We start from the raw sequence: 57,671 nt of genomic DNA on the forward strand, positions 1-57,671 counted from the left end.
TCGCCGCGGCCTCGGTGACCCGGACCAGATCGAGGGCGAGGTTGCGGTCGAGATCCTGCGGGACCCGCGTCCTGGTGTTCGTCATGGCGGCTTCCTCCTCGCGACGGTGCGGGGTGGGCCGGCAGGACGCCGGTCGCCCCGGCCGGCTGTGTCGCTGATCCTCACACGATGCCAGGTCCGGGGACGGGGCGGGGCGATGGTGCGCGGGTTCGCCCCACCGGGCGGCTGCGAGAATGGGCCGGTGGAAGCCGCCCAGCCCGCCGACCGCGTACCCGCCGACCCGACCCCGCCGGACGGCCGGCCGCCCGTGCCCCCGGCCGCCGCCGACGCACCCACCGGGTCCGCGCCCGGCGGCGGCGCGGCCACGACGGCCGGCGGCGGGCCCGAGCCGGCCCTCGTCGGCGGCGACCCGGAGCCGGTGCCCGTCGCCGGGGACCCCGGGCCGACGCCGGTCGCCCGGGACGGGTCGCCGGGCCGGGCGGCGACGGAGCGCCCCGGACGCCCGGAGCGGCCCCGCTCCGAGCGCTCACCCAAGGACATGGCCCTGTCGCTGCTGGTGCTGCTGGTGCCGATCGCCCTGCTGCTCGCCTTCTACCGGGGCTTCCTCGGCGGCGAGCAGCCCACCACGGTCGACGCCGCCCCCGCCTACGAGCAGGCCCGCGCGGCGAACGTCTTCCCCGTCACCGAGCCGTCCGGGCTCGGTGACGGCTGGCGTACGGTCAGCGCCAGCTTCCGTACCGTCGATGACGGCGCGAACCTGCGGGTGGGGTATCTCACCCCGGAGGGGCGGGGCGCCCAGCTGGTGCAGAGCAACGTGCCGCCGGAGCGGCTGATCCCCGCCGAGCTGACCGCCGAGGGCCAGCCGCAGGGGCCGGCCGACCTGGGCGGGGCGAACTGGCAGCGGTACACCGGGCGGGGCAACGAGCAGGCCCTGGTGCTCCTCGAACCGGGCCGTACGGTGATCGTGGTGGGCGACGCCCGCGACAACGAGCTGCGCGAGCTGGCCGGCGCGCTGCGCTGACCGGCGGCGCGGGTGGACCGTGCCGAGGGGGATTGCGGAAGGCGACGTCCGGGAACAGAAGGGACACGACCCCGGGCCGGCCCGACCGGGCGGGGACCGTGCGCCGCGCGGCAAGTGTCACGCCCGCGCCGGCACGCCCCCGGTGCCCGCCGGGGGTCGGACGACCCGACTGGAGAACCTGACGTGACCATTCGACGTTTCAGTACGGCGGTCTTCGCCGCAGCGCTGCTCACCCCCGGCCTGGCCGCCTGCAACAACTCCGGCACCGGCGAGGCGGGGACGTCCGCGTCCCCGTCGGTCTCCGGCAGCGTCGCCCCGGGCAGCGCCTCGCCCGGCACCTCCGAGGCCAAGCAGGCCCTGCTGAACTCCACCAACGAGATCCGCAACGGCAACTTCCGGTTCACCATGAGCGGGGTGGGGTCGACCGCCGAGGGGCAGGTGCACCAGCCCAGCCAGAGCGCCCAGATGAAGCTGAGCATCGGTGACGCGTCGTCGGACCTGATGATGAACCTGGACCTGATCCACGCCAAGCCGGACAGCTGGGTCAAGCTCGACCTGGGCGGCAAGTCCGCCAGCAGCATCCCCGGCGCGCAGAAGCTCAACCTCGGCAAGTACCAGCACCTCGACCAGACCCGGATCAAGGGCAACAAGTCCCTCGGGTTCGACTTCGAGAAGCTCGACCCGGCCGGCAGCGCCGTGCTGACCCAGGGCATCACCGAGGTCCGGCAGACCGGCGAGGGCAGCTACGCCGGCACCCTGGACGTGTCGAAGGCCGCCGAGGCCGGTTCCGTCGACCAGACGCTGATCAGCGCCCTGGGCGCGCAGGCGCAGTCGGTGCCGTTCACCGCGAAGCTCGACCCGCAGGGCCGGCTCAGCGAGCTGGTGCTCCAGATCCCGGCCGCCGGCCAGAGCGCCGCGCAGGACATCAAGATCACTTACTCGGACTACGGCAACGCCACCGCCGCCCAGAAGCCCGCCGCCGACCAGGTGGTCGAGGCACCGCAGGAGTTCTACAACCTGTTCAGCTGAGCCGGCGCACCGACGGCGGGGCGGCCCCCGGGCCACCCCGCCGTCGTCGTGTCCGCCCCGCCCGGCAGGCTGCGGTCAACCCCGGCTCAGAGCAGTTCCAGGTAGTCGTTGACCCGGTCGTAGGCCACCGTCAGCAGGGTCAGCGGCTCGGGCGAGGCGGCCAGCAGCCGGCGGCACGCGGCGATGTTCGCGCCGGTCGACGGCCCCGCGCCGATGCCCTCGGACGCCATCAGCCGGCGCATCCCGTCGATCGCGTCCGCCTCGCTCACCGTGACCATCTCGTCGATGATTTCGGTGTTGAGCACCGGCGGGATCATGCCGATGGACAGCCCCTGGATGCGGTGCGGGACGAACACGTCGGCGAACATGTCGCACCCCTCCGGCTGCACGCCGAGGATGCGCAACCCGCCCTGGTGCTGCCGGAGCACCTCGCCGATGCCGGTCAGGTGACCGCCGGTGCCGATGCCGGCCACGTAGCAGTCCACCTGGGTGCCGTCCAGGTCGGCGATGATCTCGCGGACGGTGGTCAGCCGGTGGATCTCCGGGTTGGCCGGGTTGGCCGCCTGGTTGAGCATCACGTACTCGGGGTGCTCGAACTGGATCTCGGTGGCCAGCTCGCCGTGCGAGTTGTTGCCCCGGGTGCTGTCCGAGAGCCGCACCTCCACCCCGAAGCTGGCCAGCAGGCGACGCTTCGACTCGCTGTAGTTGTCCGGGATGACCAGCACCACCCGGTAACCGAGCACGGCGGCGGCGATCGCGATCCCCATCCCGGTGTTGCCGCCGGTGGGCTCCAGGATGGTCTGCCCGGAGCCCGGCTTGAGCAGGCCGTCCCGCTCCGCCGCCCGGATCATGTTCAACGCGATGCGCATCTTGTGGCTGCCGCCCGGGTTGTTCAGCTCCAACTTGAGCAGGATCTCCCCGGGCAGGTCGGCGGTGAGCCGGCTGAGCCGCACCAGCGGGGTGCCCCCCACGGTGTCCAGGATCGAGTCACGGATGCCCATCTCAGCCCACCTCCGCCGTCCGCCGCTGCGGGCCGGGCAGGAAACGCAGCTCGGTGTAGTCCCCGTCGACGCACCGGAACAACCGGGCCTCCCGGACACCGGTGTCGTCGATGCCGACCACCAACTGCGTAAGCGTCGGATAGAGCGGCACCCCGTCGACCAGGGCGTTGCGCCGGTCCTCGTCGCTGAAGTAGGCCCGCCCGTTGGGATGCGAGTGGTAGAGCACCACCACCGGGTCGTCCACGTCGAGGTTGTCCTCCAGGTACATCAGGTCGGCCGGGGCCAGCACGTAGCCGGTGGCGGCGGTACGCGGGAACCGGGCCGGGTCCTTGCGGTGCATCTCGTCGGCCATGTTGCGGGCCTCGTGCACCCGTCCGCTGGCGTGCACGAAACCGCACGCCTCGCCCGGGTAGGCGACCCGGGCGTGCTCGTAGATCGTGTCGAGGGCGGACCCGTCGAGCGCCGCCCCGTCGTCCGGGGTCACCGGTGCGGGCGTCGCCGCCGACCCACCCCCGGTGGCCTTCTTGGTCAGCCCGAACGCGGCCAGCATGACCACCGCGAGGACCACCGCCAGGGCCGGCAGCGTGGCGTTCTCCAACAGCGCCGACCCGAACAGCGCCACCACCGGGAAGAGCACGAAGACGTACGACACCAGGACCGCGTCGACGTGCTGGAGCAGGTAGAAGTAGGCGGCGAAGCCGATCACCGAGCCGACCAGGCCGAGGTAGAGCACCCCGGTGAGGGACCGGCCGGAGATCGCGCCCAGGTCGGGCCGCTCGACGAACGCCCCGAGCACCACCAGCCCCACCGCGCCGAGCCCGATCGGCAGGGTCTCCTGGGTGAGCACGTGCACCGTGCCGCCGTAGCGGGCCATCACCGCGTACGTCAGGGCGTGCATGACCGCGGCGAGCAGCACGGCGGCCGGGGCGAGCAAGCCCCGGGCGCTGATCCCGGCGGTGAGCTGGACGATGCCGACCAGGCAGCCGAGCCCGACCACCACGCCGGCCCACTGCGTCCAGCTCACCGCGATCCGCGAGATCAGCACCGAGAAGAGCAGCAGGAAGACCACGACCGACGAGAAGATCAACGCTGCCAGGCCGGAGCTGATGTGCTGCTCGCCGTAGTTGATCAGTGCGTACGGGACGGCGATGTAGACCACCGCGATGAACGGCACCACCCAGCGCCGGCCCGGCGGCGGTAGCAGCGACACCCCGGGCGTGGCGAGGCAGACGGCGAGCAGGAACGGGAAGGCCACCAGGAAGCGCAGCCCGGCCGCGGTGATCGGCGGCAGCGTCTCCACGCTCATCTTCATGCCGTACCAGGTGGTGCCCCAGATCAGGCACACCAGTAGGTAGAGCAGCCCGAGCTGCCAGCGGCCGGCGCGGGGACCGGTGTGGTTCGTCATGTCATCTCCTGGTCACGCGAAGCCGAACTCGTCGAGCGCTCGCCAGAGTTGCTGGAGGTTGTAGAGGACCGTCTCGTTCCCGCAGGTGTCGATGATCCGCAGTCGTTCGTCGGTGCCGGGACGGTTCACCGCGCACCGGACCCGCCGGTCGTCGCGTTCGAGCACCACCACCGGCCGGTGCTGGCCGGTGCTGGTCACCAGGTCCACCTCGATCGAGGCGAGGCCGGTGCCGTGCACCTCGACCACACCCTCGCAGACCGGTACGACGCCGAAGACCCGGACGTTGCACTCGCCGGAGGTGCCCTGGTACTGGTTGAGCAGCCGGACCCGGCGGTGGCTCGGCACGTCGTTGGTGACGATGATCCCGGGCCCGATCAGCACGTCGTCGCCGACCGTCACCGCGCCGAGGATGCGGGCGAACGCGCCCACCTCGACCCGGTCGCCGAGCCGGGGGTGCCGTCGGCCGCTGGGGTTGTCGGCGATACCCCGCGCGCCGAGCACGACCCCCTGGAGGATGTACGCGTCGTCGCCGATCTCGGTGGTCTCGCCGACCACCGTGCCGAGCCCGTGGTCGATGACCAGTCGCCGCCCGATGCTGGCAGCCGGGTGGATCTCCACGCCGGTACGGACCTTGGCGGCCTCGGAGACCCGGCGGGCCAGGGCGAGCCGGACGTCCGGGCCCAGCGGGGTGTCCTCGGCCCGGTGGACCGCGTGCGCCACCCGGTAGGCGAGGGTCGCCCGGTAGGCGACGTAGCTGTCCCAGACGTACTGCCACGAGTTGCCGGCGGCCGGATCCCGGCGGGCCAGCGCCAGCAGATCCTCCGTGGCGAGCTCGCAGATGGCGCGCAGCCGCTGCGGGGTCAGCAGCGTCTGGGTCACCGCCGAGGACGCCTCGGCCTCGACGAGGCGGACGACCTCCGTGCGCAGCAGCGGCAGCAGGGCCTCGGTCGACGCCGGATCGGCCGGCGGCGGTGTGCCGCCGGAAGAGGTGGCCGGTCCGGACGCGGCGCGGGGGGCCGGTATGCGCTGCCCCGTGCCGTTCGAGCCCGCAGTTGCGTGCAGCGACGACTCCATGCGGCTCCCGCTCCCCGTTCTGCCTGGAACCGTCTCCTTCGGCGGCTCAAGTGAGGTGACACTCGGTGCGGCGTCACGCCTCGGAAGCGGACCAGGCCGCAGGGCGGGCGGGTGCGGTGCCAGATCGTAGTCACAGCCCCCCGCTAACGTGACGATGGACTATTGCTCAAGTCAGTGGCTGAGGGAAATAGCCAATCCTCAGTCCATTGGGGGGAGAGCATGAACGCGGAAGAGTTGGCCGCTCAGCTCGGTACGTGGAAGAACGACCAGACCCGGCTCTACCGCGGGCTGGCCGAGCAGCTGCGGCTGCTGATCCGGCTCGGATCGCTGCCCCCGGGCAGTGAACTGCCCCCGGAACGCCGGCTCGCCGTGGCGCTGGCCGTCAGCCGGACGACCATCGCCCAGGCGTACAGCTCGCTCAAGGAGGAGGGCTGGCTGGTCAGCCTCCAGGGCAGCGGGACCCGGGTGGCGCACGCCCAGCCCGCCGTCGCGCCCCCCTCCGACTACGGTGCGGCGGCGAGCGGCTTCATCGCCGACGTCGTCCGTGACCGGGTGCGTACCGTCGACCTGACGGTCCCGTCGCCCCCGCCCGGCCCGTGGCTGATGGCGGCGATGTCCCGGCTGCCCGCCCTGGCCGCCGCCGCGCTGCCCGGCCGGGTGTACGAGCCGGCCGGCTATCCCGCGCTGCGGGACCGGATCGCCGGCAAGCTGACTGCCGACGGCCGGGTCACCGCCGCCGAAGAGGTGATCGTCACCAACGGCGCGACCCAGGCGTTGTCCCTGTTGGCGGGGGTGCTGACCCGGCGGGGCGACACCGTGTTGGTCGAGGAGCTGACCTGCCCGACGGTGCTGGCGTCGCTGCGTACCGCCGGGTTGCGGCTGGTCGTCGTGCCGATCGAGCGGGAGGGCGCCGACCCGCAGGCGGTCGAGGCGGCGGTCCGCCGGTACGAACCCTCCTTCATTTACGTCATCCCGACATACCACAACCCGACCGGGTGGACGATGACCGAACGTCGGCGTGCGGCACTCGCCTCCATCGCCCGCCGGTACGGGGTGCCGCTGGTCGAGGACCTCACCCTCGCCGACACCCGGATCGACGGTCCGGTCCCGCCGCCCCCGATCGGCGCGTACGCCCCCGGCGGGCAGATATACACCGTCGGCAGCCTCAGCAAGGTCTGCTGGCCGGGGCTGCGGATCGGCTGGCTGGTCGGCCCCCGCCGCGAGCTGCAACGGATCGTGCACCTGCGGGCCATGTACGACCTGGGCTGCCCGCTGCCCACCCAACTGCTCGCCGTCGAGCTCCTCGACGACCTGCCGCAGATCCGCCTCGACCGGCAGCGGGAACTGCTCGGCCGCCGCGACACCCTGCTCGCCGCGCTCGCCGAACACCTGCCGCAGTGGCGGTACGAGTCACCCCACGGCGGGCTCAGCGTCTGGTGCGCCACCCCCCGGCCACTGCAACAGTTCAACCACGTCGCCCAGCACCACGGCATGCAGCTGATGCTCGGTTCGCACTTCGCCGTGGGGGCACGCTCCTACCTGGACCACGTCCGGCTGCCCTTCACCCTCGACGAGGCGGAGCTGACCGAGGTGGTCAGGCGGCTGGCCGGCTACTGGGCCGAGGCCGGGCGTGGCTAGTCTCACGGTGCGCGACGATCGGTAGTACGCTGCGCCCCCATGGGCATCTCCCACCACGGACGCACCGAGCGTCTCGACCTCGCCGACCCGTCCCTGCGCGAGTGGACCTGCCGAGTCGTGCACGTCGATCCCGAACGTGGCATCGTGCTGGACCGCTCCGCCTTCTACCCCGGTGGCGGCGGCCAGCCGCCGGACCACGGCGTGCTGCTGTGGCAGGGGGTGCAGACCCGGATCGTCGGCACCCACAAGGGTGACGACCTCTACCTGATCCCCGCCGAGGGCGACCCGACGCCGCCGGTCGGGGCCGAGGTCCGGGGCGCGATCGAGGACGAACGCCGGTTCACCCTGATGCGCACCCACTCCGGGCTGCACGTGCTCTGCGGCGTGGTGTTCCGCGACTTCGGCGCGCTGGTGACCGGCGGCAACATGGAGCCGGGCGAGGCCCGGATGGACTTCAACCTGCCGCAGCCCCCGGAGGGCTTCAAGGGCCTGCTCGAAGAGGCGGTCAACAAGGAACTCGCCACCGACCGGCGGGTCTCCGTCCGGGTGCTGCCCCGCGACGAGGCGCTGGCCATCCCGGACATCGTCCGCACCCAGACCAACCTCATCCCGCCGGACGAGCAGGAGGTCCGGATCGTCGACATCGAGGGTCTCGACGTGCAGGCCGACGGCGGCACCCACGTCGCGTCCATCGGGCAGGTCGGCCGGATCCAGGTGGTCAAGGTGGAGAGCAAGGGCAAGCAGAACCGCCGGGTCCGCATCCGCCTGGTCAGCTGACCCCGGTTCAGGCGTCGGCGGAGGACCGCGCGGCGTCGATCCGGGCACGGGCACCGTCGAGGGAGCGTTGGCAGGCGGCGGCGAGCCGCTCGCCACGCTCCCACAGCGCCAGTGACTCCTCCAGCGACGTGCCGCCGGCCTCCAACCGCTCCACCACCTGGGCCAGCTCGGAGCGGGCCTGCTCGTAGCTGAGCTGCTCGTCGGGTTTCCGGTCGCTCATCTCGTCCTCCTCATCGCTCGACGGTCGCGGTCAGCTCGCCCTCGGCCAGGCGTATCCGCAGCGGGTCGCCCGCGGCCACCTCGCCGGCCGCCCGGACCACGTGTCCGTCGGCCCGCTGCACGATGGCGTAGCCCCGGTCGAGGGTGGCGGCGGGGGAGAGCCCCCGCAGCCGGGCCAGGGTGTGCCGCAGGTCGGCGCTGGCCGCGTCCAGCCGGTGGTCGAGGGTGCGGCCGGCCCGGTCCCGCAACGCGGACACCTCGGCCGCGCGCTGCTCGACCATCACCTGCGGGCGGGCCAGCACCGGCCGGGACCGCAGCAGGGTCAGCCGGTGCGACTCCCGGTCGACCAGGTTGCGGACCGCCCGCTCCAGCCGGGAACGGGCCTGCCCGATCAGCCGTACCTCGTCGGCCAGGTCGGGCACGACCCGCTTGGCGGCGTCCGTCGGGGTGGACGCGCGGACGTCGGCCACGTAGTCGACCAGCGGGGCGTCCGTCTCGTGGCCGATCGCGCTCACCACCGGGGTACGGCAGGCGAAGACCGCCCGGCACAGCGCCTCGTCGGAGAAGGGCAGCAGATCCTCGATGCCACCGCCACCCCGGGCCAGGATGATCACGTCAATGGTCTCGTCGGCGTCGAGGACCCGCAGCGCGTCGACGATCTGCGACACCGCGCCCGGCCCCTGCACCGCCACGTTGACCGTGCGGAACTCCACCGCCGGCCAGCGCCGCCGGGCATTGGTCAACACGTCCCGCTCGGCCGCCGACGCCCGACCGGTGACCAGGCCGATCCGCTGCGGCAGGAACGGCGGCCGGCGCTTGCGGGCCCGGTCGAACAGCCCCTCGGCGGCGAGCAGCTTCTTGAGTTTCTCCAGCCGGGCCAGCAGCTCACCGAGCCCCACCTGGCGGATCTCGTCGGCGCGCAGGCTGAGCGTGCCCCGCGCCGCGTAGAACTCCGGCTTGGCGTGCAGCACCACCCGGGCGCCCTCGCGCAGCTCCGGCGCGCCCGAGTCGAGGACGTCCCGGTTGGTGGTGACGGTGAGGCTGAGGTCGGCCGACGGGTCGCGCAGGGTCAGGAAGACCGTGCCGGCCCCCGGCCGGCGGCTGATCTGCGCCACCTGCCCGTCGACCCAGACCCAGCCGAGCTTGGCGATCCACGCGCCGACCTTCTGGCTGACCACCCGGACCGGCCAGGGTTCCTCGGGGGTGCTGCGCGGGGCGTCGGTCACCCGCCCACCCTACGGTCCGCCTCCGACGACCCGCCGCTGCCGGGCCGCCCGCCGCGACCCGTACCCCCGCTGTGGTACGGGTCGCAGCTCCTGCCGGGGGAGATGTCGACACGTACGATGGTCGGGTGACCGAGGCTGAGGCGACCCCCAAGACCGGCAAGCGCGTGCTCCTGGCCAAGCCCCGCGGCTACTGCGCCGGGGTGGACCGGGCGGTGCAGACCGTCGAGGAGGCGCTGAAGCTCTACGGTGCGCCGATCTACGTCCGCAAGCAGATCGTGCACAACAAACACGTGGTGCAGACCCTGGAGGCGCGGGGCGCGATCTTCGTGGAGGAGAACGAGGAGGTGCCCGAGGGCGCCACCGTCATCTTCTCCGCGCACGGCGTCGCCCCCGAGGTCTACGAGCAGGCCAGGGCCCGGTCGCTGCGGGCGATCGATGCGACCTGCCCGTTGGTGACCAAGGTGCACCAGGAGGCCAAGCGGTTCGCCGCCGAGGACTACGACATCCTGCTGATCGGTCACGAGGGGCACGAGGAGGTCATCGGCACCGCCGGGGAGGCCCCCGCCCACATCCAACTCGTCGACGGCCCCGACGACGTCGACCGGATCACCGTGCGTGACCCGAACAAGGTCGTCTGGCTCTCCCAGACCACGCTGTCGGTGGACGAGACGCTGGAGACGGTGGCCCGGCTCAAGACCCGGCTGCCGCTGCTCCAGTCGCCGCCCAGCGACGACATCTGCTACGCCACCTCCAACCGGCAGCACGTGGTCAAGGAGATCGCCCCCGACTGCGACGTGGTGATCGTGGTCGGCTCGCGCAACTCGTCCAACTCGGTACGCCTGGTCGAGGTGGCCCTGGACGCCGGGGCCCGCGCCGGGCACCTGGTCGACTTCGCCCACGAGATCGACGACGCCTGGCTGGCCGACGCCCGGACGGTGGGCCTGACCTCCGGCGCGAGCGTGCCCGACGAGTTGGTCCACGAGGTGCTGGCCCACCTGGCCGAGCGGGGCTTCACCGATGTCGACGAGGTGGTCACCGCCAACGAGCGGCTGACCTTCTCGCTGCCGCAGGAACTCAAGCGTGACATGAAGGCCGCCGCGCGCGGCTGACCACGGGCCGGCTGCGGCGGGGTCGAGCCGGCACGGAAGCCTCGCGCCGCCCCGGGCACCGGGTGGCGCGCCGATCGTGGGTCGGCGTGCTCGTCGGCGGCCTGCCGGCACCGGTGTCCGTCGTCGGGGGGTTCCCGGCGGACGGAACGGATCACGGGAGGGGTACGTCCCAGTGGGTATGAGAACTCCTCGGATGGCGGTCGTCGTGCTGCTGGCCGCCGGTGTGGCGCTCGCCGCCTGTGGCGACGGTGCCGACGTCACCGGCCCGCCGGCCACGCCGACCAGTTCCCCCACCCTCACGGTCACCCCGACGGACCCGGTCACCCCGACGGGGACCGTGCCGCCGTCCGCGCCGTCGGCCTCGGTGGCCCCGTCCGCGCCGCCGGCCGGGTCGGTGCCGCCCGGCGGGCTGAAGCCGCCGCCCGGCGGCCCACGGCTGCCGCCCGGTCCGGGTGCGACGGAGCTGACCGGCACCGTCGAGGCGGGCGTCGAGCCGGGGTGCCTGCTGCTCGACGGCCACCAGTTGGTAGGCGGCCCCACCGACGTGCTCGTGAAGGGCGCCCGGGTCACCGTCACCGGCCGGGCCCAACCCGACCTGATGAGCACCTGCCAGCAGGGCGTCCCGTTCCTGGTGGAATCGGCCCGCCGCTCCTGACCCGTCCCGCCCGTGTGCCCGTCCGGGTCAGGGGCGGTCGTCGAGGAGTTCGGGGGCCTGGGGTTGGCGGGGGGTCAGCTCGACCTGGGCCGGGACGGTCAGTTCCTGGTCGGAGACGCCCAGCTCGGCCAGTTTGCGTGCGCTGACCAGGACCCGGGCCTCCAGCGAACCGACCGCCCGGTTGTACGCCGTCACCGCGCCACCGAGCGAGCTGCCGAGCTTGCCGACGTGCTCGCCCAGGGTGGACAGTCGGCCGTACAGCTCGCGGGCCAGCGCGTGCACCGCCACCGCGTTACGGGCCAGCGCCTCCTGCCGCCACGAGTACGCCACCGTGCGCAGCAGCGCGACCAGGGTGGCCGGGGTGGCGAGCACCACGTTGCGGGCGAACGCGTGCTCCAGCAGCGTCGGGTCGCGCTGCAACGCCACGTCCAGGAACGGGTCGGCCGGGACGAACAGCACCACGAACTCCGGGCTGTCGTCGAACGCCGCCCAGTAGGTCTTCGCGGCCAGCGCGTCGACATGCCCACGCAGGTGTTTGGCGTGCCGGTCGAGGTGGGTGTCCCGGCTGCGCTCGTCGCGTGCCTCCATCGCCGTCAGGTAGGCGTCGAAGGGCGCCTTGGCGTCCACCACCACCGTGCGCCCGCCGTGCAGCCGGACCACCAGGTCGGGGCGGACCCCCTGGTGGTCGGTGGCGGCGGTGACCTGCTCGCTGAAGTCGCAGTGTTCCAGCATGCCGGCCGCCTCGACGATCCGGCGGAGCTGGTGCTCGCCCCAGCGTCCGCGTACCTGCGGGGCGCGCAGCGCGGCGACCAGCTGCTTGGTCTCGGTGCGCAGCTCGCTGGAGACGGCACCCATCGAGCGGACCTGTTCGCGCAGCTCGGCGTAGGCGTCGACCCGGTCGCGTTCCAGCTCGCCGACCCGGGTCTCGTAGCGGCGCAGGGTGTCGTGCAGCGGGGCGACCGCGCGGGCCACCGCCTCCTGGGACTGGGCGGTGGCCTCGTAGCTCAGCGCCCGCATCGACTGCTCCAGCCGGCCCTCGCCCTCCCGGGTGGCGGCGAGGGTGGCCTCCAGCCGGGCGATCTCGGTGGCCGACCGGGAGCGGGCGGCGTACCAGCCGACCGACCCGCCGGCGGCGAGGCAGACCACCACCACGGCCAGCGTCGAGAAGTCCATCACCAGAGCTTGCCAAACGGGTACGACTCGACGCCCCCGGGTACGTTCGGAGAATGGAATTTCTGCTCGTGCTCATCCTGGTCGCCATGCTGGCCGGTGGTTTCGTCTGGTGGCGGCGGGAGAAGGCGGCCCGGGAGGCGCGCAGCCTCGCCGACGTACGCGCCGACGCCCAACGCTGGTACGAACGCCTCGGTGGCCAGGTGATGAACCTGCACGGCGACGACCCGGCGGTACGCCAGGCGCTGGTCGACGCGGGTGAGCGGTACAACGCGGCGGGCAGCCAGTTGGAGCAGGCCCGTACGGTGCACCAGTTCCGGCTGGCCCGGGAGACCGCGTTGGAGGGGCTCGCCTACGCGCGGGCGGCCCGGGTGGCGCTCGGCCTGGACCCGGGCCCGGAGCTGCCCCCGCTGGCCGCCGCGCAGGGGGCCGGGGAGATCACCCGGGAGCGTCAGGTGGACGTGCAGGGGCAGACGTTCAGGGCCGGCCCGCAGCCCGGCCGGGATACCCCGTACTACTACCCGGGCGGCCGTTACCAGGGCCGGCCGGTGCCGGCCGGCTGGTACTCGACGCCGTGGTGGAAGACCGCGCTGGGGGCGGGCGTCGGTGTGGTCGGCGGGATGCTGATCGCCGACGCACTCTTCTCGCCGGCCTTCGCCGACCCGGGCTACGACGCCGGTTACCAGGAGGGTTTCGGCGACGGCACCGACTTCGGCGGTGACTTCGGCAGCGCCGGGGACGTCGGCGGCGGCGACTTCGGCACTGCCGGTGACTTCGGCGGGGGTGACTTCGGCGGCGGCGGGTTCGGGGGCGGCGACTTCGGCGGTGGCGGCGACTTCTGACGCCGGGGCCGCCGGTCGGCGGCACGCGCCGAGGCGGATCCGACCGGCCCCTGCCACCGCCGAAGCGGCGGCGGCAGGGGAGACGTCCGTCAGCCGGTGTTGCGCATCCCGGCGGCGATGCCGTTGACCGTGGTGAGCAGGGCGCGCTCCAGGGCCGTACCGTCGCTGGGGGCGCGCCGGCCGCCCGGCGCGGTGATCACCGCACGACCGGCGGCGCCGGAGTCCCGGTACTGCCGCAGCAGCGCCACCTGGAGGTGGTGCAGCGGCTCCAGGTAGGTGTCGCGCACCGCCAGGGTGCGCTGGAGCACCGGCGAGTTCTCCAGCAGGGCCGGCGACGAGGTGACCGCCAGCACCTCCTGCTTGGTCAGCTCGTACTCCTGCTGGATCTTGTCGAAGATCGGGTGCAGTTCCTCGGGGACCAGCGTCTCGACGTACCGGCGGGCGATGCTGAGGTCGGTCTTGGTCAGCATCATCTCCACGTTGGACAGGAACGTGCGGAAGAAGTGCCAGTTGCGGTGCATCTCGGCCAGCACGTCCTCCAGCCCGGCCGCGCGGGCGGCGGCGAGGCCGGAGCCGACCCCGAACCAGCCGGGCACGATCTGCCGGGTCTGCGTCCAGCCGAACACCCACGGGATGGCCCGCAGCCCGCCCAGGCCGGCCCCGGTGTTCGGCCGCTTCGCCGGCCGGGAGCCGATGTTCAGCGCGCCGAGCAGCTCCGTCGGCGTGGACGCCCAGAAGTACGCCGGCAGGTCCGGATCCTCCACCAGGCCCCGGTACGACCGGAAGGCCGACTCGGAGACCACGTCCATCGCCGCGTCCCAGCGTTCCAACTGCTCGGCGGGCTGCCGGGGGGCGGTGTGCAGCAGCGTCGCCTGGAGCACCGCGGCCACGGTCAGCTCCAGGTTCTCCCGGGCCAGCGCCGGCAGGGTGTACTTGTCGGAGATGACCTCGCCCTGCTCGGTCACCTTGATCGCGCCGTCCAGGGTGCCGTACGGCTGGGCCAGGATCGCCTCGTGGGTGGGGCCGCCGCCGCGCCCGACGGTGCCGCCCCGGCCGTGGAACAACCGCAGGTGTACGCCGTGCTGGGCGGCCACGTCCCGCAGCGCCCGCTGGGCCCGGTGGATGGACCACTGGCTGGTGGTGATGCCGGCCTCCTTGTTGGAGTCGGAGTAGCCCAGCATCACCTCCTGCACGTCGCCCCGGGCCGCGACCAGCGCCCGGTAGGCCGGCAGGGAGAGCAGTTCGTTGAGCATCTCGCCGCCGGCGTTCAGCTCGGCCGGGGTCTCCAGCAGCGGGACGAAGCCGATCCGGGCCCGCCCGGTGTGCACGTCGACCAGGCCGGCCTCCCGGGCCAGCACCACCGCCGCGAGCACGTCGTCCACACCCAGGGTCATCGAGATGATGTACGACTCGATGACCTCGCCGCCGAACCGGTCCTGCGCCTCGCGGATCGTCCCGAACACGTCGAACGTCTTGCGCGCCCCCTCGGTCAACGGGGTGTCCAGGGCGGACAGCGGCCGACGGCCGGTCAGCTCGTCGGCGAGCAGCTTGGTGCGCTCCAGCCGGGTCAGTGACGGGTAGTCCGACACCTCGCCGACCGCCGCGTAGAGCTGGGTGAGCACCTCGTGGTGCTTCTCGGCGTGTTCCCGGACGTCCATGGTGGCCAGGTGCAGGCCGAACGCGGAGACGGTACGGATGGTGGAGGCGAGCCGGCCGACGGCGGTGAGCTGCCCGGAGTTGCGGGCCAGTGAGGCGCGCAGCAGCTCCAGGTCGGCGATCAGCTCGCCGGAGCCCTGGTAGTCCCGGCCCGGCACGTGCGGGGTGCCGGCGCGCAGCCGCTCCCGGGTGTTGGCCAGCTTCGCCTTCACGCAGCGGGCCTTGAGCCGGTAGGGCTCCTCGGCGTTGACCCGGCGGAACCGGGGGGCCACCTCGGGCAGCGCGTCCAGGTCGGCGGCGAGACTGGCCGACAGGTCCAGCGACACGGCGCGCAGCCGGCGGGAGACGGAGACCTCGTTGACCAGGTGCTCCATCGCCGCCTCGGTGGCCGCGATGCCGTGCTCGTGCTGGATGCGCAGCACCTCCCGGGTGACCACGGGGGTGACGAACGGGTTGCCGTCCCGGTCGCCGCCGATCCAGGTGCCGAAGGTCAGCGGGCGCGACGTCGGCGAGGTCTCCACGCCGAGGGTGCGCAGCGTGTCGGCCAGGTCGTCGAGCACCTGCGGGGCGGCCTCGGCGTACAGGTCGCGCAGGTAGTAGATGGCGTTGCGGGCCTCGTCGGTCGGGTCGGGCCGGTCGAGGCGCAGCTCGTCGGTCTGCCACATCAGGTCGAGCAGTTCGGCGAGGCGGCGGTTGGCCGGGGCCTCGTCGCTGGCGCCGTAGAGGATGGCGTTGGCGGTCTCGGCGTCCAGCTCGTCGGCGATGGCGCGCAGCTTGGACAGGATCGACCGGCGGGCCGCCTCGGTGGGGTGGGCGGTGAAGACGGGGCGTACCGCGAGGCGGCGGGCGGCGGCGGCGATCTCCTCGGCCGGCACCCCGCGCTCGGCGATCATCTTGGCCGCCTGGTCCAGCCAGCCGCCCTGGATCGCCCGGCGGCGGCGCAGGTCGCGGGCCCGGTGCACCTGCTCGGTGATGTTGGCCAGGTGGAAGTAGGTGGAGAAGGCGCGGGCCAGCTTGGTGCCGGTGGACACGTCGAGCCCGCCGAGGCGCTGCGCGGCGGCCGGGGCGTCGGAGCGGACCTGGGCGCGGATCTCCTCGACCAGGTCGAGCAGCGGTCGCCCCTCCTGCCGGGCCAGGGTCTGGCCGAGCAGGGTGCCGAGCCGACGGATGTCGGCCCGCAGTGCGGCGTCGGGCCCGTCGTGATCATGCTGGTCGGTCACCGTGCGCTCCTTACGTGAGTACGAAGGACAGCGCTGTCCGACTCCCTGGATGGTATCTGCGTGGCCCGGTCCGGGAGGAAGGGGTTCGGTGTGTCACCTTCCCCACGATCACCGCCCGCCCCGCCCGGCCCCGGCCCGGCGTTCCCGGAACAGGGCGGCGGTGAGCAGGCCGAACAGCCCGAGCGTGACCCAGATGAGCAGCCCGGCCAGCGGCCAGCGGGCCGACCGCCAGTCGAAGTAGACGGCCGATTTGAGTAGGTCGGTGGCGAGGCCGGGGACGTTCCAGCGGTGCATGCCGCGCAGCGCGGCGGGCAGGAACTCGGGGGCGTAGATGCCGCCCGAGCCGGGGTTGCCGAGCACCACCAGCAGCAGGATCACCAGCCCGGTGCCGAGCAGACCCAGCCAGCCCTGCACGGCGGCGGCCACCATCGCGGCGGTGAAGACGGTGAGCATGCCGACCGCCGCCACCGTGACCAGGTCGTGGTCCCAGACGTCGAGGACCGGGCCGACCAGCACCGCGCCGATGGTGCCGAGCAGCACCGCGTGCACGGCCAGCGAGCCGATCCGCAGTCCGGCCCGGCGCAGCCCGCGCGGGGCGGTGCCGAGCGAGACGCCGAGCGCGGTCGAGGCCAGGTAGCCGCCGAGCACCAGCCCGACGGCCAGGTAGAACGGCACCAGGCCACGCGGGTCGTCGGGGGAGACGGGCACCTGGTCGGTGACGGTGAGCGGCACCCCGGCCTGCCGGGCGGCCGGGGTGAGGACCCCGGTGACCAGTTCGGTGGCGGCCGGCGCGGAGGCGCTGGCGGTGGCCAGGGTGAGCGTGCCGTCGGGGGCGGAGGTGAGTACGGCGTACACCTGGCGGGCGGTGAGGGCGTCGTCGGCCGCGCCGGGGTCGGCGTACCCGACGGACTTGATCGTGTCGGTGCGGGCCCGTACGGCGGTCAGCAGCGCTTCGGCGCGCTGGTCGCCGGTCACCACCCCGACCGGCACGTCCCGGGGGCGCGGCTGGTGCAACGCGCCCACGTAGGCCGCGATGAACGCGGTGGCCAGCACCAGCGTGCCGAGCAGCAGCGCCGCCGTGCGGGGCAGCCAGTCCCGGGTCCGCGGCTCCTCGTCCACCGGCCCAGCCTATGGCCGCAATGCCCGACCTGTAGGGCTTTGCCGGGCGAAAAGCGCTGGTGGTGGGCGGTAGGTTCCGCTCGTGGCCCTTCCCGAATACCCCACCAAGCCGAAGCCGGGCGACCGGGTCGCGGTGGTCTCCCCCTCCGCCGGCCTGGCGGGTCTCTTCCCGCACGTCTACGAGCTCGGCCTGCGCCGGCTGCGCGAGGAGTTCGGCCTGGAGCCGGTGGAGTACCCCACGACCCGGCAGACCCGGGCCGACCCCCGGGACCGGGCACGCGACCTGACCGCCGCCTTCGCCGACCCGACGGTCACCGCCGTGCTCGCCACCGTCGGCGGCGACGACCTGATCACCGTCACCCCGCACCTCGACGACGCGGTGCTGCGGGCCAACCCGAAGCCCTACTTCGGCTACTCGGACAACACCAACGTCCTCAACCACCTCTACCGGTTGGGGATGGTGGCCTACCACGGCGGCTCGGTGCTGGTGCACCTCGGCCGGCCCGGCGCGCCGCACCCGCTGACCCTCGACTCGCTGCGCGCCGCCCTGTTCACCTCCGACTGGTACGAGCTGACAGCCGCGCCGCAGTGGGGTGACGAGCCGGGCGACTGGCGGAACCCGGCCACGCTCGCGGTCGAACCGCCGATGCTGCCCGGCGAGGGCTGGCGCTGGCGGGGCCCGTCGACGGTGGTCGAGGGCCGGACCTGGGGCGGCTGCCTGGAGATCCTGCACTGGCTGATGGCCGCCGACCGGGTCCCGTCGGCCGCCGAGCTGGCCGGCTCGGTGCTCGTCGTCGAGACCTCCAACGAGCTGCCCGACGCGCAGGAGGTGTTCCGGATCATGCGGAACATGGGGGAGCGGGGGCTGCTCGCCGCCTTCCCGGCGGTCGTCGTCGGCCGGCCCAAGGCGTGGGACTTCGACCGACCGCTGCCGGTGGCGGACCGGCTGGCGTGGGGTTCCGCCCAGCGTGGCGCGATCGTCCGGGCGCTCGCCGCCTACCACCCGGACGCGGTGGTGGTCTTCGACGTCGACCTCGGCCACACCGACCCGCAGTTGATCGTCCCGTACGGCGGGGAGATCCGGGTCGACGCGGTCGAACGCCGGATCATGGTGCGCTACTGAGTGCTCTGGTCACGGATGCTGGGCCACTAGCTGTGACCGGCAGGACGCCGACCCATAGGCGATATACCGATTGTCGTCCATATCCGAACTGCGTTGATCCGCAGTGGTGTCTGCGAGGGTTGGATGTGCCGGTCGAACGACCTGCGCGGATTAGCGAACGGTCGCGTGTACCATCCGTGGCCGATACTCAGTGCAACCTTGACCAAATTGTTATCTAAAAGAACTCCCGATCCGTCTGCTTTATCCGCTCTCGGTCACCCTTTGTGTGTCGGAACTACGTTCAGTAGTTGGCTGACTGCTACCATGCACCTGCGCTTCCGTTACCAAGAAGATACATAGAGTTATCTTCTGATTGCAGGAAGGTTGCGCGCAATAGGAAACGCCCCCGCTGGCCTGGAAGCAAACGGAGGCGCTCCTGTGCGGTGGGCTCGCCTGACCGATCGGTCAGGCGAGTCCACTCCCATTAATGAGGATGATGACCCTCGCCGCCAACTCGACGACCTTCAAGGTCACCTCCCCTGCCCTCCGCAGCCTTTCGGCTCTGGCGAGCTGGGTCGTGCTAAGTGGGCCAGTCGGCCCGCCCGAGCCTCCAGTCGGGGCGGTCGACCTTTCCGGGGCCCCGGTCGGAGTGCTCAACTCCCCTTGGGCCCTGGTGGGGTCGGTGGACCCTCCCGGAGTGACGGACGGCGTGTCCAATGTGTCTCCTCTCGACTCGGGAGGCGTGTGTTCGCCTCCCTCCCCCGGGAGGCGGTCGACACCGACGAGCCTGGCGTGAGGCTGCACGTGGACGCGCTGACCACACTCTAGATGGCCCAGCGAGCAACTACCTCATGCCTCTGGTCCCACCGGAGCAAGATGCCGAGGCCGGGCAAGTCGAGGTGGACGTAAATGCTCCCTAATGGGACACGGCTTTCTCGGATCCGACCTGGCGGTGCGTTTCCACACCCCTGTCCCGGCTGGTGGACGCTGCGTTACGCGGTGACGAGGTGCTCCAGGTCCGGCTCGGCCTCTGGTGGACGTAGCTCCGGCCCCACGCCACCGTCCGGCCTGCAGCCCATCACCTGGCCCAGCTCTTCCCGCACCGAGAGCCGGCGGGGATCGGGGTGGAGCTGGGTGGTAGGGGATGCCGGGCGGTCGGCGGGGATAGGCTGGTCGACGTGCACCCCCCGTCCGGCCGGACGAGGGGCAGCAGTCGTGCGCGTCGACTCCTCTGGAAGTGATCACTGATGCTCACCGGACTCTTCTCCGCCGCCCTGGCCGACCCCGGGCTTACCCGGGCGCGTGACCTGGCGCGCTCCGGTGCCGCCCAGGTCGACGGGCTGGACCTGACCGCCCCGACCGCGCTGCGCCCGTTCGCCGTGGCCGCCGTCGCCGCCGACCCGGCCGCCGGTGGGGCCGGCCGGCCGGTACTCGCCGTGACCGCCACGAGCCGGGAGGCCGACGACCTGGCCGCCGCGCTGGGCAGCCTGCTCCCCGCCGGGCAGGTCGCGGTCTTCCCGTCCTGGGAGACGCTGCCGCACGAGCGGCTCTCGCCCCGCTCCGACACCGTCGGCCGGCGGCTGGCCGTGCTGCGCCGCCTCGCCCACCCGGACGCGCCGGGCCCACACACCGCCCGCGCCGACGGCAACGCCGACGCCGGCCCGCTGCGGGTGGTGGTGGCACCGGTGCGCTCGCTGCTGCAACCGCAGCTCAGGGGCCTCGGCGACCTGGAACCGGTGCAGCTCGCCGCCGGTGAGGAGGCCGACCTGGAGGAGGTCGCCCGCCGGCTCACCGACCTGGCGTACGCCCGGGTCGACCTGGTCACCAAGCGCGGCGAGTTCGCGGTACGCGGCGGCATCCTGGACGTCTTCCCGCCCACCGACGAGCACCCGTCCCGGGTCGAGTTCTGGGGCGACGAGGTGGAGGAGATCCGCACCTTCGCCGTCGCCGACCAGCGCACCATCGAAGGCGTACCGCAGCTCTGGGCCCCGCCGTGCCGGGAGCTGCTGCTGACCCCGGCGGTGCGTCGGCGGGCCGCCGCGCTCGCCGGGGAGCACCCGGAGCTGGTCGAGATCCTCGACAAGCTGGCCGAGGGCATCCCGGTCGAGGGGATGGAGTCGCTGGTGCCGGCGCTGCTCGGCAGCGAGAGCCTGGAACTGCTGGTGGACACCATGCCGGCCGGCACCCACGTGCTGCTGTGCGACCCGGAGCGGATCCGCACCCGGGCGCATGACCTGGTGCGTACCTCGGAGGAGTTCCTCCAGGCGAGCTGGGCCGCGGCCGCCGTCGGTGGCCAGGCCCCGGTCGACCTCGGCGCCGCCGCCTTCAAATCCCTGGCCGAGGTACGCGCCGCCGCCCGCGCCCTGCGCCAGCCCTGGTGGACCCTCGCCCCGTTCGGACTGGTCGAGGCGGACGCCGCCGCACCGGTCCGGCAGCCCTGGGAGGACGCACCGGCCCAGGCGGACGTGACCCCCGACGACGCGATCGCGGTGAGCCTGGCCGCCCAGCCGGCCCCGCTCTACCACGGTGAGACCGACCGGGTGGTCGACGACCTCAAGCGCTGGACCGGTGAGGGCTGGTCGGTGGCGCTGGTCTTCGAGGGGCACGGTCCCGCCCAACGGGCCGTCGAGGTGCTCCGCGACGCCGGCCTGGGCGCCCGGCTCACCGAGCAGGTGCCGGCCGCGCCCGCCCCCGGCGAGGTGCTGGTCTCCTGCGGCCGCCTGACCGCCGGCTTCGTCGACGAGGCGTCGAAGTTCGTGCTGCTCACCGGCAACGACGTCACCGGCGGCCGGGGCGCCACCACCCGGGACATGCGCAAGATGCCGAGCCGGCGACGCAACACCATCGACCCGCTGGAGCTGAAGGCCGGCGACTTCGTCGTGCACGAGCAGCACGGCATCGGCCGGTACGTCGAGCTGGTGCAACGCACCGTCAACGGCGCGTCCCGGGAATACCTGGTCATCGAGTACGCGGCCAGCAAGCGCGGCCAGCCCGGCGACCGGCTCTTCGTCCCCACCGACCAGCTCGACCAGCTCTCCCGCTACGTCGGCGGCGAACAGCCCACCCTGCACAAGATGGGCGGCTCGGACTGGCAGAAGTCCAAGGCCCGCGCCCGCAAGGCGGTCAAGGAGATCGCCGCCCAGCTCATCCAGCTCTACGCCGCCCGCAAGGCGTCCAAGGGGCACGCGTTCGCCCCGGACTCCCCGTGGCAGCGGGAGCTGGAGGACGCCTTCCCGTGGCAGGAGACGCCCGACCAGCTGGCCGCCATCGAGGAGGTCAAGCGGGACATGGAGCAGACCGTCCCGATGGACCGGCTGATCTGCGGCGACGTCGGGTACGGCAAGACCGAGATCGCCGTCCGGGCGGCGTTCAAGGCGGTGCAGGACGGCAAGCAGGTGGCGGTGCTGGTGCCGACGACGCTGCTGGTGCAGCAGCACTACAACACGTTCGCCGAGCGGATGAACCAGTTCCCGGTGACCATCAGGCAGCTGTCCCGGTTCCAGACCGCCAAGGAGAGTGAGCGGACGCTGGAGATGGTCGCCGACGGCACGGTCGACATCGTCATCGGCACCCACCGGCTGCTCCAGGCGGCGACCCGGTTCAGGTCCCTCGGCATGGTGGTCATCGACGAGGAGCAGCGGTTCGGCGTCGAGCACAAGGAGCACCTCAAGACGCTGCGCGCCTCGGTCGACGTGCTGAGCATGTCGGCCACCCCGATCCCGAGGACGCTGGAGATGGCGATCACCGGCATCCGGGAGATGTCGACCATCGCCACCCCGCCGGAGGAGCGGCACCCGGTGCTGACCTTCGTCGGGGCGTACGACGACCGGCAGGTGGCCGCGTCGATCCACCGGGAGTTGCTCCGCGACGGGCAGGTCTTCTACCTGCACAACCGGGTGGAGTCGATCGACCGGACCGCCCGGAAGCTGCGCGAGCTGGTGCCCGAGGCGCGGGTGGCGGTGGCCCACGGGCAGATGGGCGAGGAGGCCCTGGAGAAGGTGATGGTCGGCTTCTGGGAGAAGGAGTTCGACGTCCTGGTCTGCACCACCATCGTCGAGTCCGGCATCGACATCCCGAACGCCAACACCCTGATCGTGGAGCGGGCCGACCTGCTCGGCCTGGCCCAGCTGCACCAGATCCGGGGTCGGGTCGGCCGGGGCCGGGAGCGGGCGTACGCGTACTTCCTCTATCCGCCGGAGAAGCCGCTCACCGAGCACGCGCACGAGCGGCTGGCCACCATCGCCCAACACACCGAGCTGGGCGCGGGCATGTACGTGGCGATGAAGGACCTGGAGATCCGGGGCGCCGGCAACCTGCTCGGCGGCGAACAGTCCGGGCACATCGAGGGCGTCGGGTTCGACCTGTACGTCCGGATGGTCGGCGAGGCGGTGTCGGCGTTCAAGGGGGAGAGCGCCGAGGAGGAGACGGACGTCAAGATCGACCTCCCGATCGACGCCCACCTGCCGCACGACTACGTCGGGGTGGAGCGGCTGCGGCTGGAGATGTACCGCAAGCTCGCCGAGGCACGCGACGACGCCCGGCTGCGCGAGGTGGTGGCCGAGATGACCGACCGGTACGGCGAGCCGCCCGCCCCGGTGCAGAACCTGGTCGCGGTGGCCCGGTTCCGGCTGCTGGCCCGCCGGTACGGCCTGACCGACGTGAGCATGCAGGGCAAGCACCTGCGGTTCGGCCCGCTGCCGCTGCCCGATTCCAAGCAGTTGCGGCTCAAGCGCTACCACCCGGACTCGGTCTACAAGCAGGCCACCGACCAGGTCAGCGTGCCCCGGCCGAGCACCCGCCGGGTCGGCGGCGAGCCGCTGCGCGACCAGGCGCTGCTCGACTGGTGCGCCCAACTCCTCTCCGACGTCCTCGGCGAACCGGCCGCGCTGGCGGGGGCGCGGGGATGAGCGGTCCGTCGCCCGCCCGGTGCGGGGCATCGGGCGGGCCGGGACGCACGGTGGGCGGCGTCACCGTACACAGGCAGGCATGAGAGAGTGACCGTCATGCGTGCACGCCGTCTCATCGCCGCCGCCAGCGTCGCGGCCCTGGGTGTCCTCTCCCTCACCGCCTGCGGCAAGGCATCTCCTGATGTGGCCGCATACATCGGCGACAGTCGCTACTCGGTGGCCCGGGTCGACGCGATCTACGACGACGCGCAGACGAGGTACGCCGAGGCGGTGCGGCAGAGCGCGGCCCAGTCCGGCCAGACTCCCGGCCCGGAGCAGTTGCGGGCCGGGCTGACCCGGCAGGACGTGGTGAACCTACTGGTCAGCATCGACCTGGGCAAGCGGGTCGCGGCCGAGAAGAACCTCCAGGTCCCCGACCAGATCACCCCGGACCAGCTGGCCCAGCAGCTCCAGATGCCGCCGCAGGCGGAGTTCGCGAAGCTGTGGGGCGAGTGGGCCGACCTGTTCGTGGTGCTCAGCCAGCAGTTGCCGCCGGCCGACCTGAGCGACGAGTCGGTGATGGCGGTCTACCACGCGATCGAGAAGACCGGCGGCATCGACAAGGGGCTGTCGGTGGCGCAGGTGCGGCAGCTCTTCGGCGACGGCGGTTTCGTCCGCAGCTCGTCGGCGTTGAGCGCCGCGCTGGGCGAGCAGGCCGACAAGGTCGACGTCGAGGTCAACCCCCGCTACCGGCCGCTCGGCGTCCCCGCCTGGGTCAACAAGGGCCAGGAGCTGGTCTTCTACGCGCTGCCGTACATCGACGCGAGTGGCCCGGTGACCGACGTGTCGACCCCCGAGCCGGTCGCCAGCCCGACCCCGGAGCAGGGGCCGGCGGCCTCCTGAGCATGTCCGACCGGATCGTCCTGCTGGTCACCTCGCCCCGGTTGCCGGCCGGTCTGCTGACCGTCGCCGCCTGGGACACGCTGCGCGCCGCGCCGGTGCTGACCGGCGCGGAGAGCGCCCAGGTCACGGCGGTACGCGCGGCCGGCGTGCCGGTCACCGTCGTCCCCGCCGGGGCCGGCGACGCGCTGCTCGACGCGGCGGCGGCGCACGGTACGGCGGTCTGGCTGGCCGGCCCGACCGGCGACGAGTCCCTGGCCCGGGAGCTGGGCCTACGGCTGGCCCGCCAGCCGGGGCTGGCCGAGCTGGAGCTGATGTACGGCTCGTGGGACCCGCCGGGGGCCCGGCTGCTCGACGCGGTCGAGGTGATGGACCGGCTCGCCTCGCCGGGCGGCGACCCGTGGAAGCGGGCGCAGACCCACCGCAGCCTCGCCGGCTTCCTGATCGAGGAGTGCTACGAGGCGTACGACGCGATCAGCGACGGCGACACCGACGCGCTGCGCGAGGAGTTGGGCGACGTGCTGCTCCAGGTGCTGCTGCACGCCCGCCTCGCGGAGAACCTGCCCGAGGACGAGCGGTGGAGCGTCGACGACGTAGCCGGCACCCTGGTCGACAAGATGGTCCGCCGCAACCCGCACGTCTTCTCCGGTGCGCAGGCGGGTTCGCTGGCCGAGATCGAGGCGAACTGGGAGCGGATCAAGCAGGCCGAGAAGGCCCGCGCGTCGGTGCTCGACGGCATCGCCCTGAGCCAGCCCGCCCTGGCCCTGGCGGCCAAGGTGCTGGACCGCGCCGGCCGGGCCGGCCTGACCGTGCCGCCGCCGTCCCCCGACACCCAGCCCGACCCGGAGTCCCGCCTCGGCGCCACCCTGCTGGCCCTGGTCGCCGAGGCCCGCCACGCCGGCCTGGACCCCGAGGCCGCCCTGCGCCGCACCACCCTGGCGCACACCCACACCCTCCGCACCACCGAACCCCCCACTCCGTCGAGTTGATCAAGAGGTATGCGTCATCCCCGCACGCTGCGGTGACGCGAACCTCTTGATCGACGGGGTCGGCGCGCGGCCGGTGGGCGGCCGGCGCGCGGCCGGTGGGGGCCGGTGGGGTGGGTAGGGTCGGGGGATGGGTGAATTCGTGCCGCTGGCGGAGCGGATCGTCGAGGCCGTGCTGGAGAGCCGACCCGGGTTCGCCACGTCGGCCGGTGACCACCGCTATGACGACCGGCTGCCCGACCTGTCCGCCCCGGCGGTCGCCGCCGACCAGGCGATGCTGCGCGAGGCCGCCGACGCGCTCGCCGAGGTCGACGCGGACTCGCTCGACGTCGAGGAACAGGTCGACCACGCGCTGCTCGCCGCCCTGGTCGACCGGGAACTGTTCGAGCGCAGCGAGATCCGGGCCTTCGAGTGGGACCCGTTGGTGCACAACCCCGGCCCGCTGCTGCACGCCCTGCTCGCCCGCCCGTACGCGCCGGTGGAGCAGCGGCTGGCGCACCTGGTGGGGCGGCTGACCGCCGTACCCGACGCGTTGGCGACCGCACGGGCGACGCTGCGGGACATGCCCCGGGTGCACGCCGAGACGGCGGTCGGGCAGTTCGCCGGCAGCGCCGCGCTGATCCGCGACGAGGTGCCGCTGCTGCTCGCCCAGGCCCCCGCGCTGGCCGGCACGGTGCAGCCGGCGGCGTCGGCGGCGATCGCCGCGCTCGACGAGTTCGTCGGCTGGCTGCGCGCCGGGCTGGCCGCCGACGCCGGGCCGGGCCGCGACCCCCGGCTGGGCCGCCGCCGCTGGGAGGCCCGGCTCTGGCACACCCTCGACACCGAGCTGGGCGCGGCCGAAGTGCAGCGCCGCGCCTGGGCCAACCTGGACCGGGTCACCGCCGAGATCCGCGCCGCCGCCGTCGAGCTGGTCGGTGGCCCGTCCGACGACGAGACGGTACGCCGGGCGCTGGACCTGCTCGCCGCCGAGCACCCCGACGACCACTCCATCGTGGACCTCGCCTCGGTCACCCTCGACGAGGCCGTCGACTTCGTCCGGGCGCACGACCTGGTCAGCCTGGTCGACGACCCGTGCGTGATCCAGGAGATGCCGGAGTTCGCCCGGGGCGTCGCGGTGGCCTACTGCGACTCGCCCGGCCCGCTGGAGCCGGCCGACCTGCCCACCTTCTACTGCATCGCGCCCACCCCGGCGGACTGGCCCGCACACCGGGTCGACTCGTTCTACCGGGAGTACAACAACCACATGATCCGCAACCTGACCGTGCACGAGGCGATGCCGGGGCACTTCCTCCAGCTCGCCCACGCCCGCCGGTACGCCGGGCCCACCCGGGTCCGGGCGCTGACCGAGTCGGGGGTGTTCATCGAGGGCTGGGCGGTCTACACCGAGGAGCTGATGGCCGGCCTCGGCTTCGGTGGCCTGCCGGTCCGCCTCCAGCAGCTCAAGATGCAGCTGCGGATGACCATCAACGCGCTGCTCGACCAGCTGGTCCACTGTGACGGGATGACCGAGGCGGACGCGTTGGCGTTGATGACCGAACGCGGCTTCCAGGAGGAGGGTGAGGCGGCCGGCAAGTGGCGGCGGGCGCTGCTCACCTCGACCCAGCTCTCCACGTACTTCGTCGGCTACAGCGAGCTGGCCGACATCGCCGCCGCCCGCCCGGCCGGGGTGCCGCTGCGCGGGTGGCACGACGCGATGCTCGCCCACGACTGCCCGCCGCCACGCCACCTGCGTACCCTGCTCGGCGTCTGAGCCGGCCCGGGTTCAGCCCCGGGCCACGACCGCGTCGACGAGCCAGCGGGAGATCGAGTACGCCGGTGGCAGCTCGGCCGGCAGTGCGTCCACCGGGAACCAGCGGGCCCGCACCAGCTCCCGCCCGTCCACCTCCGGCTCGGCGGTGGGGTCGGCGGCGGTGGCGAAGAAGCCGGCGAGCAGCACCCCCGGCCCGGAGATCGCCCAGGGCTGGCTGCCGAAGTAGTCGACGCTGCCCAGGGCCAGCCCCACCTCCTCGGTGACCTCGCGGCGGACCGCCGTCTCCAACGACTCGCCGGCCTCGACGAAGCCGGCGACCAGCGCCCACAGCCCGGTCGGGCCGGACGCGTGCCGCACCAGCAGCAGCTCGGTGGGGCCGCCGGCCGGCCCCGGACGGGTGATCGCCGCCAGCACCGCCGGGGAGAGCCGCAGCGGCACGTACAGGTCGCAGGCGGGGCAGCGCCGGGCCGTCCCGCCGGGCAGGTCGGCCAGTTCCGCCCGGCAGGCCCCGCACCAGCGGTGGGTACGCCGGAAGGTGACCACGGCCACCGCCCGCCCGGCGAGCGTGGCGAGCGGTTCGGGCAGCTCGGCGGCGAGCGCCCGCCAACTGCGCCAGCGCCCGGCCGGTCGGGTCGCCTCGTCCGGTGCCGCCGCCGCCCAGGCCGGCACCCCGTCCAGCGTGCCCACCGGCACCCAGCCGGTCCCGTCCGGCAGCTCGCCGACCCGGGGCAGGCCCCCGTCGGGGGTGGTGAGGAGCCGGTGGCCGGCCACCAGCAGGCCCAGGTCGCCGGGCGCGGGCGACGGGTCGGCGGCGGGGGTGGGGTCTGCGGGTGGAGGGACGGTCACGACGTCGCCGGCCGGCGGTCGGTCACCCCGGCGCCGGCGGGCAGGTCGAACGCTGTCGGTGTCACCGAGTCGGTGTAACGGTCCAGGGTCAACTCGACGGGTTGGCCGTCGAGGACCCCGGTGAAGCTGCCGAGCACACCCTCGCTGGTGACGCAGGTGTCGAAGTTCCCGGCGGCCCGGCGGACCTCGACACAGGTGGCGTGGTGCCCGGTGATCGTGGTGTCGGTCTGCTTGACCTGGGCCGCCGGGTCGAGGGCGGCCTCGGTGAGCAGGCCGATCACCGCCGGCGGGGTGACCAGTCCGGCCTTGCGGGCCTCGGTGAACAGCGGCACGGCGGCCTTGCCGGACATCAGCACCGGCGGCTCGACCGTGCAGGTGGTCCGCCCGGCGGTGGTCGCGCACCTGGTGATGGCCTGCTCGGAGACGGTGATCTTGCCGGCCGTCCAGGTGTACGCGGACCGGGCCGGCTCCTTCGTCTGGGCGATGGTGAAGTCCCGACCACCGGCGAGCCGGTACTCGGCGGTCCAGGTCCGCACCAGCGACTCGTCGAGCCGGGTGGCGAGATCGTTGATCAGATCGGCGCGGCCGAGGGTACGCCCGGCGTCGTCGAGGGTCTGACAGCCGGTGACGGTGAGCGACGCGATGACCGACACGGCGAGCACGCGGAGGGTGGTCGAGACGGCGGGCATGGCGACCAGCGTGGTCGATCGGGTCCACCCGGCGCAAACCGGTTGCCGGTTCAGGGGTGAGAATCCGGGAATGTCCGTCTCGGCGTACCGATTAGGGGTGGGCTACGTGTCCCCGGACGCCGTGCGGCCGGACGCCGCCCGATACGCTGCGTTCAACACACCTGCCTCAGCCGCACCGTCGCGGCCCGAACCGGATTCGCACACACGAACGAGGAGCGACTCAGTGGCAACCATCGAGGGAATCGTCGCCCGGGAGATTCTCGACTCGCGGGGCAACCCCACGGTCGAGGTCGAGGTAGGGCTGGACGACGGCACGATCGCCCGCGCCGCCGTACCCTCCGGCGCCTCCACCGGCGCCTTCGAAGCGGTCGAACTGCGCGACGGTGACAAGGGCCGCTACCTGGGCAAGGGCGTCGAGAACGCGGTCGCCAACATCGAGGACAAGATCGTCGACCAGCTCATCGGCTACGAGGCCAGCGAGCAGCGGCTGATCGACCAGAAGATGCTCGACCTCGACGGCTCCGACAACAAGGGCGAGCTGGGCGCGAACGCGATCCTCGGGGTCTCGCTGGCGGTGGCCAAGGCCGCGGCCGGCAGCGCCGAGCTGAGCCTGTTCCGCTACCTGGGCGGCCCCAACGCCCACCTGCTGCCGGTGCCGATGATGAACATCCTCAACGGTGGGGCGCACGCCGACTCGAACGTCGACGTGCAGGAATTCATGATCGCGCCGATCGGGGCACCCAGCTTCCGGGAGGCGCTGCGCTCCGGGGCCGAGGTCTACCACGCGCTGAAGTCGGTGCTCAAGAAGAAGGAGCTCTCCACCGGCCTGGGTGACGAGGGCGGCTTCGCCCCCAACCTGCCCAGCAACGCCGCCGCGCTGGACCTGATCGCCGAGGCGGTCGAGAAGGCCGGCTACCGGCTGGGCACCGACATCGTCTTCGCCCTCGACGTGGCCGCCACCGAGTTCTTCGACAACGGCACCTACACGTTCGAGAGCGCGGCCAAGAGCGCCGAGGAGATGAGCAACTACTACACCAAGCTCATCGGCGACTACCCGATCGTCTCCATCGAGGACCCGCTGGCCGAGGACGACTGGAGCGGCTGGGCCACCCTGACCGCCGCCGTCGGCGACCGGATCCAGATCGTCGGCGACGACCTGTTCGTCACCAACCCGCAGCGCATCGCCCGGGGCATCACCGAGAAGGCCGCCAACGCGGTGCTCGTCAAGGTCAACCAGATCGGCTCGCTGACCGAGACGCTGGACGCCGTCGACCTGGCCCACCGGGCCGGCTTCAAGTGCATGATGAGCCACCGCTCCGGCGAGACCGAGGACACCACCATCGCCGACCTGGCCGTGGCCACCGGCTGCGGCCAGATCAAGACCGGTGCCCCGGCCCGGTCCGACCGGGTCGCCAAGTACAACCAGCTCCTGCGGATCGAGGAGGAGCTGGGCGACGCGGCGCGGTACGCCGGCGTCGGCGCGTTCCCGCGTTACCGTTCGGCCTGACCCGGGCGAACCTCGGGGGGAGGGGTGTGACGATGCAGCAGCGCCGCACACCGGGTGGCCAGCGCCCGGCCCGCCGGCCGACCGGTCGGCCGGGCGGGGCCCGGGGTGCCCGCACGCCGGTGCGCGACGGCGGGGTCCGTGCCGAGACGCGGACCACCGCGGCCCGCTCGCGCGGCGTCGACGGCGTCCGGTCGGCGAACCGCCCGGCGGCGGCGCGCCGGACGGCGGCCGGCGGCACCATCCGGCGGCTCACCGCACCCCACCCCCGACGGTTCACCGGGCGGGCCACCGTCCTGTTCGCGGTGCTGCTCGCGCTCGCCCTGGCCTACACCTACCCGGTCCGGGTCTACCTCGACCAGCAGGTCGACATCGAGCGGATGGAGGCCAGCCAGGCCGCCCAACGCGCGCAGATCGCCGAGCTGTCCGCCCAGGCGGCGAAGTGGCAGGACCCCGAATACATCAAGATCAAAGCGCGGGAACGGTTCTACATGGTGGCCCCGGGCGAGACGCCGGTGATCGTGCTCAACGACGCCGACGGAGCGGCCCGCGACGCCAACGGCGGTCGGCCGCCAGCCGCGCCCAAGGCCCCCGTCCCCTGGTACGACACCCTGTGGTCGAGCGTCCGGGCGGCGAACGGCGAAGCCGCCGACCAGTGAGCAGCACCCGCGTACCGAACGAGAGATGGGCACCGTGACTGTCGTACCACCGCAGGAGCCGGCGGCGGACTCCGTACCCCCGCCGGAGCACCAACCGGCCACCGAGGCCGACCTGGCCGCGGTGGCCGCGCAGCTCGGCCGCCCGCCCCGGGGCACCCGGGCGGTGGCCCACCGCTGCCCGTGCGGCCTGCCCGACGTGGTGCAGACGACGCCCCGGCTGGCCGACGGCACCCCCTTCCCGACGCTGTTCTACCTGACCTGCCCCCGGGCGACGGCGGCGTGCAGCCGGCTGGAGTCGGCCGGGCTGATGAAGGAGATGGCCGAGCGGCTCGCCGACGACCCGGAACTGGCCGACCGGTACCGGGCCGCGCACGAGGACTACCTGGCCCGCCGGGCCGCGATCGGCGAGGTGCCGGAGATCGCCGGCATCTCCGCCGGGGGGATGCCCGGCCGGGTGAAGTGCCTGCACGTGCACGTGGGCCACGCGCTCGGCGTCGGGCCCGGCGTCAACCCGTTCGGCGACGAGACGCTCGCCCTGGTGGAGAAGTGGTGGACGGCCGGGCCGTGCGTGGACGTGCCGACGGCGCAGTGAGATGACCGACGAGATCGTGGTACGCCGGGCCCGCACCGGCGACGTACGCGGCATCCGCCGGCTGGTCGACACCTACACCGACGACCGGCGGCTGCTCAGCAAGGCCACCGTCACCCTCTACGAGGACGTGCAGGAGTTCCGGGTCGCGGTGACCGCCGACGGGCGGGTGGTCGGCTGCGGCGCGCTGCACGTGATGTGGGAGGACCTCGCCGAGATCCGCACCGTGGCCGTCGACCCGGCCTGCCGGGGGCGGCGGCTCGGCCACCGGATCGTCACCGAGCTGATCGACGCCGCCCGGGAACTGGGCATCGCCCGGATCTTCGTGCTCACCTTCGAGACGGCGTTCTTCGGCGCGTTCGGGTTCACCGAGATCGACGGCGCCCCGGTGCCGCAGCCCGTCTACGAGCAACTGCTGCGCTCCTACGACGAGGGCGTCGCCGAGTTCCTCGACCTGGAACGGGTCAAGCCGAACACCCTGGGCAACACCCGGATGCTGCTGCGCCTCTAACCGTCGGGCGGGACCGGGCCCGGTGCTGCTGCCCGGCGGCGCGCCGGGACCCGGCCCGGTCTTGACCCGGCCCGGCACCCTGGGCCGGTGACGATCCTGCGTCGGTTGGTTGCGGTGCCCGCCGCCCTGGTGACCCTGTTCGCGCTGGTGGGCGTGGCCCGGCTGATCGCCCCGGCGACCGGTGGCGTCGACCGCCAGCCGCCCGGGGTGGACCGGCAACTCGACTACCTGCGCGCCGAACTGGACGACGGTGCCGGCGAGGACGCCCAGGCGATGTTCCCGGAGGGCTGGTTCTTCGCCCACGCGCTGTACGGGCTGGCCCGGGTGGAGACCGGCCTGCGGCGACCACCGCAGGAGCGCGACGAGGCGCTGCGGGAGGCCCGGTGGGCGCTGGCCCGGCTGGAGTCCCCGGCCGGCACGGCCCCGTTCAGCCCCGACCTGACCCCGGCGTACGGCGTCTTCCACGCCGGTTGGACGAACTGGCTGCGCGGCGGGGTGCTCGCCCTGCAACCGACGTCGGGGCGGGACCCGGCCGAGGTACGCCGGTTCGCCGAGACGTCGGCGACGCTGGCCGCCGCGTTCGACGCCTCGGCCACGCCGTACCTCGCCGCCTACCCGGGGCAGGCGTGGCCGGTCGACTCGACGGTGGCGGTGGCCTCGCTGCGGCTGCACGACCACCTCCTGCCGCCCCGGTTCGACCGGACCACGGCACGCTGGCTGGACGGCGTACGCCAGCGGCTCGACCCGCGTACCGGCCTGCTGCCGCACCGGGTCGACCCGGGCAGCGGCGCGCCGGCCGAGGTGGCCCGGGGCACCTCGCAGAGTGTCATCCAGCGGTTCCTGCCGGAGATCGACCCGACCTTCGCCCGCGACCAGTACCTGCGCTTCCGCACCGGGTTCGTGGTGTCCCCGCTGGGGCTCGGCCCGGCCGTGCGGGAGTACCCGCGCGGCCTGGACGGCCCGGGTGACGTCGACTCGGGGCCGCTGCCGCTCGGGGTGAGCTTCTCGGCCACCGTGGTGACCCTCGGGGCGGCCCAGGTGCAGGGCGACGACGCGCTGGCCGGGGCGCTGGCCAACTACGGCGAACTGGTCGGCTTCCCGCTGGACACCCCGCACACCCGCCGGTACGCCTTCGGCCTGCTCCCGATCGGCGACGCCTTCCTGGCCTGGTCGAAGACCGCCCGCCCATGGGTCTCCGCGCCCGCCGACCCGCCACCGGCGACCGTGGACCCGTGGTGGCGCGCGCCGCTGGTGGCGCTGCTGGTGCTGCTCGCCGTGCTGGCCTGGGCGCCGTGGCTGCTGCTGCGACGGCTCTCCCGGCGTCGGTGACCACCGCCGGGCGGTGCCGCACGGCGGCTGGGCGGGCGTGGTCGGTGCCGTCGTGCGTGGTCGGGGGTTGCGTGGGCGCGGTCGGTGCCGCCGTGGGCGGCGGGCGGCTGCCGTAGGGTTGCTGCCGTGACGACGCGTGTGGCCGCCATCGACTGCGGGACCAACTCCATCCGTCTGCTGGTCGCCGACCTGCCCGACCCGTCGGCCGGGCCGCAGGCCCCGCTTGTCGACCTGGCCCGTCGGATGGAGATCGTCCGGCTCGGACAGGGCGTCGACCGCACCGGCCGGCTGGCCCCCGAGGCGATCGAACGGACCCGGGTGGCGCTGGCCGGGTACGCCGCCGAGATCGACAAGCTGGGCGTCGACCGGGTGCGGATGTGCGCCACCTCGGCGTCCCGGGACGCCAGCAACGCGGCCGATTTCCGGACCATGGTGGAGCGGACCCTCGGGGTCGCGCCCGAGGTGGTCAGCGGCGACGAGGAGGCCCGGCTGTCGTTCACCGGCGCGGTGCGGGGGCTGCCCGCCGACGCGGAGCCGCCGTACCTGGTGGTCGACATCGGCGGTGGCTCGACCGAGTTCGTGGTGGGCACCCGTGACGGTGGGGTGCAGGCGGCCATCTCGGTGGACATCGGCTGCGTCCGGATGACCGAACGGCATCTGCACGGCGACCCGCCGACCGCCGACGAGGTCGCCGCCGCGCAGGCCGACATCGCCGCCGCCGTCGACCGGGCGCTCGCCGCCGTCCCCGGCCGGGAGGCCGCCACGCTGGTCGGGCTCGCCGGTTCGGTCACCACCGTCGTCGCCATCGCCCAGGACCTGAAGGAGTACGACCCCGAGCGCATCCACCACGCCCGGGTGCCGTACGAGCGGGTGGCCGGGGTGACCGCCGACCTGCTGGGCCGGACCGCCGCGCAGCGGCTGGCGATCCCGGTGATGCACCCGGGTCGGGCGGACGTGATCGGGGCGGGCGCGCTGGTGCTCAAGGTGATCATGGAGCGGGCCGGGATGTCCTCGGTGGTCGCCTCCGAACACGACATCCTCGACGGCATCGCCTGGAGCCAGCAACCCGTCTGACGACGCCGGTGGGGCCACTCGACGAGCGGCCCCACCGGTTCGCCGGTCGGTCAGAAGACCTTGTTGAAGCCGTTCCAGCCAGTACCGATCTTGGTGCCGCCGTTGCCGTTGCTGAACAGGTTCGTGCCGTTGCCGGTGCCGTAGTAGACGTGCAGGTCCCCGGTGGACTTGACGCCCATCAGGTCGTTGCGGCCGTCGTCGTTGAAGTCACCGGCGGCGAACAGACCCGCGCTGTAGGTGCTCCACCCGGTCCCCACGGACGAACCGTTGTAGTTGGCGCAGAGCGCCAGGTTGGGCAGCCGGTTGTCGGGATAGTCCATCCACCAGGCCGGCATCCAGCCCGTCTGACCGTTGGAACTGATTCCGTAGACCCAGTACGGGTTGCCGCTGACGGTCTGCCCGGTGCGCTGGCAGATCGGCGTGAACATCGACCCGGTGAACAGCGTATCGATCACGGTGGCGCAGTTGGTGGTGCTCGGTGCCCCCTCGCAGGTGGCGTTGGTGGCGGTGACGATCACGCCGTCGGTCCACACCGTGTAGGTGGTCTGTGCCGGTCGCGCGCAGTTCGGCACGTCGGGCAACTGGTTCTCGGTGTAGTCGATGTTGTACCCGTGCACCCATCCGGTCTTGCCGCGGGGCGTGGTCCCGTACACCCAGTACGGGTTGCCGCCGACGTACTCGCCCCGCTTCTGGCAGATCGGCAGGATCAGGTCACCGGGATTGAGCGTGTCGACGACCGTGGGACAGTTGGCGACCGAGGGGGAGGCGTCGCAGGTGGCGTTCGCTGCGCGGACGTTCACCCCGGTCTGCCAGACGCCGTACCTGACCCCACCCGGGCTGCGGAATCCCGCCTTGCCGTTGCCCCGGAACAGGGTCAGCTCGCCGTTGGCCTTACGGGCGAAGAGATCGGCCTTTCCGTCACCGTCGACGTCGCCGGGGGCGACGATGCTGTCGAAGCCCTGCCAGATGCCCCAGCCCAGGCGGACCGGTGCGGCGTCGTCGGCCCAGCCGCCGAAGCCGTTGCCCCGGTGCAGGACGATCTCCCCGGTGGACTTGCGGGCGATCAGGTCGGGATACCCGTCGCCGTCCCAGTCTCCGGGGGCGACGACCAGGTTGTACTGGTTCCAGCCGGTGGTCCGGATCGGGTTGTCGTCGGCGTCCCAGTCGATGATCACGTCGTTGGCGTCGGGGAGGAAGCCGCCCGAGCCGTTGCCGGTGAAGTAGACCAGGTCGCCGTCCGCCTCCACGGCCACCAGGTCGGTCCACCCGTCCCCGTCCCAGTCGCCGGGGCGGACGACGTGCAGCCAACCACTGCGGTTGCTGTCGATCTTCACCGAGCAGGCGCTGCCGTCGATGAAGCCACCCGCGCCGTTGCCCAGGTAGAGGCAGAGGTCGCCGTTGGCGTTGCGGCCGATCAGGTCGCCGTGGCCGTCGGTGTTGAGGTCGTTTCGGCCGGCCTGCGGACCGGCCGGGGCGGTGGCGAAGAAGGCGTGGTCGGTGTCGACCGACGCGGACGGGTTCACCCCGTCCCAGGTCTTGACGGCGACGAAACCCGGCCCGCTGCGGGTCGGGGTCATGGTGACGGTCGCGGTACCGCCAGGCGTGTTCGCGGCGACGTACCGGCTCGGCGTGTCGGTGTCGATGCCCACGTAGAAGCCGATGACATCCGTGTTGCCCTTGGCGTTGATGGTGAACTGGCCGGGAATGCCGGCGGGCACCGTGCTGACGATGGTGCCTGCCGGGTCTTGGGCGGGATACTGCGTCGAGGTGACGTCCACGTCCGCGGTGGGCAGCGTCTTGTCGACGGTGAACGAGCAGGTGGCGCTGTAGCCGGATGCCGCGCCGTCGCTGTCCTTGGTGCGGACCCTCCAGTTGTAGGTCACGCCGTCGGTCAGGCTGCTCTTGAGGAACAGCGTCCGCGCCTGGACTCCGCTGGAGACGGTCACGTTGCGCACGGTGGTGGCCCCGCCGGTGGGCCAGAGGCTGAACTCGCCGACGACGTTGCCGCCGTCGGCGTCGCTCGGCGTGGCCCGCAGGTAGACGTCGGTGTTGCCGAGCTTGCCGCCGGTGCAGGGGGTGCCGGGGCTGGTGCTGAGCGCGGTCGGCACCGACGGCGTCGAGTTGTACTCGATGCTCAGCGTCGGATTGTTGCGGAACTTCTTCCAGGCCAAGGTGTCGGTCTCGCTGGTGGCCCGCAGGCCCAGTGTGACGTCGCCGGCCTTGGCCGCCGCCGCCGTCCGCACCCCTGCGGTGGCGTCGAAGTCGACCCCGCCGTCCGGGCAGGAGGAGCTGTAACCGCGTGCCACGTTGACGGTGTCGAGCTTGGCGATCCAACTGGGCTGGCTGTTCCAGGTGGTCGCCGAGCTGATCGCGCCGGTGCGCCACAACTCCACCGACCGTGCGTTGCAGGACCACGAGTGGGTCTCGTACGCCTGGAAGGTTGCCCGGATGATGTTCTTGCCCTTGACCCGGCTGGTGTCCATGCGGAAGAACGAGCGGTTGGTCAGGTTGTCGGTCTGTGAGTAGCCGACCCGGGCGATGTCGCTGGAGTTCCAGTACTTCGAGTTCGGGAAGGACTTCCAGACCGAGGTCCAGGCCAACCGGCTGCCGCTGACCAGGCTCGGGTCCAGGTAGACCGGGTAGCGGGTGTCGGCCGCCCGGAGCATCGCCCGGTCGGGGGTGATCGAGAGCGTCCCGTTGCGGATGGTCGGCTTCATCGCCGCCTGGCGGGCACCCAGGTTGCTCTGGAACGTCCGTTCACCGGCCGACAGCCCTGGTTCCGCCGTGCCACCGCTGTCCCACATCCGGGGTGTCGGCGCGGTGAGCACCATCCGGCCGTCGGCGTCGAGTGCCTTGATGTTGCCGGCCACGTCGGTGGTGACGTTGAGCCCCTTGGTGCGGAGCGCGAAGTCGGCGGTCGTGAGGGCGGGATTCGACGCCGCCTCGGGTGTGTGAACAACGAAGACCTCGGAGAAGCCCTCCACGTCCGCCTTGACCACCAGGTCGACGTCGGGCAGCACGTTCGGGTAGGTGGCGGTGTCCCCGTCCAGGGTGGGCCGGGGCAACGGCTTGTCCCAGCCGAACTCCAGTTCCCTGCCGTCGCGGACGACCCTGGCCAGGACGGTGTCCCCGCCGCCGGAGAAGCTCAACCCGACCTTGGTGGCACGCGGCGTGACCCGGCCACCGGCACCGAAGCGCAGCGTCGGGTCGACCGGCACCCACCTGTTGATCCGCTTCACCCGGACCGGTCGGACGCGCTGTTCGAGGGTGAAGGTGCCGTGCGGGTTGGCGAAGATCTGCCGGGTCTCGGTGGTCAGCGCGTCGACCTCGATGCGCTTGCCGGAGCGCCGGGCGGCGACCATCGCCTCGGCCTCGGTGGTGTACCACGCCGCATCACCGGCTGGAGCCTTGGCGGACCGGCCGCTGGTGGTGGGTTTCGGTGCGGGTGCTGCCGAGGCCGGTGCCACAGCGCCCACGGTCAGGACCGTGGCGGTGGTGGTGAGCGCGGCCAGGAATCTGGGCAGCCTTCGTCGATACGACATGTTACCTCCCCGTAGGCCCGGTTGATGTCGTCGATGCCCCGGGCGGCGAGGCGTGAGTCAACCAGGCCGATCCACCGGGCACAAGCAGTTCACGGCCGGCGCGACGAAGCCCAAAGAGGACTTATGGCGGCGAGCACCGGCAAAGAGGTGACTGTGAGAAATCCTTGCTTGTCTATGGCGGCGCGGTTGCCTACGGTAGCCGTCACACCACGGCCGTCGATCGTCGGTCGTCACATGCACGGGGGAGGCCATCATGGCCACAGGTCGATTCATGCTGCGCGCGTCCAGACGACGCGGGTTGTCCGTCCGCCGAGGCCTGAGACGGGTCGCCGGCATTCTGAGCCTGGTCATGGTGACCAGCGCGCTCACACCGGTGCAGGCCAGCGCGGCGGTCGAGGTGGACCTGCCGGCGGTGCAGAAGGAACGCTCCGTTCCCGGCCGCAGCCAACCGACGCCTGCGGCATCGCCCAGGGTCAGGAAGTTCGATCCGCCGCTGGCCCGGCCGACCTGGCCGGCCGCCTCCGACAGCACCGTCGACCTGGCCGGCCCCGGCCGGTCCGCCGCCGGGAGCGCCCCGATCCGGGTCGGACCGCCCGCCGGTGCTACGGCGCGGGGCAGGGACATCCCGGCGAGGGTACGGGTGCAGGTCGAGGACCGGGCGACTACCGAACGGACCGGAGTACGAGGGGTGTTGTTCCGCGTCGGCAGCGGGGACGGCACCGCCGGACGGGTCTCCGTCGAGGTGAACTACCGGGCCTTCCGCACCGCTTACGGCGCGGACTACGCCTCCCGGCTGCGCCTGGTCCAGCTGCCGGCGTGTGCGCTGACCACTCCGGAACGGGCCGAGTGCGCCCGAACCACGGTGCTGCCCACCCGTAACGACGTCACCACTTCGACCCTGGTGGCCGAGGTGGACCTGGCTGGTGTGGCGGATGGCCAGCGAACTGCGGCGTCGACGGTGCTCGCCGCCGCGGCCGGTGCCTCCGGGCCGGGCGGCAGCTACTCGGCGACCAGCCTGAGCCCCAGCGGCTCCTGGTCGGCGGGCGGTTCGGCCGGTGACTTCTCCTGGTCGTACCCGATGGAACTGCCGTCGTCGCTCGGCGGACCGAGCCCCTCGATCGGCCTGGGGTACTCGTCCAGCAGCGTCGACGGCCGGATGGTCTCCACCAACAACCAACCCACCTGGGTCGGTGACGGCTGGGACTACTGGCCTGGTTTCGTCGAACGCCGCTACAAGTCGTGCGCCGAGGACATGGGCGGCAACGCGGTCAACACGGTCAAGACCGGTGACCTCTGCTGGGCGTCGAACAACGTGACCCTGTCGCTCAACGGCCGGACCACCGAGCTGGTGCGTGACGACACCACCGGCGGCTGGCGCACCGCCGAGGACGACGGTTCCCGGGTCGAGGCGCTGACCGGTGCGAACAACGGCGACAACAACGGTGAGTACTGGCGCGTCACTACCACCGACGGCACCCAGTACTACTTCGGTCGCAACCGGCTGCCCAACTACGTCGACGGCAGCCCGGAGACGAAGTCGACCTGGACGGTTCCCGTCTTCGGCAACAACCCGAACGAGCCCTGCGACAACGCCAACTTCGACGCGGCCTGGTGCCAGCAGGGCTGGCGATGGAATCTCGACCACGTCGTGGACACCAACGGCAACTCGATGGCGTACTACTACACGCCGGAGAGCAACTACTACGGCCGCAACATCAAGACCGCGGGGGTGCAGTACGAGCGCGGCGGCTACCTCAACCGCATCGAGTACGGCCAGCGTAACGGCCAGGAGTACGCCAAGCCGGCCCCGTCGCGGGTGGTCTTCGGGGTCGACGAGCGCTGCCTGCCGGACGCCAACTTCGACTGTGCGTCGGGCAAGTTCACCAAGGCGAACGCCAACCGGTGGCCGGACACCCCGGTCGACCAGAACTGCGTCAAGGACGAGGCGTGCACCGACCGCTTCTCGCCGACGTTCTGGACCCGGAAGCGGCTGACCTCGATCACCACCCAGGTTCGCTCGGGGACGGCGTACCGGGACGTCAACCTGTGGACGTTGAACCACGCGTTCCCGACGACTGCGGACGGCACCACCCCGTCGCTCTGGCTCGCCTCGATCACCCGGACCGGCAAGGTCGGGGGCAGCGTGAGCATGCCGGCGGTGACGTTCACCGGTCAGATGATGCCCAACCGGGTCGACGGCTTGGAGGGCGTTCCGGCGATCACCCGGCAGCGGATGGTCCGGATCGACACCGAGACCGGTTCGACCATCGGTGTGGGCTACCTGCCCCGGCAGTGCAGCCGGTTCACCCCGGTGGTGCTGCCGGCGCCGAACGAGACCAACACCATGCGCTGCTACCCGACCTACTGGCAGCCGGAGGGTGAGACCGAGCCGGTGCTGGACTGGTTCCACAAGTACGTGGTCAACCAGGTGGTGGAGCAGGACCGCCTGGGCGGCCAGGTGCCGAAGGAGACGAACTACGAGTTCTTCGACCCGGCCTGGGGTTACGACGACGGTGAGTTCACCAAGGCCGCGCACCGCACCTGGAGCCAGTGGCGCGGGTACGGCAGGGTCCGGACCCGGGTGGGCAAGGCGCCGGACAACCTGTCGCTGACCGAGACCCGCTACTTCCAGGGCCTCGACGGCGACAAGACCTCCACCGGCACCCGGGACGCCTCGGTCACCGACTCGGAGAAGGGAACCACGCCCGACGTGGCCGAGTTCCAGGGCATGATCCGCGAATCGATCTACTACTCCGGTGACGGAGGGGTGATCGAGTCGGCCACCCTGAACACCCCGTGGCGCAGCGCCGCCACCGCCACCCGGCTCCGCCCCGGCACCAGCGCGTTGAAGTCGTACGTCACCCAGACGACGAGCGTGAAGTCGCGGACCCGGGTGGCGGACGGCACCTGGCGGCGCACCGAGGTGCAGCACAGCTTCGATGCCTACGGCATCCCGACCCAGACCAGCGATCTGGGCGATCTGGCCCGCGCCGACGACGACAGCTGTACCCGGCACGAGTACACCCGCAACACCACCAAGTGGCTGATGACGAAGGTCAAGCGGGTGGAGAAGGTGGCGGTCTCCTGCGCCACCCCTGCGTCCCGCCCGGCCGACGTGATCTCCGAGACCCGGATGTACTACGACGACTCCACCACCCTCGGCGCGGCGCCGACCGAGGGCAACGTCACCCAGGTCGAGGAGTTGATGGAGTGGCCGGCGGGGGGACCGCGCTACGCGGTCACCGGCCGGTCGGTCTACGACGACTACGGCCGGGTCATCGAGTCGACCGACGTCTACGGGAAGACGACGAAGACCACCTTCCTGCCGGCGGCGGACGCCCTGGTCACCCAGGTCGACACCATCAATCCGAAGCTGCACAAGACCACTCAGTACCTTGAGCCGGCGTGGGGGGTCCCGGTCGCGGAGGTGGACCCGAACGGCGCACGGACCGACCTGAGCTACGACCCGCTGGGCCGGCTCACCAAGGTCTGGCTGCCCGGCCGGGACAAGGCCACCTACCCGGACACTCCGAACAGCCGGTTCACCTACCAGGTGACCCAGTCCACTCCGGTGGTGGTGACCACCGAGACGCTGAAGGAAGACGGCTCGTACCGGACCGGGTACGAGATCTACGACGGCATGCTGCGGCTGCGACAGACCCAGCAGCCGGCCAACGGTGGCGGTCGGGTGCTGACCGACGTCTTCTACGACACCCGGGGACTGGCCTGGAAGAAGCGGGCGGCGTACTACAACTCCTCCGCACCGTCGGCGACCCTGCTCGACGACGTCGGCGACAACCTGGTGCCGAGCCAGATGGTCTACCGCTTCGACGGGATGGGCCGGCCGACCAACGAGATCTTCGAGAGCTTCGGCGTCGAGAAGTGGCGGACGGTCACCACTTACCGGGGTGACCGGATCGACGTGGACCCACCACAGGGCGGCACCGCCACCACCAAGATCACCAACGGGACGGGACGCCTCGCCGAACTGCGCCAGTACCAGGCGGAGACGCCCACCGGCGCATACGAGGCGACCACCTACTCCTACGATCGCTTCGGCCGGCTCAAGGAGGTCAAGGACCCGACCGGCAACAAGTGGACGTACGGCTACGACCTGCGGGGCCGGCAGACCAGCGCAGACGACCCCGACAAGGGCACCACGACCAGCACCTTCGACGACGGCGACCGGCTGGTCTCCACCACCGACGCCCGACAGAAGACCCTCACCTACGGCTACGACGACCTGGGTCGCCCGACCGAGCTGCGGCACGGCACGTCCACCGGAACCCTGGCCGCACAGTGGACGTACGACACCCTGAAGATCGGGCAGCCGACGTCGTCGACCCGCTGGGTCGGCAGCAACGCCTACGTCAGCGAGGTGACCGGCTACAACGTCCGCAACCAACCGACCGGGACGAAGTACACCATCCCCACCAGCGAGGGGGCCCTGGCCGGCAGTTACAGCTTCGCGCAGAGCTACACCGACATCACCGGCCTACCGAAGTCCACCACCTACCCGCTCGCCGGCGGGCTGCCCGAGGAGCGGGTCAGCTACGGGTACAACGGCCTGGACATGCCGGTCAGCGTCACCGGCCTGAGCAAATACCTCCAAACCACCACCTACTCGGAGTACGGCGAGCCACTGCGGCTCACCATGGGGGCGGTCGGCAAGGAGGTCTACCAGACCTTCAAGTACCAGGACGGCACCCGCCGGCTGGCACAGACCATCGTCGACCGGGCCATCGCGCCGACCCGGCTGGACGACATCAGCTACGACTACGACGCCATCGGTAACGTCACCAAGATCAAGGGCGTCGAGCAGGGCACGACCACCGACACCCAGTGCTTCGGCTACGACCACCTACGCCGGATGACGCAGGCATGGACCGCCAACGACGACTGCGCGGCGAAGACCCCGTCGGCGGCGACCGTCGGCGGACCCGACCCGTACTGGCACTCGTACACGTTCCACGACGGCACCAGCAACCGGAAGACCGAGGTCCAGCACGACACCTCGGGCAACCCGGCCAACGACGTCACCGCCACCTACGCGTACCCGACGGCGGGCACGCCACAGCCGCACACCCTGCGGACGGTGAACACCGTCGGCTCGCCCACCCCCGGCCTGCCCGGCGGCCAGCGTCTCGACGAGTACCTGTACGACAACGCCGGCAACATGATCAGCCGGAAGATCGGTGGAACCGCACAGACCCTGGACTGGGACAACGAGGGGCACCTGGCGAAGGTGACCGAGGGCACCAAGGTCACCGAGTTCCTCTACGACGCCGACGGCAACCGGATGATCCGGCGGGACCCGACCACGGTCACCCTCTATCTGGGCGGCACCGAGCTGACCCTGACCAAGGCGACCACCTCGGTCACCGGCACCCGGTACTACCAGGGGGTCGGCGCGGTCCGGACCCCGTCCAACAAGGTGAACTTCCTGATCGGTGACCACCACGGCACGGCCCAGGAAACCATCGACGCGAGCACCCTCGCCTCGACCCGGCGCAAGTTCACCCCGTACGGCCAGGCCCGCGGTACCCAGCCTTCGGTGTGGCCAGGGCAAAAGGGCTTCGTCGGCGGCACCATCGACTCGTCCACCGGGCTGACCCACCTCGGGGCCCGGGAGTACGAACCGGGCACCGGCCGGTTCGTCTCGGTCGACCCGATCGTCGACTTCACCGACCCCCAGCAGATGCAGGGGTACGCCTACGCCAACAACTCGCCGGTCAGCTTCTCGGACGCCTCGGGCCTGCGGTTCTGCGCCGACGACGACTGTAGTGGCAACGGCGGCGGCGTCGCCGGCACCGGCCCACCGCCGAAGTCGACAGGCACCACCCCGCCGGCCGGTGGCACCAAGACCCCGAGTGGCCCGAGCCAGGACGAGGTCAACAAGGCGAAGTCGGTCAAGGAGAAGAAGATCCTCGACATCGTCATCCAGGCCGGTGGGCAGATCCTGCTGGAGGTGCTGGGGATCAACGACATCCGCGACTGCGTGATGAAGGGCGACATCGGCGCCTGCGCGATGGCGGTGGTAGGTGCCCTTCCCTGGGGCAAGATATTCAAGGCCAAGAAGATCGGCGAGGCCGCGGTGCGCGCCGGCAAGGCCGTCCTGTCCTGGTTCGACGAGATGAAGTGGGCGCAGCGGGTGCTGGCCCAGGCCGACGAGGCCGCCGCGCTGGCGGCGAGACAGGCGGACGAGGCGGCAGCGGCGGCGGCGAAACAGGCCGACGACGCAGCGGCCACGGCGGCCAAGCAGGGCGACGACGTCGCCGAGTCGGCCGGAAGTTCCTGCAAGATCGGCAACAGCTTCACCCCGGACACCCGGGTGGTGCTGGCCGACGGCTCGACCCGGGCGATCGAGGACATCGCCCTCGGCGACGAGGTGCTCGCCACCGACCCGGAGACCGGCCAGACCGAGTCCCGCAAGGTGGTCGGCCTGATCGTCGGCGAGGGCCACAAGAACCTGGTCGAGGTGACCGTCGACACCGACGGTACGCAGGGCGACGAGTCCGGCTCGGTGATCGCCACCGACGGGCACCCCTTCTGGGTCGCCGACCTCAAGAAGTGGGTGCCGGCCACCGAGCTGGAACCGGGTCAGTGGCTGCGCACCTCGGCGGGGACATACGTCCAGATCGAGGCGGTACGCGCGTTCACCCAGGAACGTCGGGTCCACAACCTGACCGTCGAGGGCATCCACACGTACCACGTGGTGGCCGGCGGCACCCCGGTCCTGGTCCACAACGACAGTTGCGGGGTTGACGATGGTGCGGAAGATCGACTCAAGGCGATGGCCGACAAGATCAAGGACGAGAACGTCCGGAACAAGCGTCCTGGCACTGTCAGCGAGAGTGTCGGCGTGCGGCCGTCCGGGCTGCTGGTCGTGGTCCACACGACGTCCGGAACGCCAGGCCCGATACCGGGACGGATGATGTCGGCGCTCACCGCATGTGGGCATCGCCATGGCGGCTGTAGCGAGGTCAGTGGGGCCACGAAGTTGATGAACCTCGGTGCCGTGCCAGAATCGGTGACTACTGTCGGAATCCACTCCAAGCGCATCGGGACCAAGTTCCACGGCAAGCGGCTGGATCCCTGTGTGTCCTGCGGGCCACTGATGAGTGCGCTCGATATAGCCCACAGAGGTGCGTCATGACTGGTGATTCGCACGCGTTCATCCTCGAAGCGCCCGGTCGGCTGTCCGAGCGTGCGGTGGAGTTCCTGCGCAGCTCTGCGCACCGGGTCCCGTTCGACCGGGGCCTGGTGGGTGATCGGCTCAGCCAGGAGATCGAGCGGGTCTACGGCCGACCGCACGAGGACTTCGTGCGCCTGTTGGAGGGTGTGCAGTCCCGCTACGGCGGGCTGACCTACGACAGCGGCTTCTTTCAGGGGCCGGTGCAGTTCTCGCCGGTCTGTGAGCCCGAGGATGCGGAGGATGAACTGGAGATCCTCTATGCGCTGGAAACGGGAAGCCCTGCCGGCGGTTCGGTCAAGGCCGACGGTCAGGTGGAGATCGGCATCGATGGTGCGGGAGTAGTGGAGTTCCCGGATCTGGATACGTTCATCGAGTGCGACGCGATGTTCGACGCCGCCGGCCGTCTGCCGGTGGAGGATCGCTTCCATCTCGACCGGTCGGGCCTGGCGCGGGCCGTGTCGCGGCTGTCCGAGGCGGCTGATGAGGACCTTCAGCCGGTGCCGATCGCCGGCGGTGCGCACTGCTACTGGTTCCAGAGTCCGTCGGTGATGGCGTTCGTCTGCGGCACCTGGTCGGAACTGGGCGGGGCCCTGAGTCCGTTCGTCCAGGTGTGGGGCGAGTCGACGTCACAGCTCGGCCGATGCCGGCGGTTGCTCGCCTGAGGTAGCTGGACCGGGCAGGGCTGCGGGGACGAATGTCGTCTCCGCAGCCCTGTCAGTCGTACATCGCGCGGTGAACGGGCCTTGGCAGGAGATCTTTCCGCTGGGGAGGGGCGCGCTTGCTGCGCTGTTGACAGTACTTCGCACTGCGCAGTAGTGTGTGATGCGTGGACACCACACAACTGCTCAAGGGTGTGCTCGACCTGGCCGTGCTCGCCGTGCTGCGGGATTCCGACGGCTACGGCTACGACATCCTGCGCCGGCTGCGCGAGGCCGGGCTGGAGGAGGTGGGCGACGCCTCGGTCTACGGCACCCTGCGCCGGCTCTTCGCCGCCGGCCTGCTCACCACCTATGTCGTGCCGAGCGAGGCCGGCCCGCACCGCAAGTACTACGCGCTCAACGCCGCCGGCCGTGACCAGCTCACCCGCTCCGGCAAGACCTGGCGCGCGTTCGCCACGACGATGGACCAACTGCTCGACGATCGGGGGATGGCGGCATGACCGTCACTGGGCAGGAAATCACGGACTACGTCGAGCGGGTGCGGGCGGCGCTTGCCGACCTGCCACCGCAGGCCCGCGACGAGCTGACCGAGGACCTTCCGGAACACCTCGCCGAGGTCGCCGCCGAGGCCGACGGTTCGCTGGTCGACCGGCTCGGCACCCCCGAGGCGTACGCGGCGGAGCTGCGCGCCGCCGCCGGAGCGGGTGACCCGGCGGCCGGCCGGCGGGCGCTGGAACGGCGGATCGCCACCGTGCTGGGGCGGGCCCGGGCCCGGATCGACCGGCTCGACAGCCGGTTCGGCCCCGTGTTCGGTCACGACACGGCGGGGGAGTTCCTGCGGCTGCTGCGCCCGGCGTGGTGGGTGGCCCGCGCCTACCTGGCCGCGATGCTGCTCACCGCGATCAGCACCGACGGCCCGCTCGGCCTGCTGCCCCGGCTCGACGGCCACGGGTTCGTCGGCCTGCTGATGTTCGTCGGCCTGCTGTACGGCTCCGTCTGGTTGGGGCGACGCACCCACGAGCTGCGGTCCTGGCGGCGCTGGGCGTTGCACGCCAGTTCGGCGGTGCTGGCGCTGTTCGCGGTCGCCGCGGTGGCGGACGTGGACGACCACGCCCGCTCCGGCTACGACTACGGCTACGAGTCGACCTCGGTGGACAACCCCTACAACGAGGTGCAGGACGTCTACGTCTACGACAGCGAGGGGCGGTTGGTGGAGAACGCCAGGCTCTTCGACCAGAACGGCACCCCGATCCGGCTGGGCTGGCCGGCCTGCGACGATCCCGCCCTGCCGGACGTCAACCCGGTGCAGCGCGCCTACCCGTACTGCCCGCAGCAGGCGCCGTTCCGGCCGCATCCGCCGGCCGCCGTCCCGCTGCCGCCCGGGTCCGGCGGGTCGCCGACGCCGACCGGGCCCGGTCCGGAGCCGACGGCCACCGGGCCGGAGGTGACGCCGACGGCCACCGTACCGGGCGCTCCGGTGCCCACCGCATCCGTGCCGGTCGGGTCACCCTCGGTGTCCAGGTCGGCGGGGGTGCCTCTGCCCACCACCACCGGTTGACCTGTCGTTCCTGGGAAATGGCTGAACGGACGATGGGGACGGGGCAGCACGCGCTGATCTTCGTCGCTACGTTGTCGTCTGCTCATCCCCCCTCGGAAGGAAATTCAGTGTCAGAGCAGGTCGCATCGTCCCCCGCGCCGCAGGCGGAGCAGGTGGCCCAGTCCGAGTCGGTCACCCCGGCCCCCGCCGCACAGCCGGAGGAGCCGAAGGGTGGCGGCGCGAAGAAGGCGCTCGGCATCATCGGCGCGATCGTCGCCTTCCTGGTGATCGCGGCGCTGAAGTTCGGCGTCGCCAGCGCCATCGGCAACTTCCTCAACCCCGACGAGACGGCCGAGGCGAAGGCCGGCGACTGCATCGCCGAGCTGCCGGAGGTGACCGGCACGCAGGAGAAGTCGGTGAGTGACGCCAAGGTGGTCACGTGCACCTCGACCGAGGCCGTCTACAACGTGGTCGGCCGGGTGGAGGAGCAGACCGAGGCGCAGGCCAAGACCGGCAAGGCGTGCGAGCAGTACATCAAGGAGGGTGAGGACGGCTACGTCTTCTACAACATCGCCCCGGGCGGCAAGGGCTACCTGCTCTGCCTGACCAAGAAGGCCTGACCAAGAAGGCCTGACCGGCAGGCCCAGCGGCCAGGTCGGGGCACGGATAGCCCGGCCGGACGACGATCCGCGGTCGGCGGCGCGGGAATCCCGCGCCGCCGTCGGCGTGTTGCATGCCACCGTCCGGTGAACGGGAGGTATATGCCACTGTTCCGGCATCTTCCCGGCACGCGTACGGCGTGGCAGGCTACCGACACGTAGGAACGCCCTGCGACCAGCCAACGATGACTGACCGACAGGAGGACGGGCCGATGGGTGAGATGGTGCGTTACCGCCGTGACGCGGGGACCGGCGAGGGGTATCTCGCGATACCGTCCAGCGGCACGGCCAGCCCGGCGGTCATCGTCATCCAGGACTGGTGGGGCCTCGTCCCGCACATCCGTTCGGTGGTGGACCGGTTCGCCGACGCCGGCTTCGTCGCGCTGGCCCCCGACTTCCGGCACGGCCAGCCGGCCAGCAAGCCGAGCGAGCCCCGGCAGATGCTCAACAGCACCCAGATGGACGAGGCGGCGGCCGACATCGCCGTGGCGGCGGAATACCTGGCCGGCCGGGCCGAGGTGACCGGCAAGGTGGGCTGCGCCGGGTTCTGTGCCGGGGCCAGCCTGGCGCTGTGGGCGGCCACCCGGGCCGAGCGGATCGTCGCCACCGCCGCCTTCTATCCCCGGCTGCCGTGGGACGGGATGCCCGCCGAGTGGACCGACTACGCGGGCAAGGCGGCCGTCGTGCACTGCTCCGAGGCCGACGGCCTGTCCGCCGCCGACGGCGTGCAGACCGTGCGCCGGGCCGTGGAGAACGCCGGCGGCACCTGCCAGACGTACGACTACCCGGGCACCGCGCACGCGTTCTTCAACGAGGACCGGCCGGAGAACTTCGACCAGCGGGCCGCCGCCACCGCCTGGGCCCGTACCCTCGAACTCTTCCGGGCCAAGCTTGGCTGAGCACCGGCCAGCCGACGGGCGGGGGCGTTGACGGTGCCCGGGCCGGCCGGGTCCCGTACCCCCGCCGAGGTGGTCGCCCGCGCCGCGCGGGCGACCGACCTGGCCGACCTCGACGGCGCGATCACCGACTGCTTCGCCTGCCCCCGGCTGGTCGACTGGCGGGAGGAGGTCGCCCGCACCAGGCGGGCCGCGTTCCGCGACCAGGACTACTGGGGTCGCCCGGTGCCCGGCTTCGGTGCCCCGGACAACCGTGCCGGGCGCGGTGGCGCGGGCCCGCCGGCCACCGGGCCGGGTCCGGCGTCCGAGGCCCGGATCGCCATCCTCGGGCTGGCCCCGGCGGCGCACGGGGGCAACCGGACCGGCCGGGTCTTCACCGGGGACCGCTCCGGCGACGTGCTCTTCGCCGCCCTGCACCGCGCCGGGCTGGCCAACCAACCCACCAGCGTCGCCGCCGACGACGGTCTCACCCTGGCCGGCGTGCGGATCTTCGCCGCCGTGCGCTGCGCCCCGCCGGACAACAAGCCCACGCCGGCCGAGCGGGACACCTGCGCCCCCTGGGTGCACCGGGAGGTGGCGCTGATCCGACCCACCCTGCGGGTGGTCGTCGCGCTCGGCGCGTTCGCCTGGGCGGCGTGGTGGCCGGTGCTACGCCAGGTGTACGGCGTCCGGCCGCCCAGCCCGCGACCGGTCTTCGGCCATGGGGCACACTGGTCCGGGTCGGCCGCTCCCGATCTGCTCGGTTGCTACCACGTCAGCCAGCAGAACACCTTCACCGGGCGGTTGACCACACAGATGCTGGACGATGTGTTCGCCCGGGCGAAACAGCTCGCGGGGGTGGACTGAGCAGCGTGGGACGGTGGCGATGGACCTCGGCGTACTGCGCAGGTGGTGGCCCGTCGCCCTGGTGACGCTGCTGCTGCTCGCCGCCGCGCTCGCCGCCGGACACTCCTCGATCGGCGCGAGCCGCATCCCGCCGGCCGCCGACAACATCCCCTACGTCCCGGACTACCCCACGGCGGAGCCGGCCGCGTCGATCCCGATCGAGCCGCGTACCGAGGCCGCGCAGACCCGGCCGAGCGTCCCGCAGTGGATCGCCACGGCCGCGATCGTGCTGCTCGCCACGGCGATCCTGGCCGCCCTCGGCTACCTGGCCTTCACCCTGCTGCGCGGCGCGTTGCGGCGGACCACCCGGACGGTCCCGGTGGCGCGGGCCCGACGTACCGCCGAGGGCACCGCGCGGGAGGTGGTGGCCGCGCTCGACGCCGGTCTGGAGGAGTTGGACGACGCCGACACCGACCCGCGTACGGCCGTCATCGCCTGCTGGGTCCGGCTGGAGGAGGCCGCCACCGAGGCGGGCGTGCCGAGGCTCACCGGGGACACCCCGACCGACCTGGTGACCCGGCTGCTGCGCGGCGACCCGGCGGCCGGGGTGCCCGCGATCGCCAGCGCCGACGTGCTGGACGGCTTCGCCCACGTCTACCGCGAGGCCCGCTACGCCACCCGCAGCGTCGACGCGCGGATGCGGGACCAGGCCCGGGGGGCGCTGCGCCGGCTGCGCGGTGAACTCGCCGCCCTGGCCGACCCGCAGGTGCCGGCGTGACCGCCCGCCACGCACCCGGCGGGGTGTCGGGGTGAGCGAGTCGGCCGGTCTGGACGACCTGTTCAGTTTCGAGGAGGAGCCGCCGGCCCGGTCCGGTCGGGCCCGGGGCGGGCGCGTGCGCTGGCTGTTCCGGCTGCTGCTGACCGCCGCCGGGGTGACCGCCGTGGTCGTGGTCGGGCTGCGCGCGGTCGGCCTGCAACTGTCGCTCGGCATCGTGGTGGCCGGGGTGCTGGCGGTGCTCACCGTCCGCCGGGTCACCGCCGCGCTGTCCCCGCCGCCCCCGCCCCGCAGCGGTGCCCGGACCCCCGCCGGGGAGGAACCGGGTGCCTACAACTGGGCGGCCCGGGACGCGCTGCGGGCCGCGATCAACGGCTGGGAACGACCGCTGGACTGGTCGTCGGGCAACCAGGAGCGGTTCACCGAGCGGATCCTGCCCCGTCTCGGCGAACTGGCCGACGAGCGGCTGCGCCAACGCCACGGCCTGACCCGGGAGTCCGACCCGACCCGGGCGCGGGCCCTGCTCGGGGAGCCGCTGTGGAGCTTCCTCGACACCCCCTCCCGCCGTCCCCCGTCGCCGCGCGACCTCGCGGCGATCGTCGCCGAACTGGAGAAGATCTGATGAACGACGTGGACCGCAGCATTCCCGCCACGGAGGTCGGCCACCTGGCCCGGGCGGTGCTGGACGCGGTCGGCACGGTCGTGGTCGGCAAACGGGAGGCCCTGGAACTGGTCCTCGCCGGCATCCTGGCCGGCGGGCACGTGCTGCTGGAGGACCTGCCCGGCCTGGGCAAGACGCTGACCGCGCGGTCCTTCGCCCAGGCCCTCGGGTTGGATTTCCGCCGGCTCCAGTTCACCCCCGACCTGCTGCCCGCCGACGTCACCGGCTCGTTCCTCTACGACCAGCGCAGCGGCGACTTCTCCTTCCGGGCCGGCCCGCTCTTCACCAACCTGCTGCTCGCCGACGAGATCAACCGGACCCCGCCGAAGACCCAGTCGGCGTTGCTGGAGGCGATGCAGGAGAAGCAGGTCTCCGTCGAGGGTGTCACCTACCGGCTCGACGAGCCGTTCCACGTTCTGGCCACCGCCAACCCGATCGAGTACGAGGGGACGTACCCGCTGCCGGAGGCGCAGCTCGACCGGTTCCTGCTGCGGGTGTCGTTCGGCTACCCGCAGCGCGACGAGGAGTGGGAGGTGCTGCGTCGCCGGATGGACCGCCGCCGGGAGGAGGCGCAGATCGAACCGGTGGTCGACGCCGGAACCCTGCGGGCCATGCAGGCCGCGCTGGAGGACGTGGTGGTGGAGGACTCCGTCGGCAGGTACATCGTGGACCTCACCGCGGCCACCCGGGAGCACCCGTCGGTGCTGGTCGGCGCATCCCCCCGGGGCTCGCTGGCGTTGCTGCTGCTGGCCCGGGTGCGGGCCGTCTTCGCCGGTCGGGACTACGTGGTGCCGGAGGACGTCAAGGAGGTGGCCGCCCCCGCACTGGCGCACCGGATCACGTTGCGTCCGGAGATGTGGCTACGCCGGGTGGACCCGTCGTTCGTGGTCGGCGAGGTGCTGGAGCAGACCCCGGCCCCGGCCAGCGGCGCGCTGCCCAGCTACGCGGCCGGCCGGGCCGGGCGCTGATCGTCGTGCCGGACCGTCAGGAGCCGACGGCGGGCTGGTCGCCCACCTGGGCGCTGGGCCGGGCGGTGCTGCTCACCGGATTGCTGCTGATCGCCGCCGTGCTGCTCGGCCGTGTCGACCTGGTGGTGCTGGCCACCCCGTTCGCGCTCGGCACCGCGTACGCCCTGCGCCGCCGGCCGACCGCCGCCCCGCAGTTGGCGATCACCGCCGAGGACGCCCAACTGGTCGAGGGCGGTGACCTGGCCGGCGCGGTGGCGGTGGGCAACCCGGACACCGTGCCGTACGACGTGGTGGTGGTCCGGACCCGGGTCTCGCCGTGGCTGTCGGTACGCCGGGCCGACTTCGGCGGGATCGGGTTGGACGTCAGCCGCTCCGGTGGCATGGACCGGCCCTTCGTGACGGCGCTGTCCAGCGGCACCGCCGTCGACCTGGAACTGACCGGCACCGCGCTGCGCTGGGGGCGGCACCCGATCGGCCCGGCCGGTGCCCGCGCCGCCGCCGCCGACGGGCTGCTGGTCTCCCGCGCGGTGCTCACCGAACCGGTGCGGATGCGGGTCTACCCGAAGACCGAACCGTTCGAGGCGGTGGAGGCGATGCCCCGGGCCGCCGGGCTGGTCGGCGCGCACCGCTCGCGGCGGCCGGGGGAGGGCGGCGAACTGGCCGGGGTACGGGTCTTCGGGCCGGGGGACCGGCTGCGCCGCATCGACTGGCGGGTGTCGCTGCGGACCCGGCAACTGCACGTGGCGTCGACCCTGTCCGACCGGGACGCCGAGGTGGTCGTCCTGCTCGACGTGCTGGCCGAGGCGGGCCGCTCCGGCGGGGTGGCCGGGGCGGCGTCCGTGCTGGACACCACGGTCCGGGCCGCCGCCGCGATCGCCGAGCACTACCTGCACCGGGGTGACCGGGTGGCGCTGCTGGAGTACGGTCCGGCGGCCCGCCGGCTGCGCCCGGCCACCGGCCGCCGGCAGTACCTGACGGTGCTGGAGTGGCTGCTCGACGTGCACGCCGAGTCGGCCCCGCACGATTCGTACGACCAGGTCTTCGGCCCGCAGGTGCTCTCCGCCGACGCGCTGGTGGTGGTGCTCACCCCGCTGCTCGACGAGCGGTCCGCGCAGATGCTGGCCCGGTTGGCCCGGGGCGGTCGCTTCGTGGTGGCGGTGGACACCCTGCCGACCGATCTCGCCCCGCCCGGTGACCGGGGGTGGGCGCCGGTGGCGTACCGGTTGTGGCGGCTGGACCGGGACACGATGATCGCCCAGCTCCGGGAGCACGGGGTGCCGGTGGTCGGGTGGGCCGGCGCGGGCAGCCTGGACCAGGTGCTGCGGGACGTCGCCCGGTTGGCGACCGCACCCCGGGTGGGTGGCCGGTGAGCCCGGTCGAGGCGGCCCGGGAACGGGTCCGCCAGGCGGGTACGGCGGTGCGCCGGGTGGCCCTGCTGCCGTTGCTGGTGCGCGGCCTGGTCTTCCTGGTGGTGCTGGCCGGCCTGCTGCTGGCGTACCCGGTGGAGCTGTTCCAGGCCCGGTCGCTGCTCGCGCTGACGGTGGTGGCGGTGCTGCCGGCGGTGGCCCCGCGCCGGATCTGGCCGACTTTCGCCGCGTTGGTCACGGTGGGCGGTTGGGTGTTCGCCTCGGCCGGTTACGACAGGCCGATCGCGTTGTGGCGGTTGTTGGTGGTGGCGACCCTGCTCTACCTCGGACACACCCTCTGTGCCCTGCTGGCCGTGCTGCCCTACGACGGGGCGGTCGACCCGGACGTGGTGCTGCGCTGGCTCATCCGGGCCGGCGCGGTGGTGCTCGCCTCCGCGGTGGCCGGGGTGCTGCTGACCCGGGCGGGGCAACTCGGCCCGGATGACGGTTTCCAGCTCGCCACAGTGGTGGGACTGCTGGTGGCGGTGGGTCTGAGCGGGTTGCTGGGCTGGCTGCTGCGCCGTCGGTGAGGCGACGTTGCGCAGCTCACAGCTGTTGTGCTCCGTCACAGATGGGGGTCTCGAAGGGTATTTCCGCAGCCGCCCGGGGAAAGATGGATGACGTGAATCCGAAGCGGATCCTTGTCGTGGGTGCCGGGCACGTGGGCCTGTACGCCGCTCTGCGCCTGTCCAAGAAGCTGAGCTCCCGTGAGGCCGAGGTCGTGGTGGTCGACCCGCAGCCGCACATGACGTACCAGCCGTTCCTGCCCGAGGCGGCGGCCGGCAACATCTCCCCCCGGCACTCCGTGGTGCCGCTGCGACGCGAGCTGCGCAAGTGCAAGGTCGTCGCGGGCGCGGTGACCCGGATCGACCACAGCCGCAAGACCGCCGTGGTGCAGCCGATCTCCGGCCCGACCCGGGAGATCCCCTACGACCAGGTGGTCGTGGCCCCCGGCTCGGTGTCCCGCACCCTGCCGATCCCCGGCCTGCACGAGCACGGGATCGGGTTCAAGACCATCGGTGAGGCCATCTACCTGCGCAACCACGTGCTGGACCGGCTCGACGTGGCCGCCGCCACGCCGGACCCCGACGTCCGCCGCTCCGCGTTGACGTTCACCTTCGTCGGCGGCGGCTACGCCGGCATCGAGGCGTTGGCCGAGATGGAGGACATGGCCCGGGACGCGCTGCGCTACTACCCGGAGCTGGAGCCCGACGACATGCGCTGGGTGCTGGTCGAGGCGACCCAGCGGGTGCTGCCCGAGGTCGACCGGGACATGGGCGCGTACACGGTGCAGCAGTTGCTCAAGCGGAACATGGACATCCGGTTGGACACCCGGCTGGAGTCCTGCGTCGACGGTGTGGTGAAGCTCTCCGACGGCGACAGCTTCCGCTCCGACACCATCGTCTGGACGGCCGGCGTGAAGCCGTCGCCGATGCTGGACCGCACCGACTTCCCCCGCGACGAGCGGCGGCGGGTCACCTGCCTGCCCACCCTCCAGGTCGTCGACGGCGACCGGGTGGTCGAGGGGGCGTGGAGCGCCGGTGACTGTGCCGCCGTCCCGGACCTCACCAAGGAACCGGGCAACTACTGCTCGCCGAGCGCCCAGCACGCGGTGCGGCAGGCCGCCCGGATGGCCGACAACATCGCGCTGGTGGTGCGGGGCCGGCCGCCTGTCGACTACAAGCACAAGCACGCCGGCAGCGTGGCCAGCCTCGGCCTGCACAAGGGCGTGGCCCAGGTGTACGGCATCAAGATGAAGGGCTGGCCGGCCTGGTTCATGCACCGGACGTACCACATGAGCCGGATCCCGTCGTTCAACCGCAAGGTCCGGGTCGTGGTGGACTGGTCGCTGGCCTTCTTCCTCAAGCGTGAGGTGGTCGCGCTCGGTCAGCTGCACGACCCGCGTGAGGAGTTCGCGGAGGCGTCGCAGCCGATCCCGATCACCAGCAGGGCGGCCTGACCGTCCGGTCCGACGCCGAACGCCCCTTTCCGCCTCGCGGGAAGGGGCGTTCGACGTCGGCGGGGTACGTCGGGGCGACGCGGACCGGTTACCGTGTGACTGCACCGCAGCGCATCGACGTGACGCGCTCCCGCCCGGGTGGTGGAACGGCAGACACGGCCGCCTTAAAAGCGGCTGCCGCAAGGCGTGCGGGTTCGAGACCCGCCCCGGGCACCACACTCTCAGCTTTCCCACAGCCTCCCGACCGGCGGCGGTAGGGCCCCGCCGTCTACCCTGGGAGTGCACGTTTGCGTGCGACTGACCCCCTGAGGGAGGCCTGAGACAGTGAAGACCTCGAACCCGGTGCTCGCCCGGCTCGGCCAGGCGGCCGAGCGGGAGCGTTCCGCCGGGTACGCCCAGCCCGGGCCGTACGGTTACGGACAGCCCGGCATTCCGCAGCAGTACCCGGGCCAGCCGGGCTCCCCGGTCGCCCCGACGGTGTCCGGCACGATGACCGTCGACGACGTCGTCGTCAAGACCGTCGCGCTCCTGGCCATCCTCGGCGTCTCCGCCGCCGCCGCCTGGATCCTGGTGCCGGATTCGGTGCTCGGCGTCGCGTGGATCGGCGCGGCGATGGTCGGCCTGGTCCTCGGCCTGATCATCTCGTTCTCCCGGGTCGCCAACCCGGCCCTGGTCGTCGTGTACGCGATCGTCGAGGGCGCGTTCGTCGGCCTGGTCAGCAAGGTCTACGAGACGGCCTACCAGGGCATCGTGCTCCAGGCCGTGGTCGCCACCTTCGGCGTCTTCTTCGTGATGACCATGCTCTACAAGGCGCGCGTCATCCGGGCCACCCCCAAGTTCGTCAAGGGCATGATCGCTGTGATGGCGGGCCTGTTCGCCGTCATGCTGATCAACCTGGTGCTCGCGCTGTTCGGCGTGAACACCGGCCTGCGCGACAGCAGCCCGCTGGCCATCGGGTTCAGCCTGGTCTGCATCGTGGTCGCCTCGCTGAGCTTCGTGCTCAGCTTCAAGGAGGTCGAGGACGGCGTCCGGATGGGGCTGCCGGCCCGCTACTCCTGGACGGCCGCGTTCGGCATCGTGGTCAGCCTGGTCTGGCTCTACCTGGAGATGCTCCGCCTGATCAGCTACTTCCAGGGCGACGACTGACGGTTTCGCACCCGACGCCCGCCACCGCGCACCCTGCGGCGGCGGGCGTCGTCGTCTGCGCACCTCCGGCCGGTGGTGCGTAGACTCGCCGACGATGAGCGCAGCGGAGTTGGGTCGGGCGGTGGACCTGCTGGTCCGTCAGGTGGGCCACTGGCAGCAGCCGCGCTGGGCGGCGGTCGCCGCGGGCGGCAACGTGTCCCGGGCCGACCTGGTGCACAAGCTGGTGCAGGAGGTCGCCGACCTGGCGGCCGACGCCGAGGGCGAACCCCGGCGGGACGTGCCCCGGTTGGCGCACCCGATGGCGCTGCCCGACCAGCTCCGGGTGGTCGCGGCGGACCTGGTGGCCGCCGGCCCGCCGGAGGCGGTGCTGGCCGGGGCCGCCGCCCTGGTGACGGCGACCCGCGGCGCGCTGTAGGGCTCAGCTGAGCCGTTCGAGCACCATCGCCATGCCCTGACCGCCACCGACGCACATGGTCTCCAGGCCGATGGTCGCGTCGTGCCACTGCAGGGCGTTGAGCAGGGTGCCGGTGATCCGGGCACCGGTCATCCCGAACGGGTGGCCGACGGCGATCGCCCCGCCCATCACGTTGACCTTCTCCTCCGGGACGCCGAGCTGCCGGTACGACGGGATCACCTGGGCGGCGAACGCCTCGTTGATCTCGACCAGGTCGACGTCGTCCACGGTCATCCCGGCCCGGCGCAGCGCCTGCCGGGACGCCTCGACCGGGCCGAGGCCCATGATCTCCGGCGACAGGGCGGTGACGCCGGTGGAGACGATCCGGGCCAGCGGGGTCAGCCCCAGCTCGTCGGCCCGCTGGGCGCTCATCACCACCACGGCGGCGGCACCGTCGTTGAGCGGGCAGCAGTTGCCGGCGGTGATCCGGCCGTCCGGGCGGAACACCGGCTTCAGCCCCGCCACCGCCTCCGGGGTGACCCCGGCGCGCGGCCCGTCGTCGGTGTCGACCACGCTGCCGTCGGGGGTGGTGACCGGGGTGATCTCGCGGGCCCAGAAGCCGTCGGCGATGGCCTTCTCGGCGAGGTTCTGGCTGCGTACGCCGAACGCGTCCATCTCCTCGCGGGTGATGTCGTACACCTGGGCCAGGTTCTCCGCGGTCTGACCCATGGCCAGGTAGATGTCGGGGAGCTGACCGGCCTCACGCGGGTCGGTCCACACCTCGGCGTCGCCCTGCGCGCGGGCCGCCGACCGCTGCCGGGCCGCGTCGAACCGTGGATTCTCCCAGCCGCCGCCGACCAGCGTCTGCGCCTCGGGCGGGAGCGTGTCGGAGTTGCCCCGGGCGTACCGGGAGACCATCTCGACCCCGGCGGAGACGAAGACGTCGCCCTCGCCGGCCCGGATCGCGTGCATCGCCATCCGGGTGGTCTGCAACGACGACGCGCAGTAGCGGGTCAGGGTGGCCCCGGGCAACCCGTCCAGGCCCATCAGGGTGGCGACCAC

General features: G+C 72.3%; 46 protein-coding genes and 1 tRNA gene (2 of these 47 cut by a window edge). 34 read left to right on the top strand and 13 right to left on the bottom strand.

Going from position 1 to position 57,671, the window contains the following annotated elements:
- Positions 1–85, bottom strand: the 5' end (the start) of a protein-coding gene (glpX, locus tag JQN84_RS00525; RefSeq protein WP_204956449.1) for a class II fructose-bisphosphatase. The gene continues 947 nt to the left of window position 1, outside the view; the window shows 85 of its 1,032 coding nt (coding positions 1–85); the start codon lies at positions 83–85; its stop codon lies off the left edge, out of view.
- Between the two features lie 156 nt (positions 86–241).
- Here glpX and JQN84_RS00530 point away from each other — a divergent pair, with 156 nt between their 5' ends.
- Positions 242–1,021, top strand: coding sequence for a DUF4245 domain-containing protein (locus JQN84_RS00530; RefSeq protein WP_204956450.1), 780 nt, complete (start codon positions 242–244; stop codon positions 1,019–1,021).
- Between the two features lie 183 nt (positions 1,022–1,204).
- Positions 1,205–2,050: a hypothetical protein gene (locus tag JQN84_RS00535; RefSeq protein ID WP_204956451.1), complete on the top strand. Its 846-nt coding sequence runs from the start codon at positions 1,205–1,207 to the stop codon at positions 2,048–2,050.
- Positions 2,051–2,136: 86 nt separating this feature from the next.
- Here the strand turns inward: JQN84_RS00535 and JQN84_RS00540 are convergent, their stop codons facing one another.
- The 3 genes from JQN84_RS00540 to JQN84_RS00550 are packed head-to-tail and all read right to left on the bottom strand — an operon-like array spanning position 2,137 to position 5,530.
- Positions 2,137–3,051: a PLP-dependent cysteine synthase family protein gene (locus JQN84_RS00540; protein ID WP_204956452.1), complete on the bottom strand. Its 915-nt coding sequence runs from the start codon at positions 3,049–3,051 to the stop codon at positions 2,137–2,139.
- 1 nt (position 3,052) lies between these two features.
- Positions 3,053–4,456, bottom strand: coding sequence for an EamA family transporter (locus JQN84_RS00545; RefSeq protein WP_204956453.1), 1,404 nt, complete (start codon positions 4,454–4,456; stop codon positions 3,053–3,055).
- 12 nt (positions 4,457–4,468) lie between these two features.
- Positions 4,469–5,530: a serine O-acetyltransferase gene (locus JQN84_RS00550; protein WP_204956454.1), complete on the bottom strand. Its 1,062-nt coding sequence runs from the start codon at positions 5,528–5,530 to the stop codon at positions 4,469–4,471.
- A 219-nt stretch (positions 5,531–5,749) separates the two neighbouring features.
- On the opposite strand from JQN84_RS00550, the gene JQN84_RS00555 reads away from it, so the two are divergent.
- Both JQN84_RS00555 and JQN84_RS00560 read left to right on the top strand, forming a co-directional pair.
- On the top strand, positions 5,750–7,168 hold the full coding sequence (locus tag JQN84_RS00555; protein ID WP_204956455.1) for an aminotransferase-like domain-containing protein: 1,419 nt from the start codon (positions 5,750–5,752) through the stop codon (positions 7,166–7,168).
- Between the two features lie 39 nt (positions 7,169–7,207).
- A complete protein-coding gene (locus tag JQN84_RS00560; RefSeq protein WP_204956456.1) occupies positions 7,208–7,945 on the top strand; it encodes an alanyl-tRNA editing protein in 738 nt (245 codons plus the stop codon).
- Positions 7,946–7,952: 7 nt separating this feature from the next.
- Here the strand turns inward: JQN84_RS00560 and JQN84_RS00565 are convergent, their stop codons facing one another.
- Complete coding sequence (locus JQN84_RS00565) at positions 7,953–8,165, bottom strand: exodeoxyribonuclease VII small subunit (RefSeq protein ID WP_204956457.1); 213 nt, start codon at positions 8,163–8,165, stop codon at positions 7,953–7,955.
- A 10-nt stretch (positions 8,166–8,175) separates the two neighbouring features.
- Positions 8,176–9,390, bottom strand: a complete 1,215-nt coding sequence (gene xseA, locus JQN84_RS00570; RefSeq protein WP_204956458.1) for an exodeoxyribonuclease VII large subunit — start codon at positions 9,388–9,390, stop codon at positions 8,176–8,178.
- Positions 9,391–9,515: 125 nt separating this feature from the next.
- On the opposite strand from xseA, the gene JQN84_RS00575 reads away from it, so the two are divergent.
- Entirely contained in the window at positions 9,516–10,499 is a 984-nt protein-coding gene (locus tag JQN84_RS00575) for a 4-hydroxy-3-methylbut-2-enyl diphosphate reductase (RefSeq protein ID WP_204956459.1), read from the top strand.
- A gap of 178 nt (positions 10,500–10,677) precedes the next feature.
- Positions 10,678–11,154: a hypothetical protein gene (locus tag JQN84_RS00580; RefSeq protein WP_204956460.1), complete on the top strand. Its 477-nt coding sequence runs from the start codon at positions 10,678–10,680 to the stop codon at positions 11,152–11,154.
- 27 nt (positions 11,155–11,181) lie between these two features.
- Here JQN84_RS00580 and JQN84_RS00585 read toward each other — a convergent pair whose 3' ends face one another.
- Positions 11,182–12,327 (bottom strand): DNA recombination protein RmuC, encoded by a 1,146-nt coding sequence (locus JQN84_RS00585; protein WP_204956461.1) that lies wholly within the window; start codon positions 12,325–12,327, stop codon positions 11,182–11,184.
- Between the two features lie 53 nt (positions 12,328–12,380).
- Here JQN84_RS00585 and JQN84_RS00590 point away from each other — a divergent pair, with 53 nt between their 5' ends.
- Positions 12,381–13,166 carry a hypothetical protein gene (locus JQN84_RS00590; RefSeq protein ID WP_204956462.1) on the top strand — a complete coding sequence of 262 codons (786 nt, stop codon included), beginning with the start codon at positions 12,381–12,383 and terminating at the stop codon, positions 13,164–13,166.
- A gap of 89 nt (positions 13,167–13,255) precedes the next feature.
- On the opposite strand, the gene ppc is transcribed toward JQN84_RS00590, so the two are convergent.
- Together ppc and JQN84_RS00600 are read right to left on the bottom strand one after the other, a co-directional pair.
- Complete coding sequence (gene ppc, locus JQN84_RS00595; RefSeq protein WP_204956463.1) at positions 13,256–16,042, bottom strand: phosphoenolpyruvate carboxylase; 2,787 nt, start codon at positions 16,040–16,042, stop codon at positions 13,256–13,258.
- 108 nt (positions 16,043–16,150) lie between these two features.
- Positions 16,151–17,161, bottom strand: coding sequence for a hypothetical protein (locus JQN84_RS00600; protein WP_204956464.1), 1,011 nt, complete (start codon positions 17,159–17,161; stop codon positions 16,151–16,153).
- An 82-nt stretch (positions 17,162–17,243) separates the two neighbouring features.
- On the opposite strand from JQN84_RS00600, the gene JQN84_RS00605 reads away from it, so the two are divergent.
- The 5 genes from JQN84_RS00605 (at position 17,244) to JQN84_RS00625 (ending at position 26,785) form a co-directional block, all read left to right on the top strand.
- The gene (locus JQN84_RS00605) at positions 17,244–18,284 is read left to right on the top strand and encodes a S66 family peptidase (protein ID WP_204956465.1); all 1,041 of its coding nucleotides are present in this window, start codon (positions 17,244–17,246) and stop codon (positions 18,282–18,284) included.
- A gap of 1,226 nt (positions 18,285–19,510) precedes the next feature.
- Positions 19,511–23,170: a transcription-repair coupling factor gene (gene mfd, locus JQN84_RS00610; RefSeq protein ID WP_204956466.1), complete on the top strand. Its 3,660-nt coding sequence runs from the start codon at positions 19,511–19,513 to the stop codon at positions 23,168–23,170.
- A 96-nt stretch (positions 23,171–23,266) separates the two neighbouring features.
- Positions 23,267–24,052: a hypothetical protein gene (locus JQN84_RS00615; RefSeq protein WP_204956467.1), complete on the top strand. Its 786-nt coding sequence runs from the start codon at positions 23,267–23,269 to the stop codon at positions 24,050–24,052.
- Between the two features lie 2 nt (positions 24,053–24,054).
- Positions 24,055–25,038, top strand: coding sequence for a nucleoside triphosphate pyrophosphohydrolase (locus JQN84_RS00620; protein ID WP_204956468.1), 984 nt, complete (start codon positions 24,055–24,057; stop codon positions 25,036–25,038).
- Positions 25,039–25,165: 127 nt separating this feature from the next.
- Positions 25,166–26,785, top strand: coding sequence for a DUF885 domain-containing protein (locus tag JQN84_RS00625; RefSeq protein WP_204956469.1), 1,620 nt, complete (start codon positions 25,166–25,168; stop codon positions 26,783–26,785).
- Positions 26,786–26,797: 12 nt separating this feature from the next.
- Here JQN84_RS00625 and JQN84_RS00630 read toward each other — a convergent pair whose 3' ends face one another.
- Both JQN84_RS00630 and JQN84_RS00635 read right to left on the bottom strand, forming a co-directional pair.
- Positions 26,798–27,631 carry an NAD(+) diphosphatase gene (locus tag JQN84_RS00630; RefSeq protein ID WP_204956470.1) on the bottom strand — a complete coding sequence of 278 codons (834 nt, stop codon included), beginning with the start codon at positions 27,629–27,631 and terminating at the stop codon, positions 26,798–26,800.
- The gene (locus JQN84_RS00635; protein WP_204956471.1) at positions 27,628–28,320 is read right to left on the bottom strand and encodes a hypothetical protein; all 693 of its coding nucleotides are present in this window, start codon (positions 28,318–28,320) and stop codon (positions 27,628–27,630) included. Before JQN84_RS00635 ends, JQN84_RS00630 begins: the two co-directional genes overlap by 4 nt.
- Positions 28,321–28,543: 223 nt before the next feature.
- Between JQN84_RS00635 and eno the strand changes: the two genes are divergently transcribed.
- From eno to JQN84_RS00665, 6 genes are all read left to right on the top strand, one after another.
- Complete coding sequence (gene eno / locus JQN84_RS00640) at positions 28,544–29,827, top strand: phosphopyruvate hydratase (protein ID WP_204956472.1); 1,284 nt, start codon at positions 28,544–28,546, stop codon at positions 29,825–29,827.
- A 32-nt stretch (positions 29,828–29,859) separates the two neighbouring features.
- Positions 29,860–30,483 (top strand): septum formation initiator family protein, encoded by a 624-nt coding sequence (locus JQN84_RS00645; protein ID WP_204956473.1) that lies wholly within the window; start codon positions 29,860–29,862, stop codon positions 30,481–30,483.
- A gap of 34 nt (positions 30,484–30,517) precedes the next feature.
- Positions 30,518–31,075 carry a DUF501 domain-containing protein gene (locus JQN84_RS00650; protein WP_204957252.1) on the top strand — a complete coding sequence of 186 codons (558 nt, stop codon included), beginning with the start codon at positions 30,518–30,520 and terminating at the stop codon, positions 31,073–31,075.
- Between the two features lies 1 nt (position 31,076).
- Positions 31,077–31,583, top strand: coding sequence for an amino-acid N-acetyltransferase (locus tag JQN84_RS00655; protein ID WP_204956474.1), 507 nt, complete (start codon positions 31,077–31,079; stop codon positions 31,581–31,583).
- 87 nt (positions 31,584–31,670) lie between these two features.
- A complete protein-coding gene (locus JQN84_RS00660; protein ID WP_204956475.1) occupies positions 31,671–32,912 on the top strand; it encodes a hypothetical protein in 1,242 nt (413 codons plus the stop codon).
- A gap of 138 nt (positions 32,913–33,050) precedes the next feature.
- Positions 33,051–33,986: a Ppx/GppA phosphatase family protein gene (locus tag JQN84_RS00665; protein ID WP_204957253.1), complete on the top strand. Its 936-nt coding sequence runs from the start codon at positions 33,051–33,053 to the stop codon at positions 33,984–33,986.
- A gap of 50 nt (positions 33,987–34,036) precedes the next feature.
- On the opposite strand, the gene JQN84_RS00670 is transcribed toward JQN84_RS00665, so the two are convergent.
- A complete protein-coding gene (locus JQN84_RS00670; protein WP_204956476.1) occupies positions 34,037–37,528 on the bottom strand; it encodes an FG-GAP-like repeat-containing protein in 3,492 nt (1,163 codons plus the stop codon).
- A gap of 352 nt (positions 37,529–37,880) precedes the next feature.
- Here JQN84_RS00670 and JQN84_RS32185 point away from each other — a divergent pair, with 352 nt between their 5' ends.
- The 16 genes from JQN84_RS32185 to JQN84_RS00750 all read left to right on the top strand — a co-directional run bounded on the left by JQN84_RS32185 (position 37,881) and on the right by JQN84_RS00750 (position 56,630).
- Positions 37,881–44,684, top strand: coding sequence for a polymorphic toxin-type HINT domain-containing protein (locus JQN84_RS32185; protein ID WP_204956477.1), 6,804 nt, complete (start codon positions 37,881–37,883; stop codon positions 44,682–44,684).
- A 56-nt stretch (positions 44,685–44,740) separates the two neighbouring features.
- Complete coding sequence (locus JQN84_RS00680; RefSeq protein ID WP_204956478.1) at positions 44,741–45,385, top strand: hypothetical protein; 645 nt, start codon at positions 44,741–44,743, stop codon at positions 45,383–45,385.
- A gap of 164 nt (positions 45,386–45,549) precedes the next feature.
- On the top strand, positions 45,550–45,882 hold the full coding sequence (locus JQN84_RS00685) for a PadR family transcriptional regulator (RefSeq protein WP_088642881.1): 333 nt from the start codon (positions 45,550–45,552) through the stop codon (positions 45,880–45,882).
- The gene (locus JQN84_RS00690) at positions 45,879–46,940 is read left to right on the top strand and encodes an HAAS signaling domain-containing protein (RefSeq protein WP_204956479.1); all 1,062 of its coding nucleotides are present in this window, start codon (positions 45,879–45,881) and stop codon (positions 46,938–46,940) included. Before JQN84_RS00685 ends, JQN84_RS00690 begins: the two co-directional genes overlap by 4 nt.
- 107 nt (positions 46,941–47,047) lie before the next feature.
- Positions 47,048–47,539 carry an LppU/SCO3897 family protein gene (locus JQN84_RS00695; RefSeq protein ID WP_281900470.1) on the top strand — a complete coding sequence of 164 codons (492 nt, stop codon included), beginning with the start codon at positions 47,048–47,050 and terminating at the stop codon, positions 47,537–47,539.
- 251 nt (positions 47,540–47,790) lie between these two features.
- Positions 47,791–48,477, top strand: a complete 687-nt coding sequence (locus JQN84_RS00700) for a dienelactone hydrolase family protein (protein WP_204957255.1) — start codon at positions 47,791–47,793, stop codon at positions 48,475–48,477.
- A 33-nt stretch (positions 48,478–48,510) separates the two neighbouring features.
- Complete coding sequence (locus JQN84_RS00705) at positions 48,511–49,320, top strand: uracil-DNA glycosylase (protein ID WP_372445864.1); 810 nt, start codon at positions 48,511–48,513, stop codon at positions 49,318–49,320.
- 19 nt (positions 49,321–49,339) lie between these two features.
- Entirely contained in the window at positions 49,340–50,077 is a 738-nt protein-coding gene (locus JQN84_RS00710; RefSeq protein WP_204957257.1) for a DUF4129 domain-containing protein, read from the top strand.
- Between the two features lie 31 nt (positions 50,078–50,108).
- Entirely contained in the window at positions 50,109–50,696 is a 588-nt protein-coding gene (locus JQN84_RS00715) for a hypothetical protein (RefSeq protein ID WP_204956480.1), read from the top strand.
- On the top strand, positions 50,696–51,703 hold the full coding sequence (locus JQN84_RS00720; RefSeq protein WP_145917951.1) for an AAA family ATPase: 1,008 nt from the start codon (positions 50,696–50,698) through the stop codon (positions 51,701–51,703). Before JQN84_RS00715 ends, JQN84_RS00720 begins: the two co-directional genes overlap by 1 nt.
- A 5-nt stretch (positions 51,704–51,708) precedes the next feature.
- Entirely contained in the window at positions 51,709–53,073 is a 1,365-nt protein-coding gene (locus JQN84_RS00725; RefSeq protein ID WP_372445865.1) for a DUF58 domain-containing protein, read from the top strand.
- On the top strand, positions 53,070–53,639 hold the full coding sequence (locus JQN84_RS00730; protein WP_204956481.1) for a hypothetical protein: 570 nt from the start codon (positions 53,070–53,072) through the stop codon (positions 53,637–53,639). Before JQN84_RS00725 ends, JQN84_RS00730 begins: the two co-directional genes overlap by 4 nt.
- A 92-nt stretch (positions 53,640–53,731) precedes the next feature.
- On the top strand, positions 53,732–55,069 hold the full coding sequence (locus JQN84_RS00735; RefSeq protein ID WP_204956482.1) for an NAD(P)/FAD-dependent oxidoreductase: 1,338 nt from the start codon (positions 53,732–53,734) through the stop codon (positions 55,067–55,069).
- A 132-nt stretch (positions 55,070–55,201) separates the two neighbouring features.
- Positions 55,202–55,285 (top strand) — tRNA-Leu (locus JQN84_RS00740).
- A gap of 108 nt (positions 55,286–55,393) precedes the next feature.
- On the top strand, positions 55,394–56,215 hold the full coding sequence (locus JQN84_RS00745) for a Bax inhibitor-1/YccA family protein (protein ID WP_204956483.1): 822 nt from the start codon (positions 55,394–55,396) through the stop codon (positions 56,213–56,215).
- A 94-nt stretch (positions 56,216–56,309) separates the two neighbouring features.
- Positions 56,310–56,630, top strand: a complete 321-nt coding sequence (locus tag JQN84_RS00750; protein ID WP_204956484.1) for a hypothetical protein — start codon at positions 56,310–56,312, stop codon at positions 56,628–56,630.
- A gap of 3 nt (positions 56,631–56,633) precedes the next feature.
- On the opposite strand, the gene JQN84_RS00755 is transcribed toward JQN84_RS00750, so the two are convergent.
- Positions 56,634–57,671, bottom strand: partial view of an acetyl-CoA C-acetyltransferase gene (locus tag JQN84_RS00755; RefSeq protein ID WP_204956485.1) — the 3' portion only. Its footprint extends 225 nt past the window's final position; only the last 1,038 of its 1,263 coding nucleotides appear in the window; its start codon lies beyond the right edge, outside the window — the gene reads right to left on this strand; it ends in the stop codon at positions 56,634–56,636.

The organism is Micromonospora humidisoli (assembly GCF_016900955.1).
Classification (GTDB): domain Bacteria; phylum Actinomycetota; class Actinomycetes; order Mycobacteriales; family Micromonosporaceae; genus Micromonospora; species Micromonospora wenchangensis.

Coding starts and splice junctions, on each gene's coding strand:
- JQN84_RS00655 (WP_204956474.1), top strand. CDS start 31,077: ATGACCGACGAGATCGTGGTACGCCGGGCCCGCACCGGCGACGTACGC.
- JQN84_RS00560 (WP_204956456.1), top strand. CDS start 7,208: ATGGGCATCTCCCACCACGGACGCACCGAGCGTCTCGACCTCGCCGAC.
- mfd (WP_204956466.1), top strand. CDS start 19,511: ATGCTCACCGGACTCTTCTCCGCCGCCCTGGCCGACCCCGGGCTTACC.
- JQN84_RS00565 (WP_204956457.1), bottom strand. CDS start 8,165: ATGAGCGACCGGAAACCCGACGAGCAGCTCAGCTACGAGCAGGCCCGC.
- JQN84_RS00690 (WP_204956479.1), top strand. CDS start 45,879: ATGACCGTCACTGGGCAGGAAATCACGGACTACGTCGAGCGGGTGCGG.
- JQN84_RS00555 (WP_204956455.1), top strand. CDS start 5,750: ATGAACGCGGAAGAGTTGGCCGCTCAGCTCGGTACGTGGAAGAACGAC.
- JQN84_RS00615 (WP_204956467.1), top strand. CDS start 23,267: ATGCGTGCACGCCGTCTCATCGCCGCCGCCAGCGTCGCGGCCCTGGGT.
- JQN84_RS00710 (WP_204957257.1), top strand. CDS start 49,340: ATGGACCTCGGCGTACTGCGCAGGTGGTGGCCCGTCGCCCTGGTGACG.
- JQN84_RS00540 (WP_204956452.1), bottom strand. CDS start 3,051: ATGGGCATCCGTGACTCGATCCTGGACACCGTGGGGGGCACCCCGCTG.
- JQN84_RS00700 (WP_204957255.1), top strand. CDS start 47,791: ATGGGTGAGATGGTGCGTTACCGCCGTGACGCGGGGACCGGCGAGGGG.
- JQN84_RS00645 (WP_204956473.1), top strand. CDS start 29,860: ATGCAGCAGCGCCGCACACCGGGTGGCCAGCGCCCGGCCCGCCGGCCG.
- JQN84_RS00635 (WP_204956471.1), bottom strand. CDS start 28,320: ATGCCCGCCGTCTCGACCACCCTCCGCGTGCTCGCCGTGTCGGTCATC.
- JQN84_RS00585 (WP_204956461.1), bottom strand. CDS start 12,327: ATGGACTTCTCGACGCTGGCCGTGGTGGTGGTCTGCCTCGCCGCCGGC.
- JQN84_RS00545 (WP_204956453.1), bottom strand. CDS start 4,456: ATGACGAACCACACCGGTCCCCGCGCCGGCCGCTGGCAGCTCGGGCTG.
- JQN84_RS00750 (WP_204956484.1), top strand. CDS start 56,310: ATGAGCGCAGCGGAGTTGGGTCGGGCGGTGGACCTGCTGGTCCGTCAG.
- JQN84_RS00670 (WP_204956476.1), bottom strand. CDS start 37,528: ATGTCGTATCGACGAAGGCTGCCCAGATTCCTGGCCGCGCTCACCACC.
- JQN84_RS00625 (WP_204956469.1), top strand. CDS start 25,166: ATGGGTGAATTCGTGCCGCTGGCGGAGCGGATCGTCGAGGCCGTGCTG.
- JQN84_RS00580 (WP_204956460.1), top strand. CDS start 10,678: ATGAGAACTCCTCGGATGGCGGTCGTCGTGCTGCTGGCCGCCGGTGTG.
- JQN84_RS00720 (WP_145917951.1), top strand. CDS start 50,696: ATGAACGACGTGGACCGCAGCATTCCCGCCACGGAGGTCGGCCACCTG.
- JQN84_RS00620 (WP_204956468.1), top strand. CDS start 24,055: ATGTCCGACCGGATCGTCCTGCTGGTCACCTCGCCCCGGTTGCCGGCC.
- JQN84_RS00550 (WP_204956454.1), bottom strand. CDS start 5,530: ATGGAGTCGTCGCTGCACGCAACTGCGGGCTCGAACGGCACGGGGCAG.
- JQN84_RS00590 (WP_204956462.1), top strand. CDS start 12,381: ATGGAATTTCTGCTCGTGCTCATCCTGGTCGCCATGCTGGCCGGTGGT.